This window comes from Clostridium saccharobutylicum DSM 13864 (assembly GCF_000473995.1).
Classification (GTDB): domain Bacteria; phylum Bacillota; class Clostridia; order Clostridiales; family Clostridiaceae; genus Clostridium; species Clostridium saccharobutylicum.
In genome coordinates this window covers 3,880,316-3,937,986 of the sequence record NC_022571.1, presented here as the reverse complement: position 1 = coordinate 3,937,986, position 57,671 = coordinate 3,880,316, and the positions used below count along the sequence as shown (strand labels likewise).

General features: G+C 29.4%; 58 protein-coding genes and 3 pseudogenes (1 of these 61 cut by a window edge). 50 read left to right on the top strand and 11 right to left on the bottom strand.

The window, feature by feature from the left end:
* Nucleotides 1–756 carry the 5' portion of a C1 family peptidase gene (locus tag CLSA_RS17235; protein ID WP_022748028.1) on the bottom strand. It extends 93 nt beyond the left edge of the window, so only the first 756 of its 849 coding nucleotides appear in the window; the start codon lies at nucleotides 754–756; its stop codon lies off the left edge, out of view.
* Between the two features lie 986 nt (nucleotides 757–1,742).
* Nucleotides 1,743–2,537: an SDR family NAD(P)-dependent oxidoreductase gene (locus CLSA_RS17230; RefSeq protein WP_022748024.1), complete on the bottom strand. Its 795-nt coding sequence runs from the start codon at nucleotides 2,535–2,537 to the stop codon at nucleotides 1,743–1,745.
* Nucleotides 2,538–2,769: 232 nt separating this feature from the next.
* Here CLSA_RS17230 and CLSA_RS17225 point away from each other — a divergent pair, with 232 nt between their 5' ends.
* The 11 genes and pseudogenes from CLSA_RS17225 (at nucleotide 2,770) to CLSA_RS22960 (ending at nucleotide 11,498) form a co-directional block, all read left to right on the top strand.
* The gene (locus tag CLSA_RS17225) at nucleotides 2,770–3,153 is read left to right on the top strand and encodes a MerR family transcriptional regulator (protein ID WP_022748021.1); all 384 of its coding nucleotides are present in this window, start codon (nucleotides 2,770–2,772) and stop codon (nucleotides 3,151–3,153) included.
* 274 nt (nucleotides 3,154–3,427) lie between these two features.
* Nucleotides 3,428–4,348 carry a DUF2268 domain-containing putative Zn-dependent protease gene (locus CLSA_RS17220; protein ID WP_022748018.1) on the top strand — a complete coding sequence of 307 codons (921 nt, stop codon included), beginning with the start codon at nucleotides 3,428–3,430 and terminating at the stop codon, nucleotides 4,346–4,348.
* Nucleotides 4,332–5,090 carry a MerR family transcriptional regulator gene (locus tag CLSA_RS17215; RefSeq protein ID WP_022748014.1) on the top strand — a complete coding sequence of 253 codons (759 nt, stop codon included), beginning with the start codon at nucleotides 4,332–4,334 and terminating at the stop codon, nucleotides 5,088–5,090. Before CLSA_RS17220 ends, CLSA_RS17215 begins: the two co-directional genes overlap by 17 nt.
* Before the next feature lie 100 nt (nucleotides 5,091–5,190).
* A pseudogene (locus CLSA_RS24125) lies at nucleotides 5,191–5,283 on the top strand (Rpn family recombination-promoting nuclease/putative transposase); the annotation flags it as partial.
* 108 nt (nucleotides 5,284–5,391) lie between these two features.
* On the top strand, nucleotides 5,392–6,501 hold the full coding sequence (locus CLSA_RS17210) for a C45 family autoproteolytic acyltransferase/hydrolase (protein ID WP_022748011.1): 1,110 nt from the start codon (nucleotides 5,392–5,394) through the stop codon (nucleotides 6,499–6,501).
* Nucleotides 6,502–6,517: 16 nt separating this feature from the next.
* Complete coding sequence (locus tag CLSA_RS17205) at nucleotides 6,518–7,390, top strand: AraC family transcriptional regulator (protein ID WP_041716318.1); 873 nt, start codon at nucleotides 6,518–6,520, stop codon at nucleotides 7,388–7,390.
* Nucleotides 7,391–7,682: 292 nt separating this feature from the next.
* A complete protein-coding gene (locus CLSA_RS17200; RefSeq protein ID WP_022748004.1) occupies nucleotides 7,683–8,300 on the top strand; it encodes a DUF1062 domain-containing protein in 618 nt (205 codons plus the stop codon).
* Nucleotides 8,301–8,597: 297 nt separating this feature from the next.
* Nucleotides 8,598–8,780 carry a hypothetical protein gene (locus CLSA_RS17195; RefSeq protein WP_022748000.1) on the top strand — a complete coding sequence of 61 codons (183 nt, stop codon included), beginning with the start codon at nucleotides 8,598–8,600 and terminating at the stop codon, nucleotides 8,778–8,780.
* Nucleotides 8,781–8,807: 27 nt separating this feature from the next.
* Nucleotides 8,808–8,975: a hypothetical protein gene (locus CLSA_RS23195; protein ID WP_155738309.1), complete on the top strand. Its 168-nt coding sequence runs from the start codon at nucleotides 8,808–8,810 to the stop codon at nucleotides 8,973–8,975.
* Between the two features lie 199 nt (nucleotides 8,976–9,174).
* Complete coding sequence (locus CLSA_RS17190) at nucleotides 9,175–11,238, top strand: methyl-accepting chemotaxis protein (RefSeq protein WP_041716317.1); 2,064 nt, start codon at nucleotides 9,175–9,177, stop codon at nucleotides 11,236–11,238.
* 95 nt (nucleotides 11,239–11,333) lie between these two features.
* A complete protein-coding gene (locus CLSA_RS22960) occupies nucleotides 11,334–11,498 on the top strand; it encodes an RNA polymerase sigma factor (RefSeq protein WP_022747992.1) in 165 nt (54 codons plus the stop codon).
* A gap of 416 nt (nucleotides 11,499–11,914) precedes the next feature.
* On the opposite strand, the gene CLSA_RS17185 is transcribed toward CLSA_RS22960, so the two are convergent.
* Nucleotides 11,915–13,174: a hypothetical protein gene (locus CLSA_RS17185; protein ID WP_022747988.1), complete on the bottom strand. Its 1,260-nt coding sequence runs from the start codon at nucleotides 13,172–13,174 to the stop codon at nucleotides 11,915–11,917.
* 657 nt (nucleotides 13,175–13,831) lie between these two features.
* Here CLSA_RS17185 and CLSA_RS17180 point away from each other — a divergent pair.
* Nucleotides 13,832–14,719, top strand: a complete 888-nt coding sequence (locus CLSA_RS17180) for an ABC transporter ATP-binding protein (RefSeq protein WP_022747985.1) — start codon at nucleotides 13,832–13,834, stop codon at nucleotides 14,717–14,719.
* Nucleotides 14,700–15,959: an ABC transporter permease gene (locus tag CLSA_RS17175; protein WP_022747982.1), complete on the top strand. Its 1,260-nt coding sequence runs from the start codon at nucleotides 14,700–14,702 to the stop codon at nucleotides 15,957–15,959. Before CLSA_RS17180 ends, CLSA_RS17175 begins: the two co-directional genes overlap by 20 nt.
* 357 nt (nucleotides 15,960–16,316) lie before the next feature.
* Here the strand turns inward: CLSA_RS17175 and CLSA_RS17170 are convergent, their stop codons facing one another.
* From CLSA_RS17170 to CLSA_RS17155, 4 genes are all read right to left on the bottom strand, one after another.
* A complete protein-coding gene (locus CLSA_RS17170) occupies nucleotides 16,317–17,192 on the bottom strand; it encodes an IS3 family transposase (RefSeq protein ID WP_257788124.1) in 876 nt (291 codons plus the stop codon).
* Nucleotides 17,193–17,203: 11 nt separating this feature from the next.
* Nucleotides 17,204–17,884: a helix-turn-helix domain-containing protein gene (locus CLSA_RS17165; RefSeq protein WP_022744350.1), complete on the bottom strand. Its 681-nt coding sequence runs from the start codon at nucleotides 17,882–17,884 to the stop codon at nucleotides 17,204–17,206.
* 176 nt (nucleotides 17,885–18,060) lie between these two features.
* Nucleotides 18,061–18,675 (bottom strand): ImmA/IrrE family metallo-endopeptidase, encoded by a 615-nt coding sequence (locus CLSA_RS17160; RefSeq protein ID WP_236903267.1) that lies wholly within the window; start codon nucleotides 18,673–18,675, stop codon nucleotides 18,061–18,063.
* A 22-nt stretch (nucleotides 18,676–18,697) separates the two neighbouring features.
* The gene (locus CLSA_RS17155; protein ID WP_022747975.1) at nucleotides 18,698–19,075 is read right to left on the bottom strand and encodes a helix-turn-helix domain-containing protein; all 378 of its coding nucleotides are present in this window, start codon (nucleotides 19,073–19,075) and stop codon (nucleotides 18,698–18,700) included.
* A gap of 268 nt (nucleotides 19,076–19,343) precedes the next feature.
* Between CLSA_RS17155 and CLSA_RS17150 the strand changes: the two genes are divergently transcribed.
* The 6 genes from CLSA_RS17150 to CLSA_RS17120 all read left to right on the top strand — a co-directional run bounded on the left by CLSA_RS17150 (nucleotide 19,344) and on the right by CLSA_RS17120 (nucleotide 23,139).
* On the top strand, nucleotides 19,344–19,550 hold the full coding sequence (locus tag CLSA_RS17150; RefSeq protein WP_022747974.1) for a helix-turn-helix domain-containing protein: 207 nt from the start codon (nucleotides 19,344–19,346) through the stop codon (nucleotides 19,548–19,550).
* A 268-nt stretch (nucleotides 19,551–19,818) separates the two neighbouring features.
* Nucleotides 19,819–19,998: a DUF1540 domain-containing protein gene (locus CLSA_RS17145; RefSeq protein WP_022747971.1), complete on the top strand. Its 180-nt coding sequence runs from the start codon at nucleotides 19,819–19,821 to the stop codon at nucleotides 19,996–19,998.
* Between the two features lie 14 nt (nucleotides 19,999–20,012).
* The gene (locus CLSA_RS23645; protein WP_173683543.1) at nucleotides 20,013–21,479 is read left to right on the top strand and encodes a hypothetical protein; all 1,467 of its coding nucleotides are present in this window, start codon (nucleotides 20,013–20,015) and stop codon (nucleotides 21,477–21,479) included.
* On the top strand, nucleotides 21,460–22,152 hold the full coding sequence (locus tag CLSA_RS17130; protein ID WP_236903397.1) for an ATP-binding protein: 693 nt from the start codon (nucleotides 21,460–21,462) through the stop codon (nucleotides 22,150–22,152). The genes CLSA_RS23645 and CLSA_RS17130 overlap by 20 nt, the downstream gene beginning before the upstream one ends.
* A gap of 79 nt (nucleotides 22,153–22,231) precedes the next feature.
* Nucleotides 22,232–22,576 carry a hypothetical protein gene (locus CLSA_RS17125; protein WP_022747962.1) on the top strand — a complete coding sequence of 115 codons (345 nt, stop codon included), beginning with the start codon at nucleotides 22,232–22,234 and terminating at the stop codon, nucleotides 22,574–22,576.
* Nucleotides 22,577–22,725: 149 nt separating this feature from the next.
* A complete protein-coding gene (locus tag CLSA_RS17120) occupies nucleotides 22,726–23,139 on the top strand; it encodes a sigma-70 RNA polymerase sigma factor region 4 domain-containing protein (protein WP_022747961.1) in 414 nt (137 codons plus the stop codon).
* Between the two features lie 397 nt (nucleotides 23,140–23,536).
* Here CLSA_RS17120 and CLSA_RS17115 read toward each other — a convergent pair whose 3' ends face one another.
* The 3 genes and pseudogenes from CLSA_RS17115 to CLSA_RS17105 all read right to left on the bottom strand — a co-directional run.
* The gene (locus tag CLSA_RS17115; protein WP_022747959.1) at nucleotides 23,537–24,616 is read right to left on the bottom strand and encodes a tetratricopeptide repeat protein; all 1,080 of its coding nucleotides are present in this window, start codon (nucleotides 24,614–24,616) and stop codon (nucleotides 23,537–23,539) included.
* A 71-nt stretch (nucleotides 24,617–24,687) separates the two neighbouring features.
* Nucleotides 24,688–25,050, bottom strand: a complete 363-nt coding sequence (locus CLSA_RS17110; protein WP_041716315.1) for a hypothetical protein — start codon at nucleotides 25,048–25,050, stop codon at nucleotides 24,688–24,690.
* Nucleotides 25,051–25,152: 102 nt separating this feature from the next.
* A pseudogene (locus CLSA_RS17105) lies at nucleotides 25,153–25,338 on the bottom strand (IS1595 family transposase); the annotation flags it as partial.
* Nucleotides 25,339–26,078: 740 nt separating this feature from the next.
* Here CLSA_RS17105 and CLSA_RS22240 point away from each other — a divergent pair.
* From CLSA_RS22240 to CLSA_RS16955, 30 genes and pseudogenes are all read left to right on the top strand, one after another.
* A complete protein-coding gene (locus CLSA_RS22240) occupies nucleotides 26,079–26,714 on the top strand; it encodes a hypothetical protein (RefSeq protein WP_022747946.1) in 636 nt (211 codons plus the stop codon).
* A 245-nt stretch (nucleotides 26,715–26,959) separates the two neighbouring features.
* A complete protein-coding gene (locus CLSA_RS17095; protein ID WP_022747942.1) occupies nucleotides 26,960–27,907 on the top strand; it encodes a terminase small subunit in 948 nt (315 codons plus the stop codon).
* Nucleotides 27,900–28,406 (top strand): annotated as a pseudogene (locus tag CLSA_RS17090) (terminase large subunit domain-containing protein); the annotation flags it as partial. The gene CLSA_RS17095 and the pseudogene CLSA_RS17090, both read left to right, overlap by 8 nt.
* A 125-nt stretch (nucleotides 28,407–28,531) precedes the next feature.
* Nucleotides 28,532–29,221, top strand: a complete 690-nt coding sequence (locus tag CLSA_RS22235; RefSeq protein ID WP_022747935.1) for a GIY-YIG nuclease family protein — start codon at nucleotides 28,532–28,534, stop codon at nucleotides 29,219–29,221.
* Nucleotides 29,222–29,357: 136 nt separating this feature from the next.
* On the top strand, nucleotides 29,358–30,269 hold the full coding sequence (locus tag CLSA_RS17080) for a PBSX family phage terminase large subunit (RefSeq protein WP_335618181.1): 912 nt from the start codon (nucleotides 29,358–29,360) through the stop codon (nucleotides 30,267–30,269).
* Entirely contained in the window at nucleotides 30,269–31,912 is a 1,644-nt protein-coding gene (locus CLSA_RS17075) for a phage portal protein (protein ID WP_022747927.1), read from the top strand. The genes CLSA_RS17080 and CLSA_RS17075 overlap by 1 nt, the downstream gene beginning before the upstream one ends.
* A gap of 218 nt (nucleotides 31,913–32,130) precedes the next feature.
* Nucleotides 32,131–32,742 (top strand): phage scaffolding protein, encoded by a 612-nt coding sequence (locus CLSA_RS17070; RefSeq protein ID WP_022747923.1) that lies wholly within the window; start codon nucleotides 32,131–32,133, stop codon nucleotides 32,740–32,742.
* 15 nt (nucleotides 32,743–32,757) lie between these two features.
* Nucleotides 32,758–33,162, top strand: a complete 405-nt coding sequence (locus CLSA_RS17065; protein ID WP_022747919.1) for a hypothetical protein — start codon at nucleotides 32,758–32,760, stop codon at nucleotides 33,160–33,162.
* 101 nt (nucleotides 33,163–33,263) lie between these two features.
* Nucleotides 33,264–34,313, top strand: a complete 1,050-nt coding sequence (locus CLSA_RS17060) for a major capsid protein (RefSeq protein ID WP_022747914.1) — start codon at nucleotides 33,264–33,266, stop codon at nucleotides 34,311–34,313.
* Nucleotides 34,314–34,399: 86 nt separating this feature from the next.
* Nucleotides 34,400–34,726 carry a hypothetical protein gene (locus CLSA_RS17055; protein WP_022747909.1) on the top strand — a complete coding sequence of 109 codons (327 nt, stop codon included), beginning with the start codon at nucleotides 34,400–34,402 and terminating at the stop codon, nucleotides 34,724–34,726.
* Nucleotides 34,723–35,109 carry a hypothetical protein gene (locus CLSA_RS17050; RefSeq protein WP_022747905.1) on the top strand — a complete coding sequence of 129 codons (387 nt, stop codon included), beginning with the start codon at nucleotides 34,723–34,725 and terminating at the stop codon, nucleotides 35,107–35,109. The genes CLSA_RS17055 and CLSA_RS17050 overlap by 4 nt, the downstream gene beginning before the upstream one ends.
* A 14-nt stretch (nucleotides 35,110–35,123) precedes the next feature.
* Nucleotides 35,124–35,954: a hypothetical protein gene (locus tag CLSA_RS17045; protein ID WP_022747902.1), complete on the top strand. Its 831-nt coding sequence runs from the start codon at nucleotides 35,124–35,126 to the stop codon at nucleotides 35,952–35,954.
* Between the two features lies 1 nt (nucleotide 35,955).
* Nucleotides 35,956–36,477: a YqzN/YkzM domain-containing protein gene (locus CLSA_RS23295; protein ID WP_022747899.1), complete on the top strand. Its 522-nt coding sequence runs from the start codon at nucleotides 35,956–35,958 to the stop codon at nucleotides 36,475–36,477.
* Nucleotides 36,477–37,901, top strand: a complete 1,425-nt coding sequence (locus CLSA_RS17035) for a phage tail sheath subtilisin-like domain-containing protein (protein WP_022747896.1) — start codon at nucleotides 36,477–36,479, stop codon at nucleotides 37,899–37,901. The genes CLSA_RS23295 and CLSA_RS17035 overlap by 1 nt, the downstream gene beginning before the upstream one ends.
* A 19-nt stretch (nucleotides 37,902–37,920) precedes the next feature.
* Complete coding sequence (locus tag CLSA_RS17030) at nucleotides 37,921–38,337, top strand: phage tail tube protein (protein WP_022747893.1); 417 nt, start codon at nucleotides 37,921–37,923, stop codon at nucleotides 38,335–38,337.
* Between the two features lie 289 nt (nucleotides 38,338–38,626).
* Nucleotides 38,627–39,067, top strand: a complete 441-nt coding sequence (locus CLSA_RS17025) for a phage tail assembly chaperone (protein WP_022747890.1) — start codon at nucleotides 38,627–38,629, stop codon at nucleotides 39,065–39,067.
* A 186-nt stretch (nucleotides 39,068–39,253) separates the two neighbouring features.
* A complete protein-coding gene (locus tag CLSA_RS17020) occupies nucleotides 39,254–42,967 on the top strand; it encodes a phage tail tape measure protein (protein WP_022747884.1) in 3,714 nt (1,237 codons plus the stop codon).
* Nucleotides 42,968–43,042: 75 nt separating this feature from the next.
* Entirely contained in the window at nucleotides 43,043–43,729 is a 687-nt protein-coding gene (locus CLSA_RS17015) for an SH3 domain-containing protein (RefSeq protein ID WP_022747880.1), read from the top strand.
* Between the two features lie 4 nt (nucleotides 43,730–43,733).
* Complete coding sequence (locus CLSA_RS17010; RefSeq protein WP_022747875.1) at nucleotides 43,734–44,762, top strand: XkdQ/YqbQ family protein; 1,029 nt, start codon at nucleotides 43,734–43,736, stop codon at nucleotides 44,760–44,762.
* Nucleotides 44,752–45,090: a hypothetical protein gene (locus CLSA_RS17005; protein WP_022747870.1), complete on the top strand. Its 339-nt coding sequence runs from the start codon at nucleotides 44,752–44,754 to the stop codon at nucleotides 45,088–45,090. The genes CLSA_RS17010 and CLSA_RS17005 overlap by 11 nt, the downstream gene beginning before the upstream one ends.
* A complete protein-coding gene (locus CLSA_RS17000) occupies nucleotides 45,083–45,520 on the top strand; it encodes a DUF2634 domain-containing protein (RefSeq protein WP_022747865.1) in 438 nt (145 codons plus the stop codon). Before CLSA_RS17005 ends, CLSA_RS17000 begins: the two co-directional genes overlap by 8 nt.
* Before the next feature lie 4 nt (nucleotides 45,521–45,524).
* Complete coding sequence (locus tag CLSA_RS16995; protein ID WP_022747861.1) at nucleotides 45,525–46,622, top strand: baseplate J/gp47 family protein; 1,098 nt, start codon at nucleotides 45,525–45,527, stop codon at nucleotides 46,620–46,622.
* The gene (locus CLSA_RS16990) at nucleotides 46,623–49,136 is read left to right on the top strand and encodes a pyocin knob domain-containing protein (RefSeq protein WP_022747856.1); all 2,514 of its coding nucleotides are present in this window, start codon (nucleotides 46,623–46,625) and stop codon (nucleotides 49,134–49,136) included.
* 2 nt (nucleotides 49,137–49,138) lie between these two features.
* A complete protein-coding gene (locus CLSA_RS16985) occupies nucleotides 49,139–49,756 on the top strand; it encodes a YmfQ family protein (protein ID WP_022747851.1) in 618 nt (205 codons plus the stop codon).
* A 14-nt stretch (nucleotides 49,757–49,770) separates the two neighbouring features.
* A complete protein-coding gene (locus tag CLSA_RS16980) occupies nucleotides 49,771–50,805 on the top strand; it encodes a hypothetical protein (protein WP_022747847.1) in 1,035 nt (344 codons plus the stop codon).
* 15 nt (nucleotides 50,806–50,820) lie between these two features.
* On the top strand, nucleotides 50,821–51,255 hold the full coding sequence (locus CLSA_RS16975) for a hypothetical protein (protein ID WP_022747842.1): 435 nt from the start codon (nucleotides 50,821–50,823) through the stop codon (nucleotides 51,253–51,255).
* Nucleotide 51,256: 1 nt separating this feature from the next.
* Nucleotides 51,257–51,526, top strand: coding sequence for a hypothetical protein (locus CLSA_RS16970; protein ID WP_022747837.1), 270 nt, complete (start codon nucleotides 51,257–51,259; stop codon nucleotides 51,524–51,526).
* Between the two features lie 90 nt (nucleotides 51,527–51,616).
* Complete coding sequence (locus CLSA_RS16965) at nucleotides 51,617–51,850, top strand: hemolysin XhlA family protein (RefSeq protein WP_022747826.1); 234 nt, start codon at nucleotides 51,617–51,619, stop codon at nucleotides 51,848–51,850.
* Between the two features lie 47 nt (nucleotides 51,851–51,897).
* Nucleotides 51,898–52,281, top strand: a complete 384-nt coding sequence (locus tag CLSA_RS16960) for a hypothetical protein (RefSeq protein ID WP_022747822.1) — start codon at nucleotides 51,898–51,900, stop codon at nucleotides 52,279–52,281.
* A 396-nt stretch (nucleotides 52,282–52,677) separates the two neighbouring features.
* Nucleotides 52,678–54,057, top strand: a complete 1,380-nt coding sequence (locus tag CLSA_RS16955) for a methyl-accepting chemotaxis protein (protein WP_022747818.1) — start codon at nucleotides 52,678–52,680, stop codon at nucleotides 54,055–54,057.
* A gap of 470 nt (nucleotides 54,058–54,527) precedes the next feature.
* On the opposite strand, the gene CLSA_RS16950 is transcribed toward CLSA_RS16955, so the two are convergent.
* Nucleotides 54,528–55,151, bottom strand: a complete 624-nt coding sequence (locus CLSA_RS16950; RefSeq protein ID WP_022747814.1) for a TetR/AcrR family transcriptional regulator — start codon at nucleotides 55,149–55,151, stop codon at nucleotides 54,528–54,530.
* Between the two features lie 323 nt (nucleotides 55,152–55,474).
* Here CLSA_RS16950 and CLSA_RS16945 point away from each other — a divergent pair, with 323 nt between their 5' ends.
* Complete coding sequence (locus tag CLSA_RS16945; protein WP_022747809.1) at nucleotides 55,475–57,184, top strand: methyl-accepting chemotaxis protein; 1,710 nt, start codon at nucleotides 55,475–55,477, stop codon at nucleotides 57,182–57,184.
* Nucleotides 57,185–57,671 lie beyond the last annotated feature (487 nt).

The window sequence follows — 57,671 nt, the reverse complement described above, 5'->3', positions numbered from 1 at the left end:
TCCCCAAGAATTAATAATTTTTACGGCTTTCTTACTATCATCATAACCAACTACACATAATGCGTGACCACCTCTATTTTCACCATAGACCTTATCATAAATTGGATTACTAGCATTTAAATTATCAAAGTCTGGATATACAGGTATACCAATAACAACTGGATTTCCATTTGCAAGTTGTGCTTTTATTGCATTATAATTTCCATCTGGAAGTTGTCCCCAGCTTTTTGTTTTATATTTAGCTGCATTAGCTATTTGCTCATCTGTAGGTGTAATCTCCCAAGCATATTCACTACCATCATAAGGCATATCAGCTAATGTTGTACATCCTTGTGTCTTTAAAAGATTGAATGCATCAGAAAAGTCAGCTCCACCACCATCAGGATCATCTGTAAGATGTATTTGACTGTAAATATATGCTGGACTGAATAAATGAGCATTTGTATTTAAGCGCCAATTTAATTTAACACCTTCCTCATAACTCTTGTCTGCATATCCTATGGCAAATGTAACACAGCTTCCTAAACTTCCTTGATCTGTAACTTTGGGAAATTTAGAAGATAAATCAATTTGTGATGGTAATTGTATTTTACTTTCAGGGCTTTCTACTTTTTTAATACCTGATATTTTTTCATGCAGATGATTTAATCCTGTTGGATGTAAGGTTTTTGCAGACGAGCTTTGACCTGTTATCAATGATACAAATACGAAAAGTAAACATGATACAATTTTAATACTGATTTTTTTAAACTTCATTCCCATTACCCCCTAATTTCTTAATTCTATAATTAAAACTTAAATATATAATTTCTAAAAATATTGTTTATCAAACCTGAATTTGTATTTTTATAAATATTCAATTAGTAATCTTACTAACTATAAGTTTTATTAATTAGAACTTATATAATAATTATTTTTGATAATTTGATATTTTTAAGTTTGTTAATAATTTTGATTATCCCCCTATTTTATTTTTTTAATGTGCGTGATAGATATCTAATTTAAGAAGTAGACTTATTTGTGGTTAATATCTCCACTAGAAATCGGAAATACTTTTGTGTAGTAGGCCTTTAAAAATGAGCTGCTTAAGGTTATTAATAGATGGTTGTTCCACTTTAGCCTGTCACACTGAACAGTGGGAACAGGCTAAAGTGGATGCAACCATCTATTTAGAACCTTTCAGCGATATTTTCATAGTCCTACGTAACAAAAATATTTCTGATTTCGGTTATTCACCACATAAGTCTAATTCTTGATTTGGATATCTATAATTAATGTTGCTTTAATTATAGAACTTAAGCATATTTTAATATTTTTTATAAATATAAAAACGGACAAGGAAGATATTCATTTAAGACTCCATTGTCCGTTTTTATTTCATATTTTATAAAAGTAAATAATTATCATTTGATCAGTAAAATATTAATTAGGTATTATTTAAACATCATTGTTTCTCTATTTATAATAATTCTATTACCAATAAATGTCAATGAGTAAGATGAGTTTATTTTAAATTTTAATATTTCATAAATATAAAATTATATTTACCTAAATAATCTTTATTGTTTTATTGCAGAAGTTGATAAATTTAATCTATAAGTACCATATTCCATAATGCTATCAAGCAATAAATTAATTTCATCCATGTTAGAGCAGTTGACTTTTAATAAATAGCAACCGAGTAAAACACTCCCATTACTTTCGGTAAGTTACCACATAACTTTAAAGCCAAAGTTGTGTATCTACAATGTAGAACATTTTTGATTATTTTTTGGATTCCCTGAATAATTGAAGAGTGGAGAACTTAATTCAAATTCAAAAGATTCTCTGTTAACTATACCAACTACCTCATTGCTATCATATAATTTTAGTAAAAAATCAGCCATTTGTTTACTAGTATGGTAAGTACCAAAAGACTTGTCATAATCATATCCTTCTACATTATTAGCCATGTTCCCGAAGTTTGTTTTGGTAGCTGCTGGTGCAAGCACTTTTGCTTGTAGTTTTGCGTTACAGTCTTTTAATTCTCTTGCTAGTCCTTCAGTAAATGTACTTACGAAGAATTTGCTTGCACAATATGTAACAGCATTTGGTACAATAATGTATCCACCATTAGAAGAAATATTTATAAGCTTTGAACCTTGAACATCTTTATAATCACGCACAAACAGCGATGATAATATTACTAAAGCTTCTATGTTTAATCGGAGCAGGGTTTCAATCTTTTCTAAGTTTTGATCAGCTACGCTAGAATAGTTACCAAAGCCTGCATTATTGACTAATGTTTCAATGTGATATTGTTCCAATTCTTTATAAAGTTGATGTACATTTGATATTACAGATAAATCAACACATTTAACTATTACATCTAAAGAAGGGTTTTCATTTAAAATCTCTTCTTTTAACTTTTCTAAATTTTCTTTGCTACGTGCAACTATAACTAAATTCTTGCCACGTTTTGCAAATGCTTTTGCAGTTTCATATCCTATTCCTGAACTTGCCCCTGTAATAACTGTATATTTTTCTTTTCCATTCATTTGAATCACTCCTATTTATATGCTATATTGGAATTATATAATGTGGAGTTAACTCCAGGTCAAGTACTAATTTTAATATTTAGGCACAATAAAAAAATAACAAGTCAATCTGGTCGCAGATTGGATTAATAGGCTCACTATGAGGTTGATCTACATCTTTACTTGATAAAAAATATTTATGATAAATTGAACTTCTTATTTTTTTATTGTGTCTTACAAGGAGAATTTAAACATGAATTATTCAATTGGAGAATTTTCGAAGATTACTAATCTAAGCATAGATACATTACGTTACTATGAAAAGGAAGGCTTAATTACTCCAGAACGTAAAGAAAATGGAAGACGATATTATTGTGAAAAAGATGTTGCGTGGATAGAATTTATAAAAAGATTAAAAGAAACTAAAATGCCTATTAAAGAAATCCAAAAATATGCAAAGATGCGCGCTATGGGGGATTGTACTATGATTGAAAGAATGGAGATGCTTATAAAACATAGAACTGCTTTAAAAAAAGAAATTAGTAAAGCTAATGAAAATCTTCAAAAATTAAATGATAAAATTGATTTTTACAAAACATCAATAGATGAAAGAGATAGTAATAAATTGATGAGGTAGAGTTTTATTTTACAAAAGAATTGCATGCAAGTTTAAGAAACATTTCTGATTGTGAATCATATTTTCAGCTTCAATTATTTTGTGAAGTTCATTGGGTTATAGACGACGCATATGAATAATTGCTGGTTAAAAATATTTTTGCAATTAAAAAATTATCTGAAATTATAGTTTTTTAATCTTGGAGGTGAAAATTAGTGAGTAGAAAAATTAACTGTAAGATATGTTGACTCTCACGTTGCGTAATAGTGTATATTGATGTTGAGGAGATGATAATATGAATATTACATTATTACGTTCAGATGAAATTTACAAAAAAATGATGAATTCACCAGAAGAAAAACGAGATGATATTTATCGTTATGAAATAGCAAAACCTTTTGAATTTAAATGGTCATGTATTAATGTACCTCTTAAATCTCCTAAAAAAGGTGGCTATGATGTAGTTATGGCAAGCAATATGCTTGGCTACTTACCACCATCAGAAGTGAATGAAACTCAAGATGAAAGGAGTAATTTAATTTCAAATGATGTATTATGGGAAACTTGTAGGAAAACTATTGAAAATTGCTTAGAGCGTTTTACAAAAGCAGGGTATGAATTGCCGGTAAAAGATTATATGTTTTCTATCATGCTTGGTAATCCTAAAAGTCCATACCTATCATTGAGTGATGGTTATCTTGGTGACGGGGGGATTCCTGGATATATTTTAGTATCTCTTGTTCCAAATGAATATACTATCAGCAGAATCCCAGTTGCCTTAGCTCATGAATGTAATCATAATGTACATTTTCAGTTTGAGAAGTGGAAGAATGATATTACATTAGGAGAAATGATTGTTTGTGAAGGGCTTGCTGAAAATTTTGCAACTTCAATGTTTGGTGAAGATATGGTTGGACCTTGGGTAAGTAAGATTGATATGGATACCCTTAATAATTATATTAAGCCAATTATTAAAGATGCTTTAGATGTAACAGGCTTTGATAATATTTCAGCTTATCTTTGGGGTGATGAACTTGCACAGTTGCAAGGATTTTTTCCTCAAGGAATGCCTTATTGCGCAGGTTATGCCTGTGGTTATCATATGATAAAGTATTACCTAAAAAAGACAGGAAAATCAATTGTAGAAGCTACATTAACACCTGCAAGTGATATTGTAAAAGAAATAGAGGGTTTTTGGAATGAAGAGTCAGCTTAAAATGGTAAATGAAGTAGCAAAGCTAACAGGCATTACTGTTAGAGCACTGCATTATTATGATGAAATAAATCTTTTAAAGCCATCAGACAATTATCAAGCAGGATATAGACTTTATAGCAATGAAGATGTTGAAACTTTACAGCAAATAATGTTTTTAAAAGAAATTGGATTTGAATTAAAGCAGATAAAAGATATTATTCACAATCCTCAGTTTGACAAGAGAAGAGCTTTAGAAAACCATAAAGAAATATTGATTCTCAAGAAGAAACGTATTGAAGAGTTAATAAAACTTGTAGATTCTAAATTAGAAGGAGATTCAAATTTAAGCTTTTCAGAATTTGATGAATCGAGCATTATTGCTAAACAAAAGGAATATCATGAGGAAGTTTTAAAGCGTTGGAAAAATACACAGGCATATAAAGAATTTGAAGAAAAACAATCTAAGCGCAATAATGAATTTCCTGATATTGATAAAGCAGCAAAGAAAATTTTCGGAGAGATTGCAGAGTGCATGGAATCACCTCCAAGTTGTAAAAAAGTTCAGCACCTTATTTCATTGTGGCAAAACTATATTACAGAAAATTATTATAATTGCACTAATGAAATATTGCAGTGCTTAGCATCGATGTATGTAGAGGATGAGCGATTTAAGACATATATCAATAGCATTGATGATGATTTAGCACAGTATATCAATGAGGCTATAAACTTCTATTGCGAAAGTAAAAAGAGGAAATTATAGATTATAAAGAGAGATAACTTTAAAACTCTAAGCGTTTAATGATTAACTTTTAAATTATTTCTCTACAAATTCCAATTTGTAGATTAGAAAAAGATCATAAGTTTCTTTAGATTTAATAAGCAAAGGTGAAGATTATAAAAAGTTCGCGAAAAGTTATATAATATTTATATGTGCATTTGATTTGTTTAACCAAGCAGACAAATTATAATTTGAATAACAAATCAGATAAAAAGTCGCAGAAAATATCAAGTATATTATTTTACCTTATCTTATAATTTTTGTGAAAGATGAGGTGTTTTTAATGAAAAAAACAAAGGCGTACTTAAAAAATTTTGTGGGAACAAGTTATGAAGTTGGAACACAGATTGGTAACTGGGTTTTATCACAACCTGATTTATTGAAAAAGGTGATTTTGCCACCTAAGGCTTATCCACAAAGTAAATTAGCAGAGATATTCAATTTGCTTAACTTATATTGCAGTGGTGTAAACGAGGAAATCAAAGGATTTGCAGATACAGTCGGAATTTCGAAAGAACAAGCGATTTTTTATGCAATGACATATTTAGAGCGTGGGTGTAGTTTGATGTCTGCTGTTTCAAATAAGATTGAGACTGGACACACTTTGATGGCACGTAACTATGATTTTAATGATGAAATGGAAGAAATGTGTTTTGCATACACAGCTATTATGGGAAAATATCGTTACATTGGTTCTACACTCAATTTATTTGGACGATGCGATGGAATGAATGAATATGGGTTAGCAGCTTGCAAAGCTAGTAATGGATTGCCTGTTGGTAACTTTCAGGGAGGACAGAAAGCAGGTGTAACTGGTTTTTCTTTTTGGGTTGTTATTCGAAGTATTTTGGAAAACTGCAAAAATGTTGAGGAAGCTATTGTTTGGGCAATGGATGCACCTATTGGATATAATATAAATTTAATGCTTGCTGACAGTAATAATAAAATTGCCTTATTGCAATGTATAGATGGTCATAAAGCATATCGCATCTTAGATAATGACTCCAAGCAGAACTTTCTAATTTCTACAAACCATGCAGTCTTGCAAGAAATAAAGCCATATGAAAAGATGTTGATTGAGAACTCGGTAATTCGTTATCAAGTAATAGAAAAAATGTTTTCGGAAAAAGAAAAGATATCAGTAAAAGATTTAAAGAATATACTGTCAACACCTTATCCACAAGGATTGTGCTGTCACTATTATCCAGAATTTTTTGGAACTTTACGTTCTATGTTGTTTAATACAACTGAGAAAAAAATAGAAATGACCTTTGGTTCACCGCAAGCTAATGACTGGAAAACTTTTATTGTAGAAAAATTACAAGAGCAAGAAATTATAGTGAATCTTCCTTGTGAAAAGGCTGGAAAAGATTTTTATAATATTACCTATTAAAGAGGAGGAGACTGTATTGAAAGATAAGCAAATTATTGGTAGAGCAATTATATTTATTGAAACGAATTTGTATGAGCCTTTGACTGTAGAATCAGTTGCCACTGCAGTTTCCTATTCTTATTATCATTTTCACCGTTATTTTCAAGCGGTGATGGGAGAAACTATTGGTAGCTATATAAGAAGTCGGAGATTGACTCAAGCTACATATGACCTTATATATAGTAATAAGAAAATTTTAGATATAGCAATCTCACTATATTTCGAGTCAGCTGAAAGTTTTACAAGAGCCTTTAGAAAGAGATATGGCATTACACCGACACAATACAGAAAAAATGGGATTGACACGTTGATTGGAAACCATCAGCCTATGCAAATTAACAAAATGACTGAATGGAATTATGTAAATTTGTCACCAGAAATCGTAACATTTGAGCCTAAATTTGTTGCTGGGTTTAGAGTTGATATGAGTATTGAGAATAACAACACACTTAAAATGTGGGAAAAGTTTAACACTCAACTGGTAAAGCAAAATTATATTTCAATGAATAATAATAGGTATGGTATTTATGAAACAGGTGGTACATGTCTGCCAAATACATTTAATAAAAATAGTGAAGCTACTTTATTTATAGGAATTGAAACATCAAGTGATAATAATGTCCCAAAAGGTATGAAGTTAAAAGAAATTAGTGGTGGAAAGTATGCTAAATTCATACACAAAGGTACAGTAAAAAATTTGATTTCTACATATCATTATATTTGGGGTGTTTGGCTGCCTAATAGTAGTTTTCAGATTGATGAGAGAGATGATTTAGAATGCTACACAGAGCAATTTTTAGGAGCTGAAAATGAAGAATCACAGATTGAAATTTATTTTCCTATACAATAGCAAAATACAATATGCATTCGAATTAAGAATTAAATTTAATGATTTTTTAAAATGTGCCTTATAGAAAGCGCGCTGTCTAATTTGTATTAGATGGCGCATTTTTATTTATGAAATAAGAATAAAGTTTTATGTAATATGTAGAGTTAATAATATATATATATATATAAAGATTGGAGTAATTATTTATGACAATAAATATTTTTAATGTATAGCAGGGGCTATTACATTATGATAAAAATGTGATGAGATAGCCTTTGCAAATTCTAAAAATTAAAGACTTTGGAGGAGCAAAATGAGCTATTTAAAAAAATATCAATGGGAACTAGTTCCTAAAAATTTACCAATAGTAAGAAGGAATTGTCCTAAATGTAATGAAAAAGTACGTTATATAAATAGTGAAAAATTTAGAGTGAATGCAAATAAGAATAGTATTGACATTTGGCTGATTTATCAATGTGAAAAATGTAAATCAACTTGGAACATGGCAATATATGAAAGAATAAAACCGTATGATATTAATAAATATGAGTATGAAAAATTTCTTTCTAATGATAAAGAATTAGCTAGAGAATATGCTTTTGATTTAAGTATATATAATAAAAATAAAGCTGAAGTTATTCTAGAGGGCGTTAATTATAAATTAATTCAAAAGAAATTAGAAGCATATTATAAGAATGAAAATGAACTTGTTATTGAAATTGTTTGTAATGATCTAATAGAACTCAGAGTAGACAAGCTCTTAAGTGATACACTTGGAATTTCAAGAAACAAAATAAAAAATATGAATAAAAAAGGAGTGATCTTTATTAAGGATAATAAGAATTCATTAAATATGAAAGTAAGAGATAGAATGGAGATACATGTTTTAAATGTAGTAGAAAATATAGGAATTTTAGAAACTATAATATAAGGCACAATCAAGAAAAAAAATATATCACATCCAATAGTAAATAGAGCAAATGGAAAGTTAGTTGTATTTTACGCAGTTCCAATTAAGAATAATAATGAAGTTGTAGGAGTATTAGAAATAGTACATCTAAAATTAATAATTAAAAAGTTTTGTATTAAAAAATTACTGATGGAGAAATTTTCATCAGTAATTTTTTTGATTACAATCCATAAAGTTAAAAAAGTAAAAATGAGATATTTACAAGATATGTGATGGTTATGAGTGTAGAAGATTATAAAATGGTTTATATGATAACCCTTGGGACCGTCAATATCTAAGTTACCTAGTGTCAAATACTATGAAGATACATATAAAAGTGAAGTTGAAAGACTAGAAGCTTATAAATCAGATGAATATATTGGAATTTTTGGAGCAGAAGGATTTGATTCTCAATACAAATTAATTGCTATTTGTGCAGATTATCATTATGGTTTTGTATAGGCACTTACGAACCAAAAGGATACAATTGTGTATATAGAGATTCTTTTCTGTAATGGATTTATGGATTTTGACTATAAACATTATATTAAAAAAAAGTATCTATCAATAGGATTTAATGCAGAAAAAGACAACCCTTATATATTGAGGGAGAGAACATCAGAAGATACTTATAGTAGAAGAAACGCCCATGAGTAATGGGTGTTTTTTTATTCTTTATTATTGACATGTGAAGAGAAGTATTTAGTAACAAATATTTATAATACAAAATGGAAGTGAAGAGAAAAAGATATAATTATATTAAAATATACATAAAAAAACAGATATGCATATAAAGAAAACGAGATAAAAGTCGAAATATATATAAAGATACAGAATGAGAAAAGGAAGTGATGCTATGAATAAGATTATTAGTGGAATAAAAGGAAGAATTTTAATATCTATAGTGTTAGTTGTTTTATTGACTATAGCAAGTATCAGTGGTATAGCAATTTATCAAGTAAATAAAAAGAATTATAATGATTATCTAAGTAATTCAAGAGAACAAATGAATATAGTTTCTCAAACAATTAAAATTTTCGATGACCAAATAGATAAAAATCTTGATATGTTGGCAACAAATCCTTTGATAATGACGGCAGATGACAGCATAACAAGTTATAAAAACACAAAAGAAGAAACTCAAATGAAACCTTCTGCTAATGGAGAACTTGAAAAAGCAATATATAAAGTATTTGAGCAATATGGAAAAAGCCACGAAGGGACAAACTATGTCTATCTAGGAACTAAAGATGGAAGGTATATACAATGGCCTGAAACTACTACATTTGCAGGGTATGATCCTGTAAAAAGACCTTGGTACGTTGGTGCTGAGAATAAAGATGGAAAAGTTATTAGAACAGCACCATATGTTTTTAAGTCCGAGATGCTTACAAGTAATGCCCGTACATTTACAGATAAAGATGGAAACGTTCTTGGAGTAATAGGTCTTGATGTAAAGCAATCTAAAATTAGTGATATGCTAAATCAAATGAAGTTTGGTAAAACAGGTTTTTCAATGATTATACATAATACAGGTGCAATAATGGCAGATGGAAAAAATCCTGAAAATAATTTTAAGCAAGTGCAAGAAGTTGGGATTGATGGCTTGGATAAAATTTTAACTGATGGAACAAAAACATTTGAAGTTGTAATTAATGGTGAAAAATATCTTGTAAACCCATATAAAGTTGAAGGAACAGATTGGATATTAGCATCATTTATTACTCAAAAAGAGATAGATTCTGGTGCAAAAGAAATAATGAATACAGTAGTTATTTCAGCTATAGTCATATTAGTGTTAATAAGTATTCTGGCTAATTATGTATCTAGCAGTATAACAAAACCTATTATAGCAGTCACAGGCAGAGTAAAAGATTTTGCTAATCTGGATTTTTCAGCAGATAAGCAGATAAATGAAAAGTACTTAAATAGAAAAGATGAAATAGGAGATATGATAATGTCTCTTAAAATTATGAGAGAAAATGTAGCAAATTTTATTAGAAAATCAGCAGATGCAGCAGAGCATATTGCTGCATCATCAGAAGAACTAACTGCTACTTCTGAGCAGGCAGCTACTGCATCAGAGGAAGTTGCAAAAACTATTGAAGAAATTGCAAGAGGAGCTAGTGAACAAGCTACAGATACAGAAATAGCAGCTAATAATGTAGAAGAGTTAGGAAATTTATTAGAGCAAGATTTAAATTATACTAGAGAACTTAATGTTGCAGCGATTCAAATTGAAAAACAAAAAGAAGAAGGTTTCCTAATTTTAAAAGAGCTTATTAATAAGACACAGAAAAACAGTGATGCATCGAGCAATGTTTATGAGATTATAATGACTAACAATGAAAGTGCAGAAAAAATTGAAAGCGCTAGTACTATGATTCAAAGCATTGCGGACCAAACCAATCTTTTAGCGCTAAATGCCGCAATTGAAGCTGCAAGAGCAGGAGAAGCAGGTAAAGGTTTTGCAGTTGTTGCGGATGAAATAAGAAAGCTTGCAGAACAATCCAATAACTTTACTAGTGATATTAAAACTATAATAAATGAATTAAAGACAAAATCACAAAGTGCAGTTGATTTTATGAAGGAAACAAATAAGATTGTTATAGAACAAGCAGAGAGTGTTGAAGCAACTGAAGGAAAATTTGAGGGGATAGCAGAGGCAATTGATGCTATAAAAAGCATAATTACTAAACTTAATCATTCTACAGGCTTAATGGCAGAAAATAAAAATAAAATTATTGAATTAACACAAAATCTATCGGCAATATCTGAGGAGAACGCCGCTGGAACAGAGCAGACATCTGCATCTATGGAAGAACAAGCAGCCACAATTGAAGAAATTGCAAGTTCAGGTGAAAAATTAGCCACAATTGCAGAAGAATTAAGAGTATTAATAGATCAGTTTAAAATTTAGATTTTAAAAGAAACTGTATACAAGGAAATCTTATTAAAAGTATACATAAAAAGGTACAAAAAGTTAAAAATGATATTTCAATGAAGGTGGAGTTTATGACTTTATTAGAAAGAGATAGACAAAAAATTGAAGAAGGCAGAGAAGAAGGAATTCTTTTAACAAAAAAAGTATTTAAGCTCGTAAATGGGGGCTATAGCATAAGTGAAATAGCGAAAGAGTGTAATATATCGGAAAATAAAGTAAAAAACATATTGAAATAGTATTGTAAGTTTTGAAATAAATTCTACATTAGAAAGAAGCTGTATTCTTTTTTGGAGTGTTGCGTTGGTAATTTGGATGTAGGTGTTTCTTCAGTAGAAGTTGTCCTGTTCTTGCTTGTCCTCAACTTGTTTGAGGAGCATGCTGGAATAGGACAACTTCTGCTGGTAGAAATCCACATCCCAATTATCTAACAACCGAGAAAAAGAATACAGCTTCTTTCACTAAGCTACCACATACCTTTAAAGCCAAAGTTGTGTATCTACAATGCAGAACATTTTTGATTATTTTTTGGATTTCCTGAATAATTGAATAGTGGGGAACTTAATTCAAATTCAAAAGCCATTCCTCTGTGATATAATAATTTCGCTAAAACCTAAATACATCACATAGGGAATGACTCAAAAATAATATATGCTTATGCTTGTTGTTTATTATATATCGTAACAATTAAAGGTATAATAGCAATTCCAGCAATTAATAGAATAATTGGCGTAATATAACCTCGAAGAATTTCTATACCAAAAACATTATACATAGATTGTTTGATTAATGTGTGAGAATAATTAATGGCTTTAATTGGTAAAAGTTCTATCAAATTAGCTGGTATCTTTGATAATGGCTCTGTATCAATTAAAAGAGGCGCTAATAGAAAAGTACTAACAACGCTCATAGTTAAAAAAGCCTTTTTTAATATAGTTCCCGATAAAAGTGTAATCATAACCATAAATAGACAAGTACTTAATCCTATAACAATTGCTAGTATATATGCTTCATAGAATTTAATGTTATATATAGACAACCAGTACAATGATTTTATTTGTATTGGACAGTTCCAACCACTAAATCCATAAAAACTAAATAACAAAGCTGCAAACAATAAATTTAATATTAAATAAGTTATACCTGCAAATATAATACTTGCTTTTATTTTAGAGAAAGCAAGCTTAGTTTTTCCATTTATAGTAGGCAATACAACTAATATCATGCCATTTTGAATATCTTCTGTAAAAACATTGCATACACTAAAACATAAAATGAATATTATAACAACGTTTAAGGAGAAAAAATTATCTATTAATCTAATCCAGCCATCTGCATATTCATAGTACATCGGTTCTGTTAGATTTTTAGATTCCTTTATTATTTCATTTGCATCAGCCTCATCAAATTGAGGGGATTCATAATCTAAATTTAAATAATCGTTGATTTTTTTTATTCGATTACTATAAAATTCTTTTGAACTATCAGGAGTTAACTTGTCTATTATTGAATCATCAAATATATGTACATCCGAATATGCAATTCCAAATAAATTTTGTATCCCTAAGTATGGCTGCCAATATTTAGCGATAATGATATCCTTAAAAACTCCATCTCGCTCCATATTATCTTTATTATTATTTTTTAATTCTTGATAATAGTTAATGACTTCCTTAATCTTTTTGTCATCCAGGTATCCTTTGACTTTTTGAACTTCTGCTTTTTTCTCTTTAATTGCATCTATACCATGTAACCTTTCAGCAGTTTCTGAGCTATTTTGTTTCCAACAAATCTCTGAATTAATACTATCACCCAGTGCAAGTATTATATATATAACAGCTAAAACGCAAACTACTTTAACTGCTTTATTGGATATAATTTTTTTGAATTCCAATTTAGTTAGTGAATTTATCATGTTTGTCCTCCTTAAAAAAATATTAAGAAAATAATTACTATATTTTTATTTAAGTATGTATTCTAAGTTATAGTATAGAAGTTACACTATATGGTATTAACTTGGATTATATGTAATAATTGATTTATTTTTAAAATAATACAATTATATAAATAAACTGTAAATTAATCAATAGTATTATAGAATTAAAAAATTAAATCAAAATAAATTTAGCTACAAAGTTGTAAAAGTGAATATTTGTGCAGTTAAGGGAATAAAGCTACATAAGCAGTAAGTATTTTACTACTAATGTATTGTTTTGTATATTTTGTATTAAATATATTTACTTGGGTTAAGTAATGCGGTGATATATGGTTGTACTTGCAAGTAGCTGAATAGTTATAAGCTATAGTTAACTCACAAGATATGGATTTATTCAATTATGTAATAATTAAAAAATAAAGAAAGTTATCGATGAATGGGGAAAATATAGTTATGATATCGTTGGATACTGTACATAAGAATGAACTGTCATTGAATTCTAAGCGTATATAGTGTATAGTATAATCAATATTATGTGTTAAATGTAAAGTATGTAAAAAATAGTCTGTAAAAGCTAAGCTTATGTAGGAATACATAGGCTTACTTTTTATAATCAATAAAGCGAGGAGAAATAATATGTTATTATCAGTAGAAAACTTAACAAAAAAATATAATCAAAATATTGTGATTGATAATATAAATGTAAATTTTAAACAAGGAGTTAATGCTTTATTAGGGGTTAATGGTACAGGAAAAACAACACTTATGAATATGTTAGTAACTGTTCTAAAACCAACAAGTGGACAAATTCTTTTAGATGGACAAAATATTTTGGAAAATGAAAAACAATATAGGAATATGCTTGGTTTTTTGCCTCAGAATTTTAATGGATATCCAGAGTTATCAGCTAAGGAATTAATGATTTATATTGGAAAGCTCAAGAATATATCAGATAAAGAAATAAAAATTAAAACAAATGAGCTGCTTAAATTAGTTTCTTTAGAAGAGGTAAAAGACAAAAAAATAAAAACTTTTTCAGGTGGGATGAAAAGAAGATTAGGAATTGCACAAGCATTATTAAATGATCCTAAAATATTACTTTTAGATGAGCCAACAGCAGGATTAGACCCTAAAGAAAGAATTAAATTTAGAAATATTATAAGCAATTTAGGTACAGATAAAATTATTATATTATCAACTCATATAATTTCTGATATTGAACCTATAGCTAATAATATAGTAGTAATGAAAAAAGGAAGGCTATTTTTGAATGGTTCTTGTGAAGAAATACTAAGTAAATTACAAGGGAAAGTTTGGGAATTTCATTTAACAGAAAAAGAAACATGTGATATGAAAGACTTTGAGGAATTAGGAGATTTTAGAGAAAAAGAAGATGGTGGTATATTAATAAGGGTTTTAGCAGATGAAAAACCATATCAAACAGCTTATAAAGTTGAAGCTAAAATTGAAGATATTTTTCTTAATTATTTTAAGGGGGATAAAGATGATAAATTCAATAACTAAATTAGAATTAAAAAAAATTATATCTAATAAGGCTGTTAAAGTAGGATTATCTTTAGTTCTTGTATATATAATAGTTGCACTCATTGGCAGTATTCAGGTAGCAAGATACGAGAGCGTAAATGACTCACTTAATACTATTGAAGAGTTAAAAGGAATGAAAGCAATTAATCAAAAAAAAGTAGATGTAGAAAAAGTTAAGGGATATCTAGATGAGAAATCAATTAAAGAAATTATAAGCAACTATAATAAGTTAAGAAACAATAAGAACAATCTAACAGCAAAAGGAGAACTTAAAGATGACGTCTGTAATAAATATTGGGTGCCTTATTCAGATATACAAAACTTACTGTTAGAATCATATGTACCACTAAATACAATTGATGATAATGTATTAGATAAGTTAACTCCTAATAGTTCAAAAGAATTTTATAGTAATAGAATAAAACAAATAAAAGATTCTTTAAACTTAAACTACAAGCAAGTTAAATTTGATGAATCTGATGTAGCAGCAGTCACAGATAAAGCTAAAAATTTAACACAGCCAATGTACTATGAATATGCAGACGGATGGTTTAAGTTGATGGACAATCTTCCATTTCTAAATATCTTAATCATCTTAATTTTATGTTTTAGTGTATGTCGTACTTTTACGGAAGATATTCAAAATGGAATGATATTAGTTGTATTGCCTACTATAAATGGAAAAACTAAACTTGCCTTCTCTAAAATAAAAGCAAGTATTATATTTGCAGGTACAACTTATTTAGTACTTAACTTTTTGTTTGCAGTTTTACTATTGAGTTTTTATGGAGCTAGTGGTTGGAATTGTCCAATACAAATAAATTCAAGATACTGGTTATCTATATATAATTTAAAATGTTATGAAGTATATTTATCAGCAATTATTTTAGGGTTAATTGCTTGTTTGTTTATGGTCATGCTTACACTTTTATTAGGAACTATATTAAAAAAGGCTGTTTTAACTATAAGTGCTGTTAGTATTTTTTTATTAGCACCTCTATTAATTAACACTGATAAATTACCTAATATCCTAAATAACGTGGCAGGACTTTTGCCAATTAATGCTGTTGATTATATGGAAGCAATAAGAAGGCCATATATGTATAATATTTTTGGGATGGAGATTCTTCGTAGTTATATTACCCCAATTATTCTACTAATTATAAGTATTGTTATTATACCTTTAGTTGTTAAAGTATATAACAAGCAAGAGGCATAAAGATAATTTGTTACAATAGTTGTTTGTATTACATTGAAAAATGGTTTGTATAAGGAATTATATGATTTGCAAGCTGATGCATATAAATATGGCTATAAAGCTATTAGTTAAACTTTAGCATAGATAAAAAATGTAAATAGCGTTTAATTTACATACGTATAAAGATTATATTAGTAATATTATTCTAATATAATGAAAGTAAAAGATAATATGAAATAGTTATTTCATGTTATCTCATATTGTAGAAAAAAAGCATTTTCTTGAAATTAAGAGAATGCTTTTTATTTAGTAAAAATGGTAGCCATTCAATTGCGTGAACTGCCCCCTGTCAAGTAGACAGATGAAAAAATAAAAAAATTATGAAGCTAAGGTCTGATTTCGATATTCAATTGGAGTCAGACCTTTTAAATTTTTCTGTAACCTCTTTGTATTATAAAATACTATGTAATCATCAATCGCTTGTCTTAATTCTTCATAAGTATAAAATTTTTGCAAATAATACATCTCGCATTTGAGAGTTCCCCAAAAACCTTCCATTGGTCCGTTGTCGATACACCTACTGACACGTGACATGCTTTGAGTTGCATTAATCTTATCAAGTTTAGCCTTGAAAGTTCTATTAGTATATTGAAATCCCCTATCACTATGAAAAAGTGGCTTTGCAGTCGGATTAGCAATTACTGCTAAGTCAAGTGTATCAAAAACAAGTTGATTGTTATTTGAGTGACCGACCACATAAGAAATAATGCTTTTATCAGATAAATCAAATATTGCACTGAGGTAAGCCTTTTGACCATTAAGTATCTTAAACTCAGTAACATCTGTTAACCATTTTTCATTTGGTTTCTTTGCATAGAATTCTCTATTTAATTTGTTTTCTGCCGTTATTTGTGGAGTACTTTGTAGATAAGACTTTCTCTTTTTTCTTATAACTGATTTCATGTTAATAGACTTCATTAATCTATAAATTCGTTTATGATTATACTGTTTATTAAGAAGTCGATTTATATTCATTGTTATCCGACGGTATCCATAGATACCATGTACATCTTCATAAAGCTTAACAATTTCTTTTAGTATTATTGAATTCTCTTTATCTAATTCAGTCTCTGAACGGTTAATCCATTTGTAGTAAGATGATCGTGCAATACTAGCTAAATTGCATAAATCAGCTATTGGATAGCCATTTTCCTCATGTAATTCTTTTATAGAAATATATTTATATTCTTGGATGATTCTAGTGCTTATCGCCTTCTTTCTACTTCCTTCAATTTTTTTAAGAAATCATTCTCCATCTTTAAACGTCTATTTTCTGCTTCAATAAGTTTTAGTTGTGCTGATAATTTATCAGACTCAGTAAGCTCCTCAGGCTCTTTACGCTTACCGCGACGGTCCATTAACTCTTCATATCCATTAGATTTATATTTTCTTACCCATGTATAAACTTGTTGATAAGAAACCTTAAATTTATCAGCAGTGGCTTGATAATCATCATTATTCGAAATGCAGAATGCAACAATCTCAATTCTTTCTTCATAAGTGGTTTTTCTTCCATTAGTCATAATTCTATCCCCTTGCTTATTGTGAGATTTAAATATCTTATGACTATTATACTTCTTAATCCATTGTTGGAGACTATAAATTGATGGAATTTCATATTTAGTGCATATATTTTCCAATGAACCGTTGCCATCAAGATAATCATGAATTGCCATATATTTGATTTCTTCTGAATAAATTTTATTTTTATGAGTAACAACTAATCCGTTTTCACCATTCATATTATACTTACGAATCCAATTCCTAAATGATTGATTATGGATGCTAAAATCAGAACATATTTGTGCAGCACTTTTTTCACCTGATAGGTAAGATTTAATAGCTCTTAGCTTTTCTTCAATAGAAACTTTTTCTTTTCTGCCCATAAAAAACACCCCCTTTATAGAAACAGTTTTATTATTTTAACTGTCTACTATAAAGGGAGCATATCAGCGATTAGAAGCTGCTATTTTTTATAGTCCTGTAAAACAAAAATATATTTACTTTCGGTAAGCTACCACATACCTTTAAATTTCAAGTTATTTATCTATACCACATACCATTAAAACGAATTCATAAAATTAATGAATTCATTATATTCAAGGAATTGTGATTCAAAATAATTTTTGAAATTTCTTAGAATATATCTATCAGAACTACTTATGAATTTATGTTTGCACCATTTTTTATAGCTGTCAAATCTGTATTTAGCAGCTTCTGAAGACAAAGCACAAAAAATTTCAATATCGTGTGATGATTTTACTTTCAACTTGTTTAATATTATTGGATTAGATAATAAAAGACCAGTGAAGTAATTTGCTTCGCATTCTTTGAATTTGTATTCATCTTCACATAAATCATCAGAAGATATTCGTGTGCTATCAGAATAATGTTCGCATAAAATATGACCTAATTCATGGGTCAAGGTCCATCTAATTCTTTCCTCAGATTTATAATCTAAATCATTATAATAGATGATATATCTATCTAATGATTTAGAACAAACAGTACATCCTTCATCTGAGCTTAATATTTCAAAAGTTTCTTCTTTAGTTAAATTGTGATCGGTCATGAATTGATGATAAGAAACTATTTTTATATTATCGAAAGAACTTATTATTTCAAGTATATTTATTGGCAAATGAGAGATATTTAATTTTATATAAATATCATTCACTAGATTTTTTATATGTCTATATCTAATCGTCAAAGTACTCATCAAAAGCAGACCTTAAAATGTTCATCATCTTTTCTTTATTTTTCGGATCCATTTTCTTTCGAGCTCTTTCAATTTTTCTTATATCATCATCTATTTGAGAGTTATAATGTACATCATTTCTTGTCTTAAGAGCAGCATTTTTATCATCATCAGCTATTTCTTCCATGTCATCACATAATAAATAATCAACAGTAGTATTTAAAGCATTTGCGAGTTTTATTAAAGTATCATTACTAGCACCTTGTTTATTTCCTTCTATCATTCCTATTGTAGACTGGCTTAGTCCAATAGTTTTTGCTAATTTTTGTTGTGTGATTTTCATTTGTTTTCTGAGCATTTTTACTTTATCACCTAACATACGGTTCACCTCTTAATGATAATTTTATCATAATTGCCGATAAAATCAATAGTAAATTTAAGCATTTGGAAGTAAATTAAAGAATTGGAAATTTGATTGGTAAAAATATCGGGATTGGTGATTATTGAGAAGTTTGTTTTTATCGGAAATACTGATAAAATATAACTATACCAAGACAAACAAGTCATTGAAAGTAATTAAAAATAGACTAATGTTGAATTGTTATTCTTTTTTAATATTACTTAAATAAGTGTAGGGAAGTGGAAAAATGAAATTAACACCAATAAGATTAAGAAGATTAAATGAGGGAATCGAAGTTGAACAAGCTGTAGAAGCATTAAAAATAAGTAAAAGTACATTTTATAAATTGGAACGTGGATGGACAAACCCATCACCTCAATTAATAAAGAGACTTGCAGATACTTATAATTGTACAACTGATGAAATATTTAAAGATTTAAAAATAAAAGGATGAGATTAAATTATCTTATTTATTATATGATTTATTATTTGTTTTATTTGATGAATTTAATTAAATGATGAGATGTTAAATTCATTTCTAATTTAATTCTTTTAAATAAAAGTAACAAAGCTACTTAGGACTAAATGAAAATGTCAAAAGTAGCTGTGAAACAATTTACACAAAAAATTGTATGACTAGAAGGAATATATAAGGTTTATCAAAAAAAGTTATGGCAAAAACTTACAATTAAATTATATCATAGGGCAAGGAGGATTTTAAGTTGGTAGTTAAATGTGGTGCTAAAACTTGTAAGTATTATAAAAATGGTATTTGCTGTGCAGATGAAATAAAAATGAAAGATTTTGAATGGTATTGTGATGATATAAATGATTATGTAGATGAAATGAAATGTACAACCTATGAAAAGGATAGAGATTGGATGATCAGAATAACAAATTAAGAGGAGTTGATTGGATGAATGAAGGGTGGTTTAAGATTCATAGATGTTTATTTAAGAAGGTTATTTGGTTAAAATCCACTCCAGAGCAGAAAGTTATTCTTATCACTCTTTTAGGCATGGCTAACCATGAAGAATGCGAATGGGAATGGAATGGAAAACAATTTAAAGCAAAACCTGGCGAATTTATTACAAGTGCAAATTCGATAATGAATAAATCTGGATTAGGTATATCAAGACAAAATGTTAGGACTGCACTTGCAAGATTTCAAAAGTATGAATTTTTAACCTATGAATCAACCAAGACAGGAATATTTGTGAACATAGTGAATTGGGGACTTTATCAAGGAGAAAGAACTGAAATTAACCAAGATTTTAACCAAGGGGTAACCAATGAGTCACCAAGGGGTAACCAAGTATTAACCAATATGTCACCAAGGGCTAACCAAATGGTAACCAATGCATCACCAAGGACTAACCAAGGGCTAACCACTAACAAGAATGATAAGAATGATAATAAGGATAAGAATATAAATAATATAAGTGAATTAACGCATATTGATAATCAAAATAACAAAAACATTTTTGATTATGAATGTGAGAATGAACCTCAGAAACATTATGAGAATGGGCATAAAAAGACTAATCAAAATGGGAATGAAAGAACTAATGAATATGGACATAAAGAAGCCAATGAATATACAGAACTTAAAGAACAAAACGGGACTATTGATGATACACGTTTTAAAGAGTATAACGGGAATTATAAATACACATGTTTCAAAGAAAACAAAGAAAACGATAAATACACATGTTTTAAACAAGATAAAGAAAGTGAGGAATATACACTTTGTGAAGAAATTAAAGACAATCATGAATATACAAGTTTTGAAAAAAATAAAGAAAATAATGATTACACACGTTGTGAAGATATAAATTATATTTACCAAAATCAGGAGTGCATTGATAGAAACGTTAAAAATATAAAAAGCTCAAAATATAACAAGAATACGAATAAGTATAGGTATATGAATGAGTTTACTAGAAATAAATTACTTATTGAGACAATAATAGATTTCATGAAAATGAGAGATGAAATTAAGAAGCCAATGACAGATAGAGCTTTGCAGCTAATGCTTAGAAAACTTAGAAACCTATCTTTAGATGAACAAATTCAAATTAAGATTTTAGAAAATAGCATTGAGAATTGCTGGCAAGGGATATTTCCATTAAGGGATGGTCATAATGGAATAAATAGGACAGTTCAATTAGAGGAAGATATAAGTAGAGTATTTAAGAAAAATAGTAATAGAGCATTTACATTAAAGGAGGGGAAGTATGGAGGCGTTAGAAAGAATATTGGACCAAGTGAGAAAAAATTCAACATCAAAATCCCAAAATGGACACCAAGTTCAGATGGAGAATTCAAGGATCAAAACATCGGAGGGAAATTTGAAGGTGGAAATGAAGCAGAGCCATTTTAGGTGTAAATTGTGCAACGATACTGGATTTATAATTAAAGAACAAGCTAGATCGCAGCCACTTATGACACCTTGTAAATGTCTTGAAGCAGAGAAGGTAAAGAGATTGTGGAAAAACAGTGGTATAAATACAGATAACTTGGACAAATCATTTAGTAATTTTAAAGAGTGGTCTGAAAAATCAAAGGAAATGAAATTTAAAGCAGCAGAGTATTATAAAAGATTTAGAAACATAAGAAGAGAAGTGAGAAATTCGATTTTGTTTTGTGGCAATCCTGGAAGTGGGAAAACTCATGTTTCCTTGGCTCTTGCAAATAATTTTTTGAAGAAGGATATACGAGTTGTGTACATGCCTTATAGAGATATTATTACAAGCCTTAAACAAAATATGATTGATGAAGAATATTACAAAAAAACATTGAGTAAATATCAAACCTGCGAAATTTTATTGCTTGATGATTTATACAAGGGCAAAGTAAATGATACAGACATAAATATAATGTTTGAGCTTATTAATTATAGATACATTAATCATTTACCAATTATAATATCTACAGAATTTACAGTTGAAGGGTTACTAAGAGTTGATGAAGCAATAGGAAGCAGGATATATGAAATGTGCAAAAATTTCATGGTTGAAATTGAAGGAGTGGAGAACAATTATAGATTGAGGTAATTATTTGGGAGTGTGGTAAATAACCGAAATCAGGAATACTTTTGTTACTTATAAAATTAAATTTGAAGGAGGATATTTTATGAAATCAGAAGGAATTATGGGAAATTTGAGTAGCTGTATAGCTGCATTAAATAAAGGAAATATGGAGCTTAAGAAACTTGCACTTAAGAAGGCACAAACAGAAAAGTCTTATAGAATAAAAAAAACGCAAGAAATATTAAAGCTTAAAGAAGAAAAATATCCAGCAACTTTAATAATTGAGATAGTTAAGGGAAATGAGGAAGTTGCAGAGCTTAGACTTCAAAGAGATGTGGCAGAAAGTGCTTATTATAATTGTATAAGTTCAATAGAAAATTTAAGATTAGAGATAGAATCTATGAAGAGCAAAATGAATTTGATTAGAGCAGAGATTAATAATTGGTAAATTATATTAAGTTGAATGTTTTTAAAGGATATTATTAAGGATGAATGTTTAAAAAGATTATTGATAGGATTATAAATATAAGTTACGAGGAAATATAGCCCTAAATAATCTAAAGATACAGATGATATAAATTCAAAGGAGATTCCATTATGAGTAATACATTAAATAGAATACGAAAATATAGAGAGCTTTTAGCAGATATTAATGAGATAGATATAAGAATTCAGGAATTAGAGGAAGACATATTAGGAATAAGTGGACAAGGAATGGAAGAAAGAACAGGAAAAACTTATAAGATTACTTCAAGTGTAGAACAGCAGGCAGAAAAGTTAATTGAAAAAAAAGAACAATTATACAGAGAGCAGATAATTAAAAAAAGAGAATTAAAGAGAATAGAGAATGCAATAACTATACTGACAGAAGAAGAAAGAGATATAATGCAAATTGTTCATATAGAACATAGAAAATATTATGTTGTACAAGAAAAACTAAAACTATCATATCAAAGAGTTAAGCAATTAGAAAAACAAGCAGCTAAAAAAATGGAAAAGTATATTTATTAAATTGGCTATGTTTTATAGATATCCAAACTATAAATCATACTTATGTGGTAGTTAACCGAAATTCCATACATTTTTGTTCCACAGGGCCATGAAATTCTCACTGAAAGGTTCTAAGTACAAGGTTATACCATTTTCGCATGCTCCTAATATGAAATTGGGACAAGCAAAAAATGGTACAACCTTATACTAAGAACCTTAACAGTTTAATTTCAATGCCTGTTTCACAAAAATGTATGGAATTTCTAGCATGGAAACATATTTCAATTATAAGTCTAATTCTTAAATTGGATATCTATATGATGTTGAAATATAGCATAAAAAAATTATAGGTGGGATTGTCCACCTATAATACTTAATATAAGAAGAATGCGAAGTAATTCAATTTATAATAATTCTACTATAGACAATGCCTTGGACAATTAATATAATAACATTCATATATCATATCATAGTAAACATCTGGTAATATGTCATCTGAATAAATAAAAACTTTGTTATAACCTTCCCTTATAGCATTTAATCGTTTAGTTTCAGAAGAGATATAATATTCGTAATCCTCATAATTTTCCCAATGGGTAGGATTCATTTTCTCATTATTAATGTCTTTCTCTATTTTTTCTGTAATTTCTTGCAACCTTTTTTCAGCAATACTTTCCTGACCAGTTTGTTTTAAAGCATAAAAATACTTATTAAGCCAACTCTCTTCTTCTAAAAATTGATATTTATCATATAATTCAACACAGGATTTATAGTCCCCTAATATATACATAAAATCAGACATTTCATCTATTTCTATATCAAATTCCCTGTATTCCGTTTTCAATAATATTTCGGCTATCTTTTTTGCTTCATCTAAACTACCGCTAATTGCTAATTCTCGACCAAGTGTCAGAGCAGTGTTCACGTCAACTTTCTCATTCTCAAATGGGTACGAATATATTGACTTTAATAATGTAATTCCCTCATTTTGATTGGAATGTGCCAATAAACTAACTGCCTCACAATATTTATATGATTTCTTTGCAGAAATTTCAAATGCTTTATGAAATAGTTTCGATGCTTTCTCAAAGTCTTTTCTTCTAAAGCAGACTTTACCATAAGCATAATATGTATTTGCATAATTTGAATTGCGATTAATAGCTTGTGAGAGCAACTGAACCGCTCTTTCTTCACTACTCTCATCATATTCTTCAAGCAGAAAATAAGCCATATCAGTAGCCCATAGAGCAAAACCTTCATCTGAAAAATTTAATTGATTTTGCAAATAGCATTGCTCTAGTATTTCAATCGATTTTTCAGTATCCTCCCGCAACTCACAAGTTATCATAGCCATAAGACAGAAGGCTTCGATATTTGATGGGTTTGTAGATATTTCAGAGTTAAGAATATCTCTATATTTTTCAAATAATATAGCTCTCTCATCAAAATCAAGGCTCATGACACTTTGAAGTTCTTTTACCATTTCATGTAGTTTCATAAATTCATCTCCATTATACAGCTAATATAAATAATCCTTGTGACGCAACAATTTATTATTACGTTTTACTATTAGAATCGTGCCTTACTGCAATACATATAGATTTGCGGTTTTGTTTCTATATAGAACTTTTCCATAACGTCATCATTGCTAAACAGAATATGTAAAATTTCTTTATTATGAATTTTTTCTATCTTCATTCCTTCTACATTTTCAAGATTAATTTCTATTATTTTTCTATCGCCTATAAGTAACCAAATATCAATAATGCCATTAGCAGGAGAAATGGTGATGTCTAAAGTTTCACTTCCCCTTTTGAGTTTAAAATTAATTGTGCTATAAAACCATGGTATTCCTTTTTCTTCTCCGTAAACATACACTGGCTCCATCTCAAAAAGTGCTATCAGTTCCCATAATTCTGGTATTTCTTTCATTATAATTACCATCCATTTAATTCATAATAAATTACTATTGTTCATTAGATTATAGTTTTGCATAATGCTTATTATAACATAATTTACAAAATATAACATATGTTATATATACATTGGCTCTCTATTCTTTAAATCTTTTACTTTGATATGTGAATGTGTTACATTGCTTTGAATCATAAAGTTCTTAGCCTTTACTATCTCTTTATCTGTATCAAATATTTGAAGCCATTTGAACCACTTAATATAGTTACTGATATATTTTGTTGCAGCCCCATTAAATCTATTCATTCATTTCTTGATATAGTTTCAGAGCCACAAATTAGGCATACTTTCCCCTTATTTCTAGTATGGAAATATGTTACAATTGAAATTACAAGTCTAATTATTAAATTGTTTATCTATATCTTCCACAAAGCAAAGTTCTGAGTATGCAATATAGAATCTTTAATGCACCTTATATAGTAAGATAGAGTATACAAATTAGAAAAAGTATAGGAAAATTGTAGAAAAATTATAGAAAGTGTGTAAGAAATGAATAATTATAAGGTTTATAATAGTAAGTGGGAACAAAAGATGATTTTCGTACCCTGCGTTGAATAAATGATGTTCTGAAGAATCTAAATTCTTCAGAACGCCCCTATATTTGAATATATTGTGATTAAGAACTACTAATTAGTTAGTGGTTTTATAATTTCTTAAAAACAAAAATTTAAGTGATGAGTTAGGAACTTTAAGATTATTAAAGTTCTTTTTTATATCTAGAAAAATATAAAAAAATTTCGATTTTGAAACTTACTCATATCAATGTGTTCAACGGTATAAAATGGGAGAATGTATTATGACGAGTGGGTGTGGTGCAGCCACTTTGTTTTGTTCTTTAGAAAATTATAATGTAGTTAAATCTGAGGATAACGTTTGAAAGTAGTAGAAACACATAGTCTGAAAAGCAGATTTTCTTGTAATCTAAATTCATTTATTGGAGTTATTATCCAAGTGATAGTATAATTATTATCGAGGAGTGATTATAAATGAAAGAAAATAAACTATTGAAATTAAAGGAATTAATTCAAAATTATAAGAAAATATTGACTATAATTTCTAGAATTTTAATACTAGCAATAATATTATCTGAAGGATTATACATCAAATATCAACATGATATTATACTTAAAATGTCAAACGCAAATAAAGAAACGACATCAACTCAATCTACTCAAAACAAACAAAAAGATACAGAGTCTAGTTCTAATACACAAAATAAAGAAATAAAACTTGGAGAACCAGTTTCTGTTAATACTCCGAATGGTAATTATAAATTTACAATTGAAAAAGCTGTAAAAACCGAAGAGTTTAATAAGTGGGATAAAAAGGTCGATGAAAATAATCAGTTGGCAATTGAACTATTTTTAGAATGTGAGAATATAGACTTTCATAATGAAAAATATAAAGGTGTAGTAATGTATGACGGATTTAATGTAAAAGATAATAACAATTATAATTTGGAACATTATAGTAGAACATTACCAAACTATTCAGATGGTTACGAAGAAGTTTTACCAAATTCTAAAAGTAAAATATGTATTATATATGTTGGAAATAAAGATAGTACAAGCATTACTGTAACTTTTGTTAGAGGTGGAAGTGTTGTAATTCCTTTAACATAATATTACAAAAATAATTAAATAAATGCACCTTCAATTAGAGGATTCTGTAATTATGCAGAGTCCTTTGTTCATGTCTAAGAAAGTATAAAATTTTTGGATTTTGAAAGCCAGTTATATCAATGGCTAAGATGGAGATGTCATATGGGAAGATGATTAAGAGAGAGCGTGGTGCAGCCACTTTCTTGTATGAAGAAAGTATGGAATTTTTGAATTGTGAAGGTAAGTAGGTGAGGTGACTATGAAATATGGCTAGGGCACCAAATAAAAAAGTAACAATTGCATATCAATTATATAAAGGAGGTAAGCAATTAATAGAGATATCAAAGAGTTTAGATATATCTGAAAGTACATTAAAGAGATGGCGAAAAAGTTATGGCTGGGATGATGAAGTAGAGAAACCAGTACGAAGCACAACTGAAAATATTATGCAAATTACAACTGAAAATAGTATACAAAGCGAAACTGAAGTTTTCATTCAAAATAAAACTGCAAGCATTATAGAAAATGAAGTTAAGGATGAAGCTAAGGATATTGCAGCTAATGAAGATTTGACAAATAGGCAGAGGCTTTTTTGCATTTTATATAGCAAATGCTTTAATGCAACTAAAGCTTATCAGAAGGTTTATCATTGTTCATATAAAACTGCTATGGTATGTGGATGCAGACTTCTTAAGAATGATAAAGTAAAGGAATTTATAGATTCTTTAACTGATATGCAAATCAATAAAGAAGTATTGAAGCGTGGAGTTTTACAGAAATACATTGATATTGCTTTTGCAGATATAACCGAATATGTTGAGTTTGGAGAAAAGGAAGTGCCACTTTGCGATAAAGATGGGAAATCAAAGTATGATGAAGATGGTGCACTAATGACTAAAAAGTGTGGTTATATGAAACTTCAAGATAGTAGCAAATTAGATGGAACATTAATTAGTGAAGTATCTGAAAGTACAAGCGGAATTAAATTTAAACTTTATGATAAGATGAAAGCCTTGGATTTCCTTGTTAAGCATTGTAATTTGCTTGAAGATGAAATTAAGTTACAGCTGGAATCTGAAACTAAAAAGCTTCAAAATGATAAGTTGATAGCTGAAATAAACAAGTTAAATGGTGATGAAGATGAAGAAATTGAGGATGATGGTTTTCTAGAGGCATTGAGGGCTAAGGCTGTAGAGGTATGGAAAGATGACTAGAAAAAAAGCAGCAGCTTTTAAATTTAAACCTTTTTCAGATAAACAAATTAAGGTTCTTACATGGTGGAATGAGTTATCTCCAGTTAAGGATAAGGATATATTAATTGCAGATGGTTCCATAAGGGCAGGGAAAACTGTTGTAATGTCGTTATCTTTTATTATGTGGGCAAATGAAAACTTTGAAGGAGAAAATTTTGCTTTATGTGGTAAGACTATAGGATCACTAAGAAGAAATGTTGTAAAACCACTAAAGAAAATGCTTAAGAGCAGGGGATATAAGTGTAAAGATTTCAGATCATCAAGTGAAAATTATTTGACAATTTCAAGAAATGGTAAAGCTAATGACTTTTATCTATTCAGTGGTAGAGATGAAAGTTCACAAGATTTGATTCAAGGAATAACTCTTGCGGGTGTTTTATTTGATGAAGTTGCTTTAATGCCACAATCATTTGTAAATCAAGCTACTGCTAGATGTTCAGTAGAAGGTGCTAAAATGTGGTTAACCAAATAGCCACGTAACACGGTGGACTCATAAATATGAGGTGTGCATATAATATAATATATGTGCTAACGGTGGAAAACTAAGACTAACAAGATTCCTTTTATTAATAAGAAAGAGGTAAAATGGAAGCGATATACAAAATAACAAATACTATAAACAGAAAAATTTATATAGGCCAATCAAATAATATAGAATATAGATGGAAAAAGCATAAGCAAGAATTAAAAGCTAACAGACACGTAAACGAACATTTACAAAGTTCATATAATAAATATGGAAAACAAGTATTTAAATTTGAAGTGATAGAAGAATGCGATTCATCTATAATTAATGAAAAAGAAAGATATTATATAGCTACTTACAAGGCCACTAATAGAAAATATGGTTACAATATTTCAGAAGGTGGCAAAGGCATAACAATGAATGAAGAGGTCAGAAATAAAATATCAGAATCTAATAAAAAATCCTTAAATAAAGAAGAAACTAAGAAAAAACTTAGAGAAGCTTCAAAAAGAGTTTGGAGTAGTAAAGAATATAGAAAATTAATGAGTGAGAAAGCCAAGAAAAGGCAAATAGGAGTTGAATTTTCCGAAGAATCCAAACTTAAAAAATCGGGTGCTAATGCTTACCAATGCAAAAAGGTACATTCTGATATTTTAGATAAAACATTCAATACATTAAAAGAAGCTGCCGAGTATGTAGGAATAAATGGTGGATGTAAAATAAGCGAATGCATAAATAATAAAAGAAAGTGTGCGGGAAAACATCCAGTAACTAAAATAGCTATTAATGATTGGAAATTTGTTAGTTAAGTCAATACCGTGCTGAACTAGAAAGGAAACTTTTTAGAGAGTGTAACGACTAGGATATACGACCTAAGTATTAATATATGGTTATGAAATCCGTACTTCATAGGCGAAATTCCTATGAGGGAAGTACCGTGCAACTATACATAATATAGTTGAAGAGATAGTCTATTCCCCTAATAAATATCGGGAAACCGAGGGTATAAAAGTTAACTGTAATCCAGATGGTCCTTATCATTGGTTTAAAGTTGAATATATTGATAAATTAGAAGAAAAAAATGCTGTGCATTTACATTTTACTATGGATGATAACTTCTCTCTTAGTAATAAAGTTAAGGATAGATATAAGAAGATGTATTCAGGCATGTTTTATAAGAGATATGTTTCAGGGTTATGGTGTCTTGCAGAAGGTGTTATTTATGATATGTTTAATGAAGATATTCATAAGGTAGATACCATTAATAGAAGATATGAAAAGTATTATGTCAGCATAGATTATGGGACACAGAATGCTACTGTGTTTTTACTATGGGGATTGTATGAAGGAAAATGGTATATAGTAAAGGAGTTTTATTATAGTGGCAGAAATGCAAGTATACAAAAATCAGATGTTGAATATTCTAAGGAACTAAAGAATTTCCTGGGAAATATTATTCCAATAAAAATAATAGTTGACCCAAGTGCTGCAAGTTTTATAACTCAATTAAGAGATGATGGATTTAAAAATGTTTTGAAAGCTAAGAATAATGTACTGGATGGAATAAGAACAGTTGCGAGTGCTTTAAATCTTGGAATATTTTATGTTAATGATATATGTAAGGAAACTTTAAAGGAGTTCAGTTCATACATTTGGGATCCAAAGAAGTTAGATTATGGAGTTGAAGAGGTATTAAAGGAGAAGGATCACTGCATGGATGCTATGAGATACTTTGTTTATACAATTTTAAGATATGATGTTGAATCTAACTATGATGATTCTGTTTATGAAAAAGGAAAAGGTGTTAATAGATTGAAAGTCAATGATGCTTATAGAAAAGGAGGGCAAATATTTTAATGTATTTAAACTACAATAATGAAAATAAAGGTATAAGAGAAGTATTGCTTAATCTGCCTGATATTGAAAAGTATGAAAGAGAACTAGTGAGAAAAGATTATATATTTTACAAGGGTAGATGTATAGTTCCTATAGATAAAGTTTATGAGGATAAAGCACTTTTAGGTCAAAATTGGGAGATTAATGATAATTGTGATTACAAGCCTACTCAAGATATAAGAAATAAGGTTAAGCCTCTTTTAAAGAAACAAGCTAGATGGATGTTTGGAGTTAAGCCAACTCTTAAGTTAAAATGTGATAATAAACATGATAAAGAAAAGTGTGAGGACCTTAGAAGATTTATTGAAGATGTATTAGAGTATAATTCTTTTTGGCAATCAACTAAAAAAGCATTTTTAGAAGCTACAATAAAAAAGAGAGTATTACTTAGAGTTGAAGCAAACCCTAATTCTCCATTGGTTATAAAATATGAATCAATAGAGAATTTTTATTATAAAGAAAAAAATGGGAAGCTTCTAAAAGTTGTATTCTTTGAAGAAGATGAAGAAAATGTATTTGAGGAATGTGATTCAGAAAAAAATTATTATATCCATACCTATTATTATAAGTTTGATGAAAATATTAAAGAGCGCCAAGCATGGTATAAAAAAGAAACTTACAAAAATACAGAATTGCAAGAAAATCTAACAATAGAAATTGATACAGGTTTTTCGACTATTCCGTGTTGGCTTATTAAGAATAGTGGTGAGTTAAATGATTCTTTTGGTGAATCAGATCTTGATGAATTAATAGATATTCAAACTCAATATAATAAAACAATTTCAGATGTCAGAGATGCTATTAGATTTCAAATGTATGGATCAGAAGCTGTTATTGATGGTGACGAGGATGATGTTAATAAATTTGTTGTTGCTCCAGGTGCATTACATGCAGTAAAAACTAGAGATGAATTATTGGAATCAGGAAAGCAGGCTCAAATTCAACGATTGGAATATAACATGGGAAATAACACAGCTGTTGAAGCTTATTTAGATAGAGCAGAAGCAGACATGAATTTCACTATGGATATGCCAAAGATATCCGATTTAAATAGTATTGCAAGTGCTAAAGCTATTGGATACTTATACAATGATTTAATTGCAAGATGCGAAGATAAGTGGAATGATTGGACACCAGCATTTATTGGATTATTTGAATTTATAAAAGAAGTTGGGGTAACTTGTTATCCGCAAATCTATGATAAATCATGGAATAAATTGAGATATACAACTTTATTTGAACACAATTATCCATTACCAAGTGATACTGATGAAAAGAAAACTCTTGCAATATCAGAAGTTAATAGTGGGGTGAGATCGCATCAATCATATATCAAAGACTATTGTGATGCAGAAGATGCAAAGGAAGAATGGAATGAAATCTTAGAAGAAAAGGTTCAAATATATGATGCAGAAAATGCTGCTAATCAGAATAATAATGATTATGAAAATTTAAAAACCAACTTAGAGCATATTGGCAGTTCAAAAAATAAGGAAGTTACTTCTAATGATGATAATGACTCAATTAATTCAGAAAATATAAAAAAGAATAATGACTCAAGTAAAGAGAACATTTCAAACAATAAAAATATTAAAGATAATTAGATAGGGTAATGCAGAAAGTCTTAAAATATAAGGCTTTTTATTTTTATGTGTCTTATGTCTTTTTTTCTTAGAAATGCAGACGTAAAAGAACAATTCTAAGAACTCTATTCGTGGTCGCACCACGTTAATCACATGAAAGAAAATAGGTTGGTTTATTGATTTGTTAATCTTTTAATGTGATTTAATCAGCGAAAAATAGAGAAGGAGGAAATAAAGTAGTGGCAAAATTAAAGGATATTATAGGGGAAGAAGTATTTAAACATCTTCCACAAGAGAAGCAAAAGGAATATGAAAATAGGGATTATGAAGATATTTCAAGTGGAGCTTATATTCCTAAAAAGCGTTTTGATAAAGTAAATGAAGATGCTAAAGCTTACAAAATTCAGATGATTGAAAAAGAAAAAGAAATTTTAGATTTAAAAGATCAATATAAAGATGTTGATGGATTAAGAAGTAAGATTACTGAACTTCAGGATGCAAACAAAATGCAAAAGGAAGTATATGATAAGCAGCTAAAGGATGTTGCTTTTAATAATGCTTTGGAAAAAGGAATAGATACCTTTAATGTTAAAGACAAAACTTTAATTATGACTCTATTGAACAAAGAAAATCTTAAATTTAATGGGGAAACCATTGAAGGGCTTAAGGAACAAATGGAATGTATTAAGAAGGAACGTGATTATCTATTTGAAAAAGAAATCAACGGGACAAGTTCCTTTAGTACTGGTGGAACAGAGTTTACCAGCAGAGAAAAAAAGAATTTTGCAACAGAATTAGGAAAGGAAAAGGCTGCAATGAATACAAGAGGAATTGAGGCTTTTACCAAATAATAAGGAGGGAAAAAGATGAGACAATTAGATTATACAATATGCTGTGCTAAAGGAAAACTTAGAGCTATAGCGGGAGACCATTTTATTGCATTACCAATTAAGGTTAAGAAATTAGATGTAGCAGCTTTATTAGATTCAAATGAAGTATTAAAAGCTGGAACATTACTTACAAAGGATGGAAAGGCAGTAACAACTAAAACAGGAACACCAGCAGTTACAGATGCTTATGGAGTTGTATATGAGGATGTTAGTTTTAAAGGATCTATGTCACAAGATGGAATAGCAGGTAATGCAACAGAAGTTGTATCTTTATTTGTACATGGTGCTTTATATGAAGAGGAAGTCAAGTTTTCAGATGATACAGTGACTGGTGGTAAGGATGTAGAAAAAGCAGCATTAAAGCAAATAATATTTATTTAGGCACATGAAAATAAATAATAGATAAGCATAATTGTTTGTTATTTTTTATGTGCCTTTAGTTAAGGTTTAAAAATAAATTATTTAAGGAGGATTTTTATATTATGGATATTAAAGATTTTATAAATTCAAGTAATATAGCTTTATACATTAAAGAACTGCCAGTTGAAGAAACAGTTGATAAAGCACTATTTCCAGTCAAAAGACAATTAGGAACAGAATTAGAATTTGCAAAAGGAGCAAAGAAGAAGGCAGTGGCATTAAAAATGTCAACCTTTGATGTTGCAACTAAGATTAGAGCGTTAAATGTTTCAATAGATGTTGAAAAGAAAGAAATGCCATTTTTTAAAGAGGGCGTTGGAATCAATGAAACAGCAAGAAGAGAAATAATAAATGCAGCTAATGCAAATAATGAGAATCTAGTTAAAGCTCTTACAACTCAGTTATTTGAAAATTATGCAGGATTAATTGAAGGTGCTAATGTTCAAACAAAGAGAATGAGAGCTTCATTAATTCAAAATGGAATAATAAATATTACTACAAATGATGGTGATATTGTTGTTGATTATGGTGTACCTAAGAATCATAAAAAAGAATTAAGTGGAACAGATAAATGGAATAATCCAAGTGCAGATATAGTAAAGGATATTCAAAATTTTCAAAAAGCAATAACTGATGATAATTATGTTAAGCCAACTACAATGTTGTTAACAGAAGAAACTTTTAATAATACATTTATGATTAATGATGCCATTACATCTCATTTACGTGCAACTGTTAATGCAGCTAATTTAATATTATCAGAGCAAGATTATATTGCTTTTTGTAAGGAGAGACTTGGAATAAGCATTGTATTTTTAGAAAATACAACATTTATTCCAGAGGAAGGTGTTTCACAACAACCTTATTATACAGACGGAAAGATAACTCTTATGAGTGGAACTACCTTAGGGTACACAGTTTATGGAACTACTCCTGAAGAATATGATAAAGTTTATGGCAGCGGTAAACTTGATACAACTATTGTTCAAGATGCTATTGCAGTTACAACAATGGTAAAAGAAGATCCAATTACAGTGGATACAAAGGTTTCTCAAATTGTTATACCAAGTTTTGAAAGAGCAGATGAAGTATTTTTTGCAACTGTGTATTAAATTGAGGGGATGATTTTAATGACACAAGCTATAAAAGAAAAAATTGCAAAAGATTTATTTGATTTAAAGACCATGAGGTGTTAGAGATGGAGATTAATACATTAACACCCATAGGACAACTAATGTTAAATTTACAAGAAAAAGAATATCCTTATTTTGATGATGTAGATTTAAATAACTTGCTTATAACAAATGAAAATAATGTTTTAAAAGCATCATGGAGAGGCTGTTTATTAAAAGCAGTTAGCGACGATATAGTGAAGGTCGGATCAATAGAAGTTAAATCAAGTAATAAAGACTATTGGAACAACTTAGCAGCTATATATAAAGCTGATTACTTAAAGGAGCAACGTAAATTAAATTTAGCTAACCAAAGTTATAACACATCTATGAAAAGAGCTGACGAAATATGAGTAAGTTAAGTCCTAGGAAGCTGATAAAAACTATTGATAAAGTTATTTCATTAAATCCAACAGAAATAACATTTGTTCAAAAAATTAAAAAGGAAGTAGATGGAGCTTTTGAGGAGGAAACAAATCAAAGAACTATTAAAGCTATAGTTTATATTGAGGACAATAGCGGTTCGATTAATATAAATACAGGAAATCAAGGAACTTCTTATTCTAGTGCACGATATAAAATGTTAGCAGATAAGGATTCAGATTTAGATGTTACCCCTTTTGAAAAGATCAAATTTATAAGTAATGGAGATAAGTTTGAGATTAAAGCAGTATATCCTCAGGTGGTTCAAGATATTATATGTGGGTATTTATGTGACCTTGAGAGAATTGATTAAGGAGTGATAACCATATGAGAGCAGGAATTAGGCAGTATTTAATAGACAAAGTATTGGAGTTTAATAATTGCTATGAACCTAATGTAGCTACTAAAGATACAATTAAACCATATGCAGTAATTGTACAAGGCTCTGATGAAGATAATGGAAGTGTAGTTGGATTTAAAAGAACTATAGAAATATGGGTTTATGAGAATAGAACTACATTTAAGAATCTTGATTCATTAACTGAAAAAGTAATTAAAGCATTAGATATGCAGGTTATAAGTGATGTAAAGACCAATGAAACATTTACTTGCATTTATGATGGGGCAATAGGAAAAGATGTTGTTGATGAAAATTGGAACATTATTTCTAGGGGAGTAAAATTTACAGTTATAGCATTACATGAAGAAGATGAAATTAATACAGATCCGTGGTTAGATGCCTTAAGGGATTATACTAAAGGAATTACAAATAATACTGTGTATCTAAATAATTGGAAGAAAAATTTAAATGTTCCTTCAATTTTATGGAGGGTAAAGAATCAAAGTAAGGAAAGAGAGAATAATTCTTTAATAAAAGAAAGTAAAACTCTTATATGTCATATTGCAAGTAATAACAAAAACGAAATTAATAAATTGCTAGATGATATAGAAAATAAATTTATTACTGACTTAAAAATACCTTTAGATTTAAAGGATAAGCGTTATCTTACAATAGAAAGTATAAGTGAAGATAGAGAAGCAGATATGCTATCAAAAGGACAACTGATAGTTAAGTTGTTTAGAAGAAAATCTATAAAGATTAATGAAAATTCTACTATTAATAAAATAAAAGGTAGAGGAATATTAAAGGAGGATTAGCATGGAAGATAATAAAGAAAAAATGCAAGAAGATATTGGTTTAGTTGATACATCAGTGGAAACACAAAATCATAAACTTCAAGACGAGAACTTGGAAGATAAAGGCGGTAATGCTGAAGAAAAAGCAACAGAACAAACTTCGGTAAAACAAGACAAAGCTGTAGAAGAAACTCATGTTGAGAATGATGATACTACTGTAGTAAAAGATTCATCAGATGAGAAAGAAAATATACAAGATGCTTCAAAAAAGCAAGAAAATGATGAAAGAACTTCTATTAAACAAGAAGATAATGCAGGAGAGACAGCTATAAAGAGAGACAATACCCAGATAGAACAAAAAAATGAAGAAATTAAAGAAAAGGAAGAGGAATATTTAGTACAAGATTTAATAGAAAATTGTAAAGCACTTGGCTATAGAAAAGAAGTAGCTGCAGGTGCTTTATTTAATTGTGAAAAGAAAGAAATGACAAAAACTGAATTCAAAGATATAATTAAAAAATTTTTAGAAAAGAGGGTTAAATAATGGCTACAGGAAGTTGGAATGAAAACAACAGACCAACAATACCAGGTTGGTATAACAGATTTAAGAATAATGCAGATGAAAGAATAGGAACAGGAATTCATGGTGTTTTAGCAATGCCAATTAAAGCTAATTGGGGACCAGTTAAAACAGTTACAACTATTAATAAGGAGAAGGAATTAATAAATAATTTTGGAAGTGACATAAACTTTACAGCTTATAAATTAGGAAGATTAGCATTACTTGGGCAGCCAAAGGAACTTTTATTATATCGACTTGTGGATGGATCAGAAAAAACTTCTACTTTAACTCTTAAAAATAGTGAAGTAGTTCCAGCTGATGTGATAAAGCTAGAAAGTAAATATCCAACTACTAGATTATTTAATGTAACTATTAGAACTAATATTGCAAATGAATCAAAGAAAGATTTCTTATTATTTGAAGGAACTAAACAAATATTTTCTATAAGTGCATTAAGTGGAACTATTGATGAAATAGTAAATGCTATTAATAAAAATAGTGAAAATGATTATATAGTTGCTAGTAAAGTTTCAGGAGGTACAGGAATATTAGCAAATGTGGTTAATGCAGAATTAACTGGTGGAAATGATGGAACTAGTGCAATAACTAATGAACACTATTTAGATGCAATGAGTACTTTTGAAGGTTATGGCATGGATGGATTTGTATTAGATGGAGTTACAGATGAAGGACTTCAGGCCAGCGTAAAGTATTGGATTATTAAGAACAAAGAGGAAGGAAATAATATAATTGCATTTGTTGGCGGTGGAAAGGATGATTCGATAGAGCAAGCTAATTCTAAATCTAAAGAATTTAATCATGAAGATATAGTCAATGTATTCTGTAAGGCTTCTTATGAAGGTGATATGTATAATCAAGCAGAAATTGCAGTATATATTGCAGCACTAGCAACAGGAAAGGGATTGAAAGATAGTATTTGTAATGCAATTACTATTTTTGATGATGTAAGTCCAAGACTTTCTAAAGCAGATATTGAAAATGCATTATCCTCTGGAACATTAGTATTAGCAAAAGATGCTGATGATGTAATTGTAGTAGATGATGTTAACACATATAAAAATTATACTGATGAAAAGGGAGAGGTATTTGGATCAATCCGTGCAGTCAAATTTATGAATGCAGTTGATGGTGATACATCTCTTAAAAGAAAAGAGTTTGTAGGTAAAACTAGCAATAATGATACTGGAAGAACATTAATACTATGTGCTTTAAAGCAATATTTTGAAACACTTTATAAAGCAGGAGTTATTGATTCAGATTTTACTGTTGAAATTGATAAAGAACTACAAGCAAATGCACAATCAGATGAATTTTTCTGGAAGTGGAGTGCTAAGTATGTTGATGTTATAAAAAGAATTTATGGTACTGGAAATGTTACAAAATAAGAAGGGTAAGGTGATATAAATGGCAGAAGTATTAGATGCAAGCAGAATTTGTAATGGTTCATTTGGAAAGGTGTATATTGATGGAGAATGGCAAAGCAATGTAAATGAATGTACAGCAACAGAAGAAATGGACAAAAAGGATGTAGTTACATGTGGGAGTACTAGAACAAAATATAAAAGAGGAGCAACAAAGGGATCTGGAAGTATAAAAGGATATCATATAACTTCGAAAATGATTCAACAAGGATTTAAGAAATTTGAAGTTTTAACAAGTTTGGAAGATCCAGAAGCATACGGTTATGAAAGAATAAGATTAATTGGGTGTATGGCAGATAAAATAAGCTTAGTTAACTTTAAAGGTGGAGATTTAATTGAACAAGAAACTCCTTTTACTTATGATGATTACGAATTAGTAGATCCAATAGAAGCTGAATAAGGCATATTCAAATAAAAAGAAAGATTATAAATTAACAGATGTTAAATAAAATTATAATTTAATTAGCAAGATGATAATAAAATTTATATAACTTAGTTTTATGGCCTAAGCAGATATAAGTTTTGAAGAAAGAAGATAGCAAGTCAATTATAAAAATGTGGACTTGCTATTTTTTATAAACATAATAATTAAGGCACATGAAAATAAATAACAAGTCCAAAGCTCCTATGAGATGGAATTGTTATTTTTTTGATTGTGTCTAATATGAAATTTTAGGAGGAATTTACACATGGAAAAGAAAGTTAATGATGAAAAGATTTTAGATATGAAGGAAAAGGATATATTAAGTAAACTAATGGGAACTCATCAAGTGCCTAAAGTTACTGTACTTATTGAAAGATTAGGAATTCCAGTTGAACTTAAGGGATTAACAGAAAGAGAAATATCTCAAATAAGAAAAGAATGTATGGGACCACGTAAAAAAGTCAAAGGTGAATGGGTAGAAAAAGTAAACAATGCTGAATTTGATGCAGGAATAATAGTGGCAGGTACTACTAATTTTGATTGGAACAATCAACAATTGCTTGATTCAATAAAAGTAAGCGATGGAAAACAATATATAAGAAAAACTTTATTAGCTGGAGAAATATCAAACTTAGTAAATAAAGTATTAGAATTAAGTGGATTCAATGATGAATTAGAGGAAGCAGAAGATATAAAAAACTCATAAGTCGGGGAGGAACAATTACAGCATTGTATAACTTATTTACGATGCATAATATAACCCCCGACTCTTTTTATGGAGTGGAAAGAAATGATATGGCAAGAAAATTAATTCTTGCCTTTTCTAGGTATGAAGTCGAAGAGAAAAATAAAGCATATGAGAGAAAATAAATGGTGTTAGGAGGTGAGAATTATGGCCGCAAAACAGGTAGATAAGGTTCATGTTGATGTTAGCATAAGTGGAGATAATAAAACTAAAAATAAGTTGAAAGCTATAGAGGCAATGGCAGAGCAAACTAGGAGAAAGCTGGAGGCTTTAAGTAAAATCAATGCTAGTCCAACTGTTAAGTTAAATGATCAAATATCAAGTAAATTAAATGAAGTTCAAGAAAAGATAGATAAACTAAAAAACTCATCAGCTAATGTAAATGCAAATGTAAAAGCTAAAGATGAAGCAAGTGGAACTTTAGATAAAATACAAGAAAAGATTGATGGATTAATAAAAGCAGGAGGGCAAAAAGTTTTATCGTTTGCTACTTCGGGTGTTGAATCATCAATAAAAAACTATTCAGAATATGAAAAGACTATGTCTAAAATTAAAGCAACAACAAAAACAACGGATAGTGAAATGAAAGACTTAGATGCAACAGCAAAGAAATTAGGTAGTTCTAGTGGATGGAGTGCTATAAATATAGCGGAAGCTGAAAAAGCGTTAGGAGAATCAGGATTAAGTGCTAAGGAAACAATATCAGCATTGCCAGGAGTATTGAATTTGGCAACTGCAGGAGAAATGGATTTATCAAAAGCAGCGGAAATGGCAGGAAGTACACTTACAGCGTTTAATTTAAATGGAAGTGATTCAGCACATGTTGCAGATATGTTAACAGCATCAGCAAATGAAACTAACTCTGATCTTAATGAATTGGGAGAAACGATGAAAGTGCTTGCACCAACAAGTTCATCATTAGGAATAAGTTTTGAAGATACAGCAGTGGCAGCAGCACTACTAAGTGGTCAAAATATAAAGGGCGCAGAAGCTGCAAAATTATTAAGCAGAACAATTGGAAAACTTTCAAGTCCTACAAAAGAAGCATCACAATTAATGAAAGAGCATGGAATAAGTGCTTATGATGCGGAAGGTAAGATGAAGCCATTAAGCGGAATTGTAGAAAATTTAAATAGTTCGTTGAAAGATCTTACAAATCAACAGAGATTTAATATATTATCTACTGTATTTGGAACTGATAATGTAAATGGTGTAATTGCATTATTAAATGAAGGTGGAGACAGTTTTGAGGAATTAAGCAAAAAAGTAAGGAATGCAAATGGTGAGACTCAAAAAATGGCTGATACTAAAATGGATAATTTATCAGGACAATGGAACAGATTAAAGGCAGTAGCGACAACTATGAGTGTTACACTAGGAGAAAGATTAGCTCCATATGCAAAGCAATTTGTGGATTGGTTTATTGAAAAAGTTCCAGTTATTACTGATAAGATAGTTGGCTTTGTAGATTACATAAGTAATAATATAGGAGCAATTAAAGAATTAGGAGGAGCTTTATTATCTTTAGAAGCTGGAATCAAGATATTTAGCGGCATTGAAAAGGTTAAGAGTGCATTTAATGGTGTAAAAAGTTTAATAAATATTTTTAAAGGAGCAGGTGTAGCAGCAGAAACTGCTGAAGTAGCTGGGGGTCTTGAGGAAGCAGGGGCTGCAGGGGAAGTGCTAGCAGCATCACTTGGTCCAGTTGGAATTGCAATAGGTACAATAGCAGGCGGACTATTGTTGGTATCAGCTAATAATGATTTAATGAATAAGGGTCTTGCAACAACAACAGATAAATTAGGTCCTCTTGAAAAAATTATGAATTTTCTAAATGGAGACATATATAAATCAAAAAAAGAAATGGTTGATTTAGGACTTATATATGATGATTTTGGAGAGGGAATTTCAGACAATTTTAAAAAAGCAGCTAGCGATGCATCTAAAAGTTTATTAAAACTAGAAATGAATATAAACAGATTAACAACAGATGATAAATTTGATGCTAAAGAAAACAATCAATTGAAGAACTGGGTAAATGATATGGCATATGAAGGGATTAATGCTATAAAAGCAAAACAATCTGAGGTTAAAAGTGAGCTTTCAAAAACATTTAGTTTAGATGGTGTAACAAGTGCAGCAGAACAAGGTACTTTAGATTATATGGATAAGTTTTTTGGAGATGGAGTAAATAAAGAACTTGAAATAAGAGATGAAATATATAAAATAGGAGACAATGCAATTAAAGACCACGGAAAATTATTGGATGATGATATACAACAACTTAAAGATAAAGCGGCTCAATTGCAAGAAATTAAACTTGAATATGCTAATGCAGAAAATGCAGGTGAACTAGCTTACTCAAAGAGTAAATTTGCAAGTAAAGCTGAAAGGGTAACTGGAATTGATGGTGCGGCTGAATTATTAAAAGAAAGGGGAAAAGAACACCAAGATTCTATAGATGAAACAAAGGCTAAATATGATAAAACCATTGCAACAACTCAATATCATTTAGATAACGATAAGAATTTAACCGATGCAGATAAGACGAATCTACAAAATGCAATAAATGAAAACAAAACAGCAAGAGATGAAGCCTTAAAACAAGCAGAGGCTGCATGGAAATCAGATTTAAAAACATTATATGCTGCATATCCAAAAGCAGAAGGTATGTTTAATGAAAAAACTGGTGCACAACTCTCAGGTAACGATAAATCAGCACAAGAAGGAATAGATTATTTAAAAGGACACTTTGAAAATTTAAATCAAATTACCCATGAAGGATGGTATGAAATTAAAAATACTTCGAGTAATAAAATGGAGGATATTTATGCAACAGTAGATAAGGATACTGGTGAAATTAATGGAGCTTGGAGTAGATCTGTGAAATGGGCTGGTGGATATACTGATGAATTGAAGAAAAAAGCCAAGGAACTTGGGGAGGCTAATGAGATGGAGATGATTAAGATACAAGGTTCATTCAGTTCTTTAGCAGCAAGTTCATTAAATGCTAATAATCAAATAATCGATTTTAATGGAAATGTAATTGGTCAATTGCAAGGTGTCCAAGGTGCTGCTGGGGAAGCAGTAACAGGAATAATCAATATAAACAATACACCAATCCAGATAACATCTAATGCGTCAGGTCAAATAGTAAGTATGCAAGAATATAAAGGTTCAATAGATGATCTTCCACCTAATGCTGATGTTCATATTAATAGCAATGCTGATGAGACTACGTCTAGCCTAAGTCAAACGACAGATGCAGCTAATAATATTCCTAATAATGAAGATATTCAGATAAACAGTAATATAAATACTGTGGAGGGTGATTTAAGTAAATTATATAATGATTTATTAAAACTAACAGAGAATCCTTGGAGCACTATAATTAATGTTGGGAAAAGGATATTTGAATCAGGTGGTGATGATGCGAAGAAAGGTGTTGGTGAGCAGGCTAGTGGTACCAATTTTTCACCAGAAGGATTTTCAACTGTAGATGAAAGAGGATGGGAACTTTCTGATAGAAAATCTGTACCAATTTTAGGTGGATACAACGGTAATCCATTAACTTACATGTCAAGAGGTACTAAAATATTAAATCATATGCAGTCTGTACAGAATATGAAAGCAGAAGTGGCTAGACAAATTAGTCAAAAGATGCCAAATAAATCTAATACAATGCAATATCAAGTAATTAAATCTAATCAGCAAATTCAAGTAGCTGGAGCAGGCGGAATAAGTATTGGAGATATTCAAGTAAATGTTGATGGAAACCAAGATAGCAATACCATGATAAAGGAAGTAGTTCAAGTTGTTGGGTACAAATTAAAAGAAGCTCTGACAAATATTAAGAAATAAGTCATATAATAAAAATCAGCACTTAGAAAAACTAAGTGTTTTTTTGTATTCAAAAATTAGAAAGGAGCTGAGTGATTGGACATTTATTTAATAGATGAGTCTAAAAGATATACTTTACAATTTCCGGTTAACCCCTTAGATAGTATTTCTAATCCAAAGGAAAAAAAGTTCTCAACAACTGATACTGTTGAATTTGGTGAAGTTGATATTTCAGAAAAAGGAAGTAAGATAAGGGAAATAAGTTTCAATTCGTTTTTTCCATTACAATATGATTCGTATTGCAGATATGTATATATTATGGCTCCTCATGATTATGTAGGAGTAATAGAATCTTGGATGGATTCAGATACACATGTGAGATTGATAATTACAGAATTTAATATAAACGAATTAGTAAATATAAGCAAATTTACACCTGAAATAAAAGCAGGAGAAGATGGAGATATATACTTCAGCATCACTTTAAGAACTTATAAGGAATTGAAGATTGAAACGATAATTAATGCGTCTAGTGAAGATTCAGGAGGGCTTGAAAATAATAGAACAGATAATAGTCAGGATGAATATAAAGATGGTGATAATGTTAAAGTTACGGCGAGCTCTTTAAATGTAAGGGAAGGGCCAGGAACATCTTATGATATATTGGGAAGTGTTTCAAATGGAACCAATCTTGAAATTTACAGACAATATGGAAATTGGGCTGATACCTATTGGGGGGACCATGGCGGCTATGTTTGTTTGGATTATGTAACGAAGGTGTGATTTTATGGATTTGATTTTGAAAAATAAGTATAAAATACAGCTTTTAAGTGAATCTGTAACTTTAAAGGATGCCTTAGATGCAATAGCGTATACTATGGATATTGCTATTATAGAAACAGATGATCTAAAATCCATAGGAATAGCTAAAGGTGATTCTATTGAACTTTTTGATTATGAATTTGGAAGTGGAAACTATGCTCAGATATTTAGTGGCGTTATATGGGATATAAGCAAAAATAAGAAGTCAAAAAAGATATCCATAACAGGCAAGGAACGAACAGTTTATATTGAAGAATCAGAAGATGAATATTTATGGACAGAGGGACAAACTGCTGCAGAGAGAGCAACGATTATTGCTAATGATTGGGGAATACCAATAGGGTATTTTGAAGATACAGAGATTAAACTATCAAAAGATAAAAGAAAAGAATCTCTTTATAGCATGATGAAAAAGGATTTGAAAGAAACTGCTCAAAAGGATGGGAAGCTTTATAGATTTAGAATGGATGTTAATTTAGATTTGTTTGAATTAGGATCTAATATTTTTATTTATGAATTAGATAACATAATGGAAGAATTAGATGAAAAGGATAGTTTAGATGGAGCAGTTACACAAGTTAAAGTTTTAGGAAAAGAAAAAACAAATGATAATAATTCAAGTAGCTCTAAAGATGATAGTGACTCTAATAGCTCTAGTTCTAATAATGAACTTGTATTATCTCCAATAATAGGAACTTTCAAGAAAGATACAGAAACTTATGGAACAATACAAAAAATAGTTCAAGATGATAAGGTTGACGATTATTCTAAGGCAGAGACTAAGGCAAATAGCCTTTTTTCAAATGGAGAAGCAAGTAAAACAATTAATTGCTGTGATGATATAAACACACTTCATGCTGGAAATACAGTCAATGTTTATGGAGAGATACTTTGTATTACTGAGATTACTCATACACTTGGTTCAAGTAACAAGATGAGTTTGACAGTAATGAAAATGGAAGATGTAAGGAGGAAATTCTATAGTGAACAGTAATGGTGATATATTTAATGAAATAGCTAGAACAGTGCATAGTAATACAACAAAGATAATAAATGGAGCTATGGATGGAACAGGACTTACCCTTGGAACATTAACAGAATATGGACTTAAGCTAGACAATTTTAAATATGAATTTACAGATTATATGATTCTTGATTATTTAAAATTAGAAGATAACTATAATACTGAAACTAATGGAGATCACTTACATGAAATTAAAACTCCGAGTAATATTAAAAAACTAACAGCAGGGGATAGAGTATTGGTAGCTCAATTTGGTGCTGACAATATAATTATAGGAAGGGTGGTTAAAAATGGCTAATTTATTTCCTATTAATAGTTTACAAGCTGTTACAGCAAAAGAAAATAAGAAAATAGATTTTAAAGGATCATATGCAGTAAATTTAGAAACTGGAGAGTTTATAAAAAATCCAGATGGAACAGTAAAAGTTTTGAATTCTTTTGAAGCCTATATACAATGGTGTCAATTAGCAATGATGACTGACAGATATAAATACATGGCTTATTCATCTAGATTTGGCAGGGATTCAATTTCAAAAAATATAGACAAAAAAGCAATGGAGCTTGAGATTAAAAGAATAACTCAAGAAGCTCTATTGACTCATCCAATGACTTCAAGCGTAGATGATTTTGATTTCAGATGGGAAAATGGTGAAGTTTATTACACATATGTAGTTACAACTATTAAAAAAGAACAGAAAATATTGACAAGTAATGAGAAAGTGGGGTGATTAATTGGGTACAGATATAACAATTCCAGATTTTTTAAAAGAAACGGCTTATGATATTCATAAGAGAATGTTAAATCAAGCTCCAGAAAATATAAATACAATTGAAGGAGATTTATTTTGGGATGCAACAATTCCAGCTGCAAAAGAAATAGCAAGAAGTAAAAACATTGGTCTGCAAAATATATTAAAGCTAGGAATTACTAAAACATCAACAGGAGAATATTTGGATTTAAAGGGTAGCGAAAATGGTTTGACAAGAAAATATGCTATTAGCACTATACAAACTATAAAATTTACGGGTGTAGCTGGTACTCAAATACAAAAAGGAAAGATAGTATCAACTCCAGCTACAGATACACAAGAATCTATTGGATTTTCAATAGTTGAAACTAAATCCATAGGAACAGATGGAACAGTAGAAATAAATGCTGAATGTTTGACTGCTGGGACAATAGGAAATGTAGCTGTAGGAAATATAACAATTTTGGTAACATCAATTAATGGAGTTAAATCAGTTTCAAATGTAAAGATATTCAAATATGGTGTAGATATAGAAAATGATGATGACTTTAGAGAAAGAATAATTCAAAAATCACAAACACCTGCTACAAGCGGAAATAAGTATCATTATTTAAATTGGGCACTGGAGGTAACTGGTGTAGGAGCAGCTAAGGTGTTTCCACTTGCAAATGGACCTGGAACTGTAAAAGTAGTCATTGTAGATAGCAATAAAAATAAAGCAAGTGATGAACTTGTTAAAGACACGTTTAATCATATAGAAGAAGTAAGACCGATAGGTGCAAATGTAAGTGTTGTAAGTGCAGTAGAAAAATCAATAGATATAACCGCAAATGTAACAATAGTAAATGGCTTAAATTTAGGAATGATACAAACAGAATTTATTAATTCGGTTGTAGAATATTTACAAAGTGTTGCATTTAAAGCTTCTTCTATAAGCTATGCTAAAATAGGTAGTATTTTATTAAATACTACTGGTGTATTAGATTATACAGATTTTAAGATAAATAATTCTACCTTTAATATAAGTTTAGCTGATGAAGAAATTGCAGTAATAGGAAAAACTGCATTAGGGGTGATTTAGATGCAGGTAAGTAAATTTATAGAAAAATTAAATAAATTAGAAAATAACACTTACGTTATAGAAGAAGAAATAACCGTGAATAATGGTGTTTATGAAGCAGAGTTAATTCATGATAATGTGAATTTAAAAACATTAAATGTTTATACAGGGCCAAAACTTACAGGGGATAGAGTACAAACATATATTATTTCAACGCCAAGTTTAACACCTTGGAAAAACGTAATTAAGATTTTTAGCAAGATAGATAAACTTTATATAAGTTATGAAACTAATGGAGATACAGTTGAAGCAGAAGACATTAATAAAGTTCAGGATGCAATTTTAGATACTCAAAATAATCTTAATAATGAAATCGATCGAGCTAAAAATGCTGAAAAAGTTTTAACTGATAATTTGAATAATGAAGTAGAAAGAGCAAAAAATGTTGAAAAGATTATAAGTGATAATCTTACAAATGAATCTAATAGAGCAAAAAATTCGGAGCAGATTATAACTAATAATTTAAATAATGAAGTTAGTAGAGCTAATGGGGCTGAGAATAGTATAACCAATAATCTTAATGCAGAAATTTCTAGAGCAAAGGGTGCAGAGAAAGATTTAACTGATAGTTTAAATGCTACTAACAATAATTTAAATAATGAGATTAATAGAGCTAAGAGTGTAGAGGGGACTTTAAGCACTAATTTAGCTAATGAAGTAAATAGAGCTTCAAATGCAGAAAATACTATAACTAATAATCTTAATTTAGAAATTACTCGTGCTAAAGCAGCTGAAAGCAGTATAACAAACACAATTAATGTTAATAAACCTAATTGGGATGATAAATACAGTAGAAATGAAGTTGATAATAAAATTAATCAAGTTGTTAGTAATATGGACTGGAAGGAATCTGTAGCCACTTATTCAGATATAGCTAAAACTTATTCAACCCCAGACGATGGATGGACAGTAAATGTTAAAGATACAGATATAACTTATAGATATAGTGGAACAAGTTGGATTCCCATTTCAGCTAATTCTATTCCATTAGCAACTAAGGATGTTGATGGAAAAATGTCTAAACAAGATAAAATAGATCATGATGATATGAATAGTAAGAAGCATGTTCATTCTAATAAAAGTATTATAGATGCAATCTCGCAATCTCTATTAGATGCTTGGAATTCTGCTTATACACATATTAGTGATACAGTAAGGCATATAACACAAGTAGAAAGAGATAAATGGAATCGCAAACAAGATAATTTGGGTTATACACCAGTAAATAAAGCAGGAGATACCATGAATGGCAGATTGATAATAATGCCTGGAAGTAATGGGGGGATATCTTTTCCAAATAATTCTTTTGGAGGTAGCGGCGATACTGCAACAATAACTTTAGAAAATCTCAATGGTGGAGAAGCTACTGAGATGACATTCACAATCACAAATGATGGAAATGATATTTTTAATTTTAAAGTTCCCGATAATAATGGTATGAAAGTTAATAGAAATACTGTATGGCATGCGGGAAATGACGGTGCAGGAAGCGGATTAGATGCGGATAAATTACAAGGCAAATCGCCAAATGATTTTGCTCCTAGTGGATTTGGATTAGGAGGTCCTGCAAAAGATGTAGGAGGATGTAATTTAAATACACTACAAAAAACAGGATTTTATAAAGGTTGTAATATGAGTAATGCACCAACAAATGGATGGTATTACATAATTGTAATATCACATGAAGATTCTTGGTCAGTACAATATTTATGCGGTTATGGATCTGGGAGTACAAATAATGCACCAACTTATCTATATAAAAGAAATTTAAGGTCTAATGTATGGGATAATTGGGATACAATATATACATCTAATAATAAACCTACACCATCAGATCTTGGAGCTAGTGCTAATGGTCATACACATGATGATAGATATTATACTGAATCTGAGTCCGATGCTAAATATGCAACAAAAGACCAGATATCTAAAGCAGGCTATGGAGATATGTTTAAATCTACTTATGATAAAGATGGAGATGGAATTGTTGATGTTGCTCAATCATTAAAATTCTATTCAGTTTCTACCAATGGTGGAGGAACAGCAGGTTTATTTACCAAAATAGCAGCTATATCAATTACTAGCCAATATGTAGATGGCAATGCGGTAGTAGAAATAACAAGTGCAGGATCTGGTAATTATACTCAAATAAAAGGTAAACTTTATTTTAGAGTAAAACAACAAAGTTCATTAGGGACTACGCCAGGAATAGATTTGAAAATTTCTGATAGTGAAGTGGTATCTGAAAATAATTTTATAGCTGTAATTACGCAAAACACAACAAGTATTACAACAGTTGAACTTTATTATAAAACTGTCCAAGATTGGGATACATTAATTTTTACACCAATAATTAATACGAATATAGTTTTTTATAATAAACAGCCTTTAATAACAACATTACCTGCAGGCAGTAAAGTAAATTGTGCAAATTTAAAAAAACAACTGACATGGAATGATGTAAAGGGGGTATAGTATTGGAATATGGAACAACTAAATATGGATTAGTTAAATATGCAGAAGACATTTTAAGTTCGGAAGAATTAAAAAAATACTTCGTTGATTTAACTAAATATGTACCAACTTTTATATCTGAAATACCAGAGATGAAGGCTATTTATTATGTGCAAGGCACAGAGATAGGTAGCCTTTTGTATTACTCACAAGATGTTTTAAAGCAATTCTTTATAGATACTGCAACTTGGGGATTGATATATCTAGAAGAGGAATATGGGATTGAAACTAATTTAGCCATGAGCTATGAGCAAAGAAGAGAAGTAATTAAGGCAAAAAAACGTGGTCAAGGAACTACAACTAAGCAGATGATTAAAAATGTTGCAGAAGCATTCAGTGGAGGAGAAGTAAACATAATAGAAGATAATCATAGCTATTCTTTCACAGTACAATTTATAGGGGTTAAGGGTATTCCTAAGAATATGCAGGCGTTTAAGAATATGCTGGAAGATATTAAGCCAGCACATCTTTCTTATAATTTTAAATATACGTATACGGTATGGAATTTCTTGAATGAAAAGAATTTAAATTGGAATAATGCAAAAACAGAAACTTGGAATGAATTAAAAGTTTATGAATAAAGGAGAGTGATTGTATGTTAAAAACTACAAATTACGGTTTAAAAAAGCCAGAGGGGACAGATGTAGTAAATATAGATGATATTAATTACAATACAGATATTTTAGATACACAACTTAAAAAGATAAATGATAATTTAGGTGATGCAGTAAAAAAAGATGGAAGTGTGCAAAGAGGATTAAATGCTGATACTGTTGATGGAAAACATGCTAGTGATTTCGCAGCTAATTCACATTCTCATGATAGACTCATAGGAGCAAACTCTAATACTATTAGGGTAGATAATGTAAATGATTATGCAGGATTGGATAAAAAAAATAATATAGATATATCATCTTGGTATGGAGTTAGCATTAGTAATGCATGTCCAAACACTGGAGTTCAAGGAAAACCATCAGTATCAATAGATGCTAGAACTGGTAACATTAGCACTTCTGGTAGTATATGGATACCAAATGGAGATATATATGTAAATGGTCAATCGCTTTTTCAATCTGCCGCTAATGTTAAATCTAAGGTAGCAGATGCTATTAATAACAAAGGCGGCTCTGCAAATAGTGGTATGAGTGGCGAGCAATTAGCTGCTGCCATAGGAAATATGTCAGCTGGAAAAATATCTACAGGCACTACTCAAGTTACAAAGTCTATTCGAAATACTTCAAGAAATGAAATATACTTTTACTTAGATTTAACTCCTTGCATAGATTTTACACCTGATTTTGTAATAACAACAACTACAGCTTCAGGAACTGCATATTGTTATGATTGGAGAAATGAAATGGGTGTATCAAATACTTTTTATACAGTATTTGATACATATTCAAATAGAATAATTTACTCATTTTTAGATAATGATGATGATACAATATATTGTGATTACTCTAATATTGCAAATACTCTTCAATATCGTAATGTTAATGTTCCAGTAGATTATAGCAATATTTTTGTGACTCAAGGAATGCCAAGAAAAACTTTATCAGGAAATACTACTGTACGTGGTTTTTATTATACATCAGTAGTTTCAAATTGGATAGCAGTAAAACGTGCGTAATAGGAGGAATAATATATGGCACAAATTAAATCAAAATTTTATTATGAAATATCAACTGGTAACATACTTCAAATTACTTCTGAATTACAAGATGATATTTTAGAATCAACAAAAGAACAGGACATGAAAAAATATGATTCCCTAAAAAATAAAATTCCTGATGATATAGATTATGTAGAAGTAGAATTTGGTACGCTTTTTAATATATTAACAACATCAAAATCATATAAAGTCAATATAGAAACAAAAAAATTAGAAATTGAATATTATACCCAAGAAGAAATTGATGAGAGAAATACTGAGTATTCACAGCAAGTTAAAAATGAGCAAGCTTTAAATGACAGTATTTCAAATATATCAAAATATTTAAAACAAAACTCAAATAATATTTCAGAGGTTGAAAATTATATATTACAAAAAGAACAAAATAAAATTTTAGGAGTGATGTAAAATGACAAAAATGCAAGAAATAATAGGTAAAATATTAAAAAGTAGAATTACAAGAGAGAAAGCTAATAATACTTTAAATGTAGAAGAAATAACAAATACACTTAATATATTTTTGGCAGGTGAAACTATAACTTCTGAGCAATATGCAGAGTTTAGAGAAATGATAATACCAGTAGAAACTGATGCTCACAAAACTAAAGATTCTACAGATAATAATACTGAGGTAAATTCACAGAAGGAAGCAAATCCACAACAAACTAATGTACAATAAAGTAGAAATTAAATAATACAATAAGCGGCAATACATTAAGACTTTAGCAAGTCTTTTTTTATTGCTCCAAAAGAAGAAAGGAAGCAGTACATGAATGAGGAACTAATTAAAGATAAAATTGAAACGCATGAAAGAAGAATTAACAATCATGGTGAACGACTTGATAAGTTAGAACAAGATGGCAGAGAGCTTAAAACAGAAATTAAAAATTTGTGTGAAAATCTTAAATCATTAACCAATATGATTAAATGGTTTATAACTGCAATAGGAGGAGCTTTGATAAGCTTCTTTTTTTATGTAGTTCAAACAGGAATAGTTATGTAGTTCAAACAGGAATAGTTAAGTAGAATTGAAAAAGGTGGAATGTAAAGATGAAGGAATTATTAATTAGTCAAATAGCTCCAATAGCAGCTACAGCAGTGGTAGCAATTTTAGCAGTAACAATTAAAACTATTGGAGATATATTAATTGAAGTATTAACAAAGAAGAAAGAAGAAATTGAAAAAAACATTAAAAGCTTAGGATATGAAGAAGAGTTAAATACTGCTAAAGAAGTATGGGATATAATTGAAGAGAAGTTTAGAATAACAGAGAATGTAGCACAAGTTTTAGGTTCTAAGACAGATGAATTTGATAAATTATTATTGCAAAAGATACCAGGGCTATCTCAAGAGAATATAGACTATTTAAGGCAAGCTATAGCGGGAGAAGTTAATAAAGGTAAATCGGTAATTACAGAAGATTCGGCAAAATAACAAATAGCATCTTTGCAACAAGATAAGGGTAAGTTACAAATTGAAAATACAAATTTAAAGTCCAAAATAGATCAAATTAATAATACATTAAATATCTTGAAATAAATGTAGTTGTTTATTGTCCTTTATTTTTATTTGCATAATTAATTTGCATGTATCTTTCTACAAAAAAACAATAAAAGCAAAATTATAATGTTCTTAGCGATAATTTATCTTTTTCCATAAAAGGTTATATGTCAATAATATTAAATAATATTTTTAATAAATTCGTCTAATATAGTAAACAAAAAAATACTATAACGGTATATTTTTGTAGAAAGATAGATTAAATTAGTATATAATTATATGTATTGTTAAAATTATGAAAATAAAGAATTATTTTAAGGGAGAATAAAAATGTTTAATAAATTAAAAAGGAACGAAGTTGATACTTCTAAAAGTTTAGATGAAAATTTTAAAAAAACGTTATTGGAAGTACTTGAAGATGCAATAAGTGGAAAGTTTTATGAAGTCGATGAAGAAAAGTTTGGTTCTCGCAAAGTAGCAGATAAATGGAATGAGATGATTAAACAAATTTGTAATTTTAAAAAGGATACTACTCTTCAGATTAATGAGTTACTACAAACTACAACAAAGATGGATATAATAAAAGAAATGATAAGTAGTTCTAACAAGCAGACTGATGCATTACATTCTATGTCTGCTAGCAGCGAGGAATTATCTGCATCAATTGATGAGGTTGCTAATATGTCTGAAACTGTAGCGGATAAGTCGAGAAGCGTAAAAGAATTAGCTGAAGATGGAGTGACTAAGATAACTGACTCTATGGAATTTGTTAAAAATTCTTTTTATGAAATGAATGAAATAAATAAAACTATGGAAGACGTTAAAGAAAAGACGGTAACTATAAATAGCATAGTAGATATGGTAAAAGGAATAGCAGATCAAACTAATCTTTTGGCACTTAATGCAGCTATTGAGGCAGCAAGAGCAGGGGAGCAGGGAAAAGGTTTTGCAGTAGTTGCAGATGAAGTTAGAAGCTTAGCTGAAAATACAAAGGAATCAGTTCTTAATATAGAAATGAATATTCAAGAATTGCAAAAAAGTATAGATGTTTCAGTAGATAAAATAAATTCGACATCAGCCAAACTAGGTTCTGGACAAAAAATAGTTGATGATGTGTTAGTTTCAATTAATTCAATAAATTCAGCTATAGAGTCAGTAAATGAAACTATAGTACAAGTTGCGGCTAATACTGAGGAACAAACAGCAGTTACTCATACTGTTGCAGAATCTATATCGAAAATATCAGTAGAGGCAGATTATTTAAATTCAAGCAGTAATAAAACAGGAAAATCAATTTATGATTTAAGTAAAGAAATAGATATGGTTAGAGTAAATGCTGTTAAAGATAATAACTGTTTATCAGATGTTGAAAAGATAGAAATATATAAGACAGATCATCTTTTATGGCGCTGGAAAATATATAATATGATTTTAGGGTATGAGAAGGTAGATATTCATGTTGTTGCAGATTATAAAAACTGCGCTTTAGGAAAATGGTATTATGGTATAGATTGTAGCAATATAAAAGATAATAGTGTATTTTTAAAACTTGAACAGCCTCATATAGAGTTACATAAAATAGCAAAAGAAGCAGTTGTGCAATATGAAAATGGAAATTTATCTGCTGCAGAAAAATGCTTAGAAGAAATGGACAAATGTTCAAATCAAGTTTTCGCAATTTTAGATGAGATAAAAAAGCTTTATAGATAACTAAAGGTATGTGAAAGAAAATAAAAAGTTGAAAATATAATGGTTATTTTTCGTAAGATAAGGAAGTGGCTTGATTTTTGACTATGCTTAACTTAAGGTTTGGAATTATTATATGACCTAACGAAAGAAGCTGTATTATTTTTCTCGGTTGCTATATAAGGCACATTGAATTTCATGTGCTTAATTTGTCTGTGGATTTTTACATAGCAGAAGCTGCATCCATTCCTGCATGATTCTAAAGCAAGCTTAAGACAAGCAAGAATAGAACAACTTCTATTTAAGAAATACTTACAACATTAATTTAAATGCAACACTTTGAAAAAGAATACAGCTTCTTTCAGAGTTATATATATAAGTAGAGTTTTTTTATCTATATATCATTTAAATTAAATAAGTCATAAAATTTCTATAATTTGAGTGTAATTATGTTTATTCTACCTTGGAATGCAATTCCAATTATTTCACGTGCATTATTCAAAGAATTGTGCATCCAAATCTGATAGAATTAATATGTTTTTTACAATAAGAATTTTCATATCATCATAATTTACTTTATCACGTTTATGGACCACTACTGAATGACAGTAGTGGTCTATCATATCATATATCATATCTAATTTTTCATGTGGATTAGAAATGTCAAAACCAAGTGCTGGCAAGGTATCTGCAATTTTACATAAAAGATTATCTTTAAACTGATTCATATGTTTTCCTACATCTGGGTCTGAATGTCGCATAGCTTCAAATTCTTCATGACACGACTTGAACGTTTTATGAAATTGAACGACCTTGTCTATAATGTCAGACAGAAAACCTTGTAATATCTTTTTATCTTTGGATAAATGTAATTCTTCAAGTATTTTGACATCAAACTTAGGAATTATCTCATCTATAGCTGCTAAAAGAATTGCTTTCTTATCTTGAAAATAATGATAGACAATTCCTGTAGAGACACCAGCTTCTTTTGCAATTTCATTGGTATTGGTATGATGGAAACCTTTTTCGCGGAATAGCTTTATTCCTGCTTGTGCAATTTTTCTTTTTTTTTCTATTGAACGTGCTTGACGTGGTTCTCTTATTTTAATTTTAGACATAATATAACTTCCTTTTTATGTGATTAACAAATGAGTATATCTAATGCTTTTAGTATCATGATTATGTAAATTCATTATAAAATATGGTTTTTTCTTAGTCAACCAAAATGTGAGAAAAATATCGAATTTTGGTTGACAATCATATAACGCTATGCTAATATTTAACCGAAATGTGATATTTATATCATATTATGTTTTTTTAAATAAAGATAGGGGATATATCCAATAGAATCATTTAGTGTTGGCTTTAAATTAATGCTAAAGTTTATGATTAATGAAAAAATGATTCGTGTTGTAATTAAATTTAAGAAAGGAGAGAACTAATGTTGAGAACAATTAAAGGTAAATTGTATTTTTTAGTATCAATTTTAATAATTGCTATTATTTGTATTGGTGCTAATTTATTATTTGCTTTAAAAGATGTAAACAGTCAATCTACACTAATTTCTAGCAGAATTGTACCCAAAGTTATATATTCAGAGGAATTGAGTACCATGGCTTCAGATTTTAGAATCCTTGAATATGAGCATATTATTGCTCAAGATGACAATACAATGTCTACAAAAGAAAACGATATGGAAGCAAAGAAAAAAGAAATAGAAGATGTTTTTAGTAAATATAAACAGACTATATCTAGTGATGAGGGGCAAAAACTATTTGATGCTGCTGAAAAAGATTGGTCTGATTATTTAGTTTTACATAAACAAGTTAGGGAATTAAGTAGAAGTTTAAAAACAGATGATGCAATGGCAATAATGAATACAAAGTCAAAAGATGCTTTTGCTGCAACTTCTGATTCTTTATTGAAATTAGTAAAATATAATAAAAATAATGCTAGTAGTACTAGTGCAGAAGGTGATGCAGTATATTCTAGATCTGTCAAAATAAATATAATTGCAATAGTGTTAGTTAGTGTTATTGGAATAGGGCTTTCAATATTTATGATTCAATCTATAAGAAAATCATTGAAAACTTTAAAAAGGGAATTGGATGAACTTTCAGAAAAGGGTGGAGATTTAACAAAGGATATAGTTGTTTCGTCTAAAGATGAAATCAATGATCTTGCATTTAGTATAAATAAATTTATTCGTAATTTAAGAAATATTGTTACATCTGTTAGTGAAAGTACTGATAATATCGAAGCAGTTGTAAGTGAGATTGAAGTTAATATGAATAACTTAAATGAAAATATAGAACAGGTATCTGCAAATACAGAGGAACTATCTGCAACTATGGAAGAAACAGCAGCTTCTGCAGAAGAAATGTCTGCAACATCTGAGGAGATAAGAAGTGCTGTTGAAACAATTGCTCAAAAATCGCAAGAAGGAGCAATTAAAGCGGGGGAAATAAATCAAAGAGCTACAGATATGAGAGGGAATGTACAAGCTTCACAAAAAAGGTCAGGTGAAGTATATATGGAGACAAAAGCTGAGCTTGAAAAAGCTATAGAATCATCAAAGGTCGTAGACAAAATAAATGTACTGTCAGATTCTATAATGGAGATAACATCACAAACAAATCTTCTAGCATTAAATGCAGCAATTGAAGCTGCAAGAGCAGGGGAAGCTGGAAAAGGTTTTTCAGTTGTAGCGGAGGAAATAAGAAAGCTTGCTGAAGAATCTACAAATGCGGTAGCTGAAATTCAAAGTATAACAAGTAATGTAACAAAGTCAGTAGAGAATCTTTCTGAAAATGCAAATAAGCTATTAGATTTCATGGAAACAGATGTAGCAAGGGATTATAGTAATATAGTTGATATTTCAGAACAATACAGCAAAGATGCCGATTTTATTGATTCACTTGTTTCAAATTTTAGTGCGACTTCAGAGGAACTTTTAGCGTCTTTAGGAAGTGTGCTAGAAGCCATTGATTCAGTTGCAAGTGCAGCTAGTGAAGGAGCAGGAGGAACAACTGATATTGCAGTTAGAGTTTCACAAGTTAGTGATAAATCTAATATAATATTAAAAGAAGCTCATTCTTCAAAAGAAAATGCTGATAAATTACGAGGAGAAATATCTAAGTTTAAAATTTAGCTCATATAGATATCCAAATCAAGAATTAGATTTATGTGGTAACTTACCGAAATCCTATATATATATTTGTTCCATCGGACTTATGAAATTTTCGTTGGAAGATTCTAAATGGGAGCTTGTGCCCATTTCTACATGTTCCAAATATTCATTTTGACAAGCAGTAAATGGAACAATTTCCCATTAAGAATCTTCAACAGCTCAATTTCAAATGCCTCTTTCACAAATATATATATGATTTCTAGTGGAGATATTAATTACAAATAAGTGAATTCTTAAATTGGATATCTATATATAGATAAATAACTTTGAATATAGACTTATGTAATAACTTACTTAGGGTATGTAGTAGATTTGTTTTACAGAAATTTACTATATACCCTCTTTTTCTTGGATTATATATAACTTGGATATGAATTTCTACAAGTAGAAGTTGCTCAATTTCTGCATCTTCCTCAAACAAGTTAAGGACAAGCAAGAATGGAACAAC

Excerpts from the sequence above, each read along its gene's own strand:
- CLSA_RS17115 (WP_022747959.1), bottom strand. The coding sequence starts at position 24,616 with ATGAAACTACATGAAATGGTAAAAGAACTTCAAAGTGTCATGAGCCTT.
- CLSA_RS17060 (WP_022747914.1), top strand. The coding sequence starts at position 33,264 with ATGGATATTAAAGATTTTATAAATTCAAGTAATATAGCTTTATACATT.
- CLSA_RS22240 (WP_022747946.1), top strand. The coding sequence starts at position 26,079 with ATGAAAGAAAATAAACTATTGAAATTAAAGGAATTAATTCAAAATTAT.
- CLSA_RS16950 (WP_022747814.1), bottom strand. The coding sequence starts at position 55,151 with ATGTCTAAAATTAAAATAAGAGAACCACGTCAAGCACGTTCAATAGAA.
- CLSA_RS17075 (WP_022747927.1), top strand. The coding sequence starts at position 30,269 with ATGTATTTAAACTACAATAATGAAAATAAAGGTATAAGAGAAGTATTG.
- CLSA_RS17200 (WP_022748004.1), top strand. The coding sequence starts at position 7,683 with ATGAGCTATTTAAAAAAATATCAATGGGAACTAGTTCCTAAAAATTTA.
- CLSA_RS17215 (WP_022748014.1), top strand. The coding sequence starts at position 4,332 with ATGAAGAGTCAGCTTAAAATGGTAAATGAAGTAGCAAAGCTAACAGGC.
- CLSA_RS17185 (WP_022747988.1), bottom strand. The coding sequence starts at position 13,174 with ATGATAAATTCACTAACTAAATTGGAATTCAAAAAAATTATATCCAAT.
- CLSA_RS17020 (WP_022747884.1), top strand. The coding sequence starts at position 39,254 with ATGGCCGCAAAACAGGTAGATAAGGTTCATGTTGATGTTAGCATAAGT.
- CLSA_RS16990 (WP_022747856.1), top strand. The coding sequence starts at position 46,623 with ATGCAGGTAAGTAAATTTATAGAAAAATTAAATAAATTAGAAAATAAC.
- CLSA_RS22960 (WP_022747992.1), top strand. The coding sequence starts at position 11,334 with ATGACTTTATTAGAAAGAGATAGACAAAAAATTGAAGAAGGCAGAGAA.
- CLSA_RS17035 (WP_022747896.1), top strand. The coding sequence starts at position 36,477 with ATGGCTACAGGAAGTTGGAATGAAAACAACAGACCAACAATACCAGGT.
- CLSA_RS17175 (WP_022747982.1), top strand. The coding sequence starts at position 14,700 with ATGATAAATTCAATAACTAAATTAGAATTAAAAAAAATTATATCTAAT.
- CLSA_RS17150 (WP_022747974.1), top strand. The coding sequence starts at position 19,344 with ATGAAATTAACACCAATAAGATTAAGAAGATTAAATGAGGGAATCGAA.
- CLSA_RS16945 (WP_022747809.1), top strand. The coding sequence starts at position 55,475 with ATGTTGAGAACAATTAAAGGTAAATTGTATTTTTTAGTATCAATTTTA.
- CLSA_RS17120 (WP_022747961.1), top strand. The coding sequence starts at position 22,726 with ATGAGTAATACATTAAATAGAATACGAAAATATAGAGAGCTTTTAGCA.
- CLSA_RS16975 (WP_022747842.1), top strand. The coding sequence starts at position 50,821 with ATGGCACAAATTAAATCAAAATTTTATTATGAAATATCAACTGGTAAC.
- CLSA_RS17055 (WP_022747909.1), top strand. The coding sequence starts at position 34,400 with ATGGAGATTAATACATTAACACCCATAGGACAACTAATGTTAAATTTA.
- CLSA_RS16965 (WP_022747826.1), top strand. The coding sequence starts at position 51,617 with ATGAATGAGGAACTAATTAAAGATAAAATTGAAACGCATGAAAGAAGA.
- CLSA_RS17180 (WP_022747985.1), top strand. The coding sequence starts at position 13,832 with ATGTTATTATCAGTAGAAAACTTAACAAAAAAATATAATCAAAATATT.
- CLSA_RS16960 (WP_022747822.1), top strand. The coding sequence starts at position 51,898 with ATGAAGGAATTATTAATTAGTCAAATAGCTCCAATAGCAGCTACAGCA.
- CLSA_RS17155 (WP_022747975.1), bottom strand. The coding sequence starts at position 19,075 with ATGTTAGGTGATAAAGTAAAAATGCTCAGAAAACAAATGAAAATCACA.
- CLSA_RS16970 (WP_022747837.1), top strand. The coding sequence starts at position 51,257 with ATGACAAAAATGCAAGAAATAATAGGTAAAATATTAAAAAGTAGAATT.
- CLSA_RS17165 (WP_022744350.1), bottom strand. The coding sequence starts at position 17,884 with ATGGGCAGAAAAGAAAAAGTTTCTATTGAAGAAAAGCTAAGAGCTATT.
- CLSA_RS17010 (WP_022747875.1), top strand. The coding sequence starts at position 43,734 with ATGGATTTGATTTTGAAAAATAAGTATAAAATACAGCTTTTAAGTGAA.
- CLSA_RS17230 (WP_022748024.1), bottom strand. The coding sequence starts at position 2,537 with ATGAATGGAAAAGAAAAATATACAGTTATTACAGGGGCAAGTTCAGGA.
- CLSA_RS16980 (WP_022747847.1), top strand. The coding sequence starts at position 49,771 with ATGTTAAAAACTACAAATTACGGTTTAAAAAAGCCAGAGGGGACAGAT.
- CLSA_RS17210 (WP_022748011.1), top strand. The coding sequence starts at position 5,392 with ATGAAAAAAACAAAGGCGTACTTAAAAAATTTTGTGGGAACAAGTTAT.
- CLSA_RS17065 (WP_022747919.1), top strand. The coding sequence starts at position 32,758 with ATGAGACAATTAGATTATACAATATGCTGTGCTAAAGGAAAACTTAGA.
- CLSA_RS16955 (WP_022747818.1), top strand. The coding sequence starts at position 52,678 with ATGTTTAATAAATTAAAAAGGAACGAAGTTGATACTTCTAAAAGTTTA.
- CLSA_RS17220 (WP_022748018.1), top strand. The coding sequence starts at position 3,428 with ATGAATATTACATTATTACGTTCAGATGAAATTTACAAAAAAATGATG.
- CLSA_RS17025 (WP_022747890.1), top strand. The coding sequence starts at position 38,627 with ATGGAAAAGAAAGTTAATGATGAAAAGATTTTAGATATGAAGGAAAAG.
- CLSA_RS17110 (WP_041716315.1), bottom strand. The coding sequence starts at position 25,050 with ATGAAAGAAATACCAGAATTATGGGAACTGATAGCACTTTTTGAGATG.
- CLSA_RS17045 (WP_022747902.1), top strand. The coding sequence starts at position 35,124 with ATGAGAGCAGGAATTAGGCAGTATTTAATAGACAAAGTATTGGAGTTT.
- CLSA_RS17030 (WP_022747893.1), top strand. The coding sequence starts at position 37,921 with ATGGCAGAAGTATTAGATGCAAGCAGAATTTGTAATGGTTCATTTGGA.
- CLSA_RS17125 (WP_022747962.1), top strand. The coding sequence starts at position 22,232 with ATGAAATCAGAAGGAATTATGGGAAATTTGAGTAGCTGTATAGCTGCA.
- CLSA_RS17000 (WP_022747865.1), top strand. The coding sequence starts at position 45,083 with ATGGCTAATTTATTTCCTATTAATAGTTTACAAGCTGTTACAGCAAAA.
- CLSA_RS17225 (WP_022748021.1), top strand. The coding sequence starts at position 2,770 with ATGAATTATTCAATTGGAGAATTTTCGAAGATTACTAATCTAAGCATA.
- CLSA_RS17190 (WP_041716317.1), top strand. The coding sequence starts at position 9,175 with ATGAATAAGATTATTAGTGGAATAAAAGGAAGAATTTTAATATCTATA.
- CLSA_RS22235 (WP_022747935.1), top strand. The coding sequence starts at position 28,532 with ATGGAAGCGATATACAAAATAACAAATACTATAAACAGAAAAATTTAT.
- CLSA_RS17130 (WP_236903397.1), top strand. The coding sequence starts at position 21,460 with ATGAAGCAGAGCCATTTTAGGTGTAAATTGTGCAACGATACTGGATTT.
- CLSA_RS23645 (WP_173683543.1), top strand. The coding sequence starts at position 20,013 with ATGAATGAAGGGTGGTTTAAGATTCATAGATGTTTATTTAAGAAGGTT.
- CLSA_RS23295 (WP_022747899.1), top strand. The coding sequence starts at position 35,956 with ATGGAAGATAATAAAGAAAAAATGCAAGAAGATATTGGTTTAGTTGAT.
- CLSA_RS17095 (WP_022747942.1), top strand. The coding sequence starts at position 26,960 with ATGGCTAGGGCACCAAATAAAAAAGTAACAATTGCATATCAATTATAT.
- CLSA_RS17050 (WP_022747905.1), top strand. The coding sequence starts at position 34,723 with ATGAGTAAGTTAAGTCCTAGGAAGCTGATAAAAACTATTGATAAAGTT.